At 71.8% G+C, this 56,348-nt stretch carries 52 protein-coding genes and 2 pseudogenes (1 of these 54 running past the window's edge); 29 read left to right on the forward strand and 25 right to left on the reverse strand.

The window, feature by feature from the left end:
- The 6 genes from EJ357_RS34900 to EJ357_RS34925 form a co-directional block, all read right to left on the reverse strand.
- Nucleotides 1–99: the start of a TetR family transcriptional regulator gene (locus EJ357_RS34900; RefSeq protein WP_228472705.1), read on the reverse strand. The gene continues 573 nt to the left of window position 1, outside the view; only the first 99 of its 672 coding nucleotides appear in the window; it begins with the start codon at nt 97–99; its stop codon lies off the left edge, out of view.
- Nucleotides 100–158: 59 nt separating this feature from the next.
- The gene (locus EJ357_RS34905; RefSeq protein WP_126395666.1) at nt 159–1,247 is read right to left on the reverse strand and encodes a catalase family protein; all 1,089 of its coding nucleotides are present in this window, start codon (nt 1,245–1,247) and stop codon (nt 159–161) included.
- A 27-nt stretch (nt 1,248–1,274) separates the two neighbouring features.
- Nucleotides 1,275–2,615: a Dyp-type peroxidase gene (locus EJ357_RS34910; RefSeq protein ID WP_126395667.1), complete on the reverse strand. Its 1,341-nt coding sequence runs from the start codon at nt 2,613–2,615 to the stop codon at nt 1,275–1,277.
- 13 nt (nt 2,616–2,628) lie between these two features.
- Nucleotides 2,629–3,237 (reverse strand): hypothetical protein, encoded by a 609-nt coding sequence (locus EJ357_RS34915; protein WP_126395668.1) that lies wholly within the window; start codon nt 3,235–3,237, stop codon nt 2,629–2,631.
- Nucleotides 3,238–3,643: 406 nt separating this feature from the next.
- On the reverse strand, nt 3,644–5,431 hold the full coding sequence (locus EJ357_RS34920) for a thiamine pyrophosphate-requiring protein (RefSeq protein WP_126395669.1): 1,788 nt from the start codon (nt 5,429–5,431) through the stop codon (nt 3,644–3,646).
- Nucleotides 5,432–5,717: 286 nt separating this feature from the next.
- Complete coding sequence (locus tag EJ357_RS34925) at nt 5,718–6,968, reverse strand: ATP-grasp domain-containing protein (RefSeq protein WP_126395670.1); 1,251 nt, start codon at nt 6,966–6,968, stop codon at nt 5,718–5,720.
- Between the two features lie 388 nt (nt 6,969–7,356).
- Between EJ357_RS34925 and EJ357_RS49625 the strand changes: the two genes are divergently transcribed.
- Complete coding sequence (locus EJ357_RS49625) at nt 7,357–7,764, forward strand: FadR/GntR family transcriptional regulator (protein ID WP_228472706.1); 408 nt, start codon at nt 7,357–7,359, stop codon at nt 7,762–7,764.
- 12 nt (nt 7,765–7,776) lie between these two features.
- Here the strand turns inward: EJ357_RS49625 and EJ357_RS34935 are convergent, their stop codons facing one another.
- On the reverse strand, nt 7,777–8,250 hold the full coding sequence (locus EJ357_RS34935) for a DUF6174 domain-containing protein (protein WP_126395671.1): 474 nt from the start codon (nt 8,248–8,250) through the stop codon (nt 7,777–7,779).
- Between the two features lie 128 nt (nt 8,251–8,378).
- On the opposite strand from EJ357_RS34935, the gene EJ357_RS49630 reads away from it, so the two are divergent.
- Together EJ357_RS49630 and EJ357_RS49635 are read left to right on the forward strand one after the other, a co-directional pair.
- On the forward strand, nt 8,379–8,840 hold the full coding sequence (locus tag EJ357_RS49630; RefSeq protein WP_228472707.1) for a carbonic anhydrase: 462 nt from the start codon (nt 8,379–8,381) through the stop codon (nt 8,838–8,840).
- Nucleotides 8,837–8,992 carry a carbonic anhydrase gene (locus EJ357_RS49635; protein ID WP_228472708.1) on the forward strand — a complete coding sequence of 52 codons (156 nt, stop codon included), beginning with the start codon at nt 8,837–8,839 and terminating at the stop codon, nt 8,990–8,992. Before EJ357_RS49630 ends, EJ357_RS49635 begins: the two co-directional genes overlap by 4 nt.
- Nucleotides 8,993–9,044: 52 nt before the next feature.
- Here EJ357_RS49635 and EJ357_RS34945 read toward each other — a convergent pair whose 3' ends face one another.
- A complete protein-coding gene (locus EJ357_RS34945; RefSeq protein ID WP_126395672.1) occupies nt 9,045–9,569 on the reverse strand; it encodes a MarR family winged helix-turn-helix transcriptional regulator in 525 nt (174 codons plus the stop codon).
- 124 nt (nt 9,570–9,693) lie between these two features.
- Between EJ357_RS34945 and EJ357_RS34950 the strand changes: the two genes are divergently transcribed.
- Nucleotides 9,694–10,212 (forward strand): YceI family protein, encoded by a 519-nt coding sequence (locus EJ357_RS34950; RefSeq protein ID WP_126395673.1) that lies wholly within the window; start codon nt 9,694–9,696, stop codon nt 10,210–10,212.
- Here the strand turns inward: EJ357_RS34950 and EJ357_RS34955 are convergent.
- On the reverse strand, nt 10,190–11,914 hold the full coding sequence (locus tag EJ357_RS34955) for a hypothetical protein (protein ID WP_407698434.1): 1,725 nt from the start codon (nt 11,912–11,914) through the stop codon (nt 10,190–10,192). The two genes, EJ357_RS34950 and EJ357_RS34955, sit on opposite strands and share 23 nt — an antisense overlap.
- Nucleotides 11,915–12,105: 191 nt before the next feature.
- Between EJ357_RS34955 and EJ357_RS34960 the strand changes: the two genes are divergently transcribed.
- Entirely contained in the window at nt 12,106–12,747 is a 642-nt protein-coding gene (locus EJ357_RS34960) for a hypothetical protein (protein ID WP_126395674.1), read from the forward strand.
- 43 nt (nt 12,748–12,790) lie between these two features.
- Here EJ357_RS34960 and EJ357_RS34965 read toward each other — a convergent pair whose 3' ends face one another.
- The gene (locus EJ357_RS34965) at nt 12,791–16,828 is read right to left on the reverse strand and encodes a bifunctional nitrate reductase/sulfite reductase flavoprotein subunit alpha (protein ID WP_126395675.1); all 4,038 of its coding nucleotides are present in this window, start codon (nt 16,826–16,828) and stop codon (nt 12,791–12,793) included.
- A 232-nt stretch (nt 16,829–17,060) separates the two neighbouring features.
- On the opposite strand from EJ357_RS34965, the gene EJ357_RS34970 reads away from it, so the two are divergent.
- From EJ357_RS34970 to EJ357_RS34985, 4 genes are all read left to right on the forward strand, one after another.
- Nucleotides 17,061–17,450, forward strand: coding sequence for a cell division protein SepF (locus EJ357_RS34970; protein WP_175647624.1), 390 nt, complete (start codon nt 17,061–17,063; stop codon nt 17,448–17,450).
- Nucleotides 17,451–17,537: 87 nt separating this feature from the next.
- Nucleotides 17,538–18,788 (forward strand): AAA family ATPase, encoded by a 1,251-nt coding sequence (locus tag EJ357_RS34975; RefSeq protein WP_126395677.1) that lies wholly within the window; start codon nt 17,538–17,540, stop codon nt 18,786–18,788.
- A complete protein-coding gene (locus EJ357_RS34980) occupies nt 18,785–19,111 on the forward strand; it encodes a nucleotide pyrophosphohydrolase (RefSeq protein ID WP_126395678.1) in 327 nt (108 codons plus the stop codon). The genes EJ357_RS34975 and EJ357_RS34980 overlap by 4 nt, the downstream gene beginning before the upstream one ends.
- A 249-nt stretch (nt 19,112–19,360) precedes the next feature.
- Nucleotides 19,361–19,831 carry a DUF6099 family protein gene (locus EJ357_RS34985; RefSeq protein WP_126395679.1) on the forward strand — a complete coding sequence of 157 codons (471 nt, stop codon included), beginning with the start codon at nt 19,361–19,363 and terminating at the stop codon, nt 19,829–19,831.
- 107 nt (nt 19,832–19,938) lie between these two features.
- Here EJ357_RS34985 and EJ357_RS34990 read toward each other — a convergent pair whose 3' ends face one another.
- Nucleotides 19,939–20,130, reverse strand: a complete 192-nt coding sequence (locus EJ357_RS34990) for a hypothetical protein (RefSeq protein ID WP_126395680.1) — start codon at nt 20,128–20,130, stop codon at nt 19,939–19,941.
- Nucleotides 20,131–20,374: 244 nt separating this feature from the next.
- Between EJ357_RS34990 and EJ357_RS34995 the strand changes: the two genes are divergently transcribed.
- A complete protein-coding gene (locus EJ357_RS34995) occupies nt 20,375–21,298 on the forward strand; it encodes an LLM class F420-dependent oxidoreductase (RefSeq protein ID WP_126395681.1) in 924 nt (307 codons plus the stop codon).
- Between the two features lie 84 nt (nt 21,299–21,382).
- Here the strand turns inward: EJ357_RS34995 and EJ357_RS35000 are convergent, their stop codons facing one another.
- Entirely contained in the window at nt 21,383–22,183 is an 801-nt protein-coding gene (locus EJ357_RS35000) for an SAM-dependent methyltransferase (RefSeq protein WP_126395682.1), read from the reverse strand.
- Between the two features lie 160 nt (nt 22,184–22,343).
- On the opposite strand from EJ357_RS35000, the gene EJ357_RS35005 reads away from it, so the two are divergent.
- Nucleotides 22,344–23,819, forward strand: a complete 1,476-nt coding sequence (locus tag EJ357_RS35005) for a 3' terminal RNA ribose 2'-O-methyltransferase Hen1 (protein WP_126395683.1) — start codon at nt 22,344–22,346, stop codon at nt 23,817–23,819.
- Entirely contained in the window at nt 23,816–26,365 is a 2,550-nt protein-coding gene (locus EJ357_RS35010; protein ID WP_126395684.1) for a polynucleotide kinase-phosphatase, read from the forward strand. Before EJ357_RS35005 ends, EJ357_RS35010 begins: the two co-directional genes overlap by 4 nt.
- A 316-nt stretch (nt 26,366–26,681) precedes the next feature.
- Here the strand turns inward: EJ357_RS35010 and EJ357_RS35015 are convergent, their stop codons facing one another.
- Both EJ357_RS35015 and EJ357_RS35020 read right to left on the reverse strand, forming a co-directional pair.
- A complete protein-coding gene (locus tag EJ357_RS35015; RefSeq protein WP_126395685.1) occupies nt 26,682–27,581 on the reverse strand; it encodes a diacylglycerol kinase catalytic domain-containing protein in 900 nt (299 codons plus the stop codon).
- A complete protein-coding gene (locus EJ357_RS35020; protein WP_126395686.1) occupies nt 27,578–28,666 on the reverse strand; it encodes an SPFH domain-containing protein in 1,089 nt (362 codons plus the stop codon). The genes EJ357_RS35015 and EJ357_RS35020 overlap by 4 nt, the downstream gene beginning before the upstream one ends.
- Before the next feature lie 129 nt (nt 28,667–28,795).
- On the opposite strand from EJ357_RS35020, the gene EJ357_RS35025 reads away from it, so the two are divergent.
- Both EJ357_RS35025 and argF read left to right on the forward strand, forming a co-directional pair.
- Nucleotides 28,796–30,019 (forward strand): arginine deiminase, encoded by a 1,224-nt coding sequence (locus EJ357_RS35025; protein WP_126395687.1) that lies wholly within the window; start codon nt 28,796–28,798, stop codon nt 30,017–30,019.
- A gap of 121 nt (nt 30,020–30,140) precedes the next feature.
- Nucleotides 30,141–31,148, forward strand: a complete 1,008-nt coding sequence (argF, locus tag EJ357_RS35030) for an ornithine carbamoyltransferase (protein WP_126395688.1) — start codon at nt 30,141–30,143, stop codon at nt 31,146–31,148.
- A 9-nt stretch (nt 31,149–31,157) separates the two neighbouring features.
- Here argF and EJ357_RS35035 read toward each other — a convergent pair whose 3' ends face one another.
- On the reverse strand, nt 31,158–31,610 hold the full coding sequence (locus EJ357_RS35035; RefSeq protein WP_126395689.1) for an ATP-binding protein: 453 nt from the start codon (nt 31,608–31,610) through the stop codon (nt 31,158–31,160).
- Between the two features lie 410 nt (nt 31,611–32,020).
- Between EJ357_RS35035 and EJ357_RS35040 the strand changes: the two genes are divergently transcribed.
- Complete coding sequence (locus tag EJ357_RS35040; RefSeq protein WP_126395690.1) at nt 32,021–32,848, forward strand: enoyl-CoA hydratase family protein; 828 nt, start codon at nt 32,021–32,023, stop codon at nt 32,846–32,848.
- Between the two features lie 2 nt (nt 32,849–32,850).
- The gene (locus EJ357_RS35045) at nt 32,851–35,217 is read left to right on the forward strand and encodes a bifunctional salicylyl-CoA 5-hydroxylase/oxidoreductase (RefSeq protein ID WP_126395691.1); all 2,367 of its coding nucleotides are present in this window, start codon (nt 32,851–32,853) and stop codon (nt 35,215–35,217) included.
- 45 nt (nt 35,218–35,262) lie between these two features.
- On the opposite strand, the pseudogene EJ357_RS35050 reads toward EJ357_RS35045, so the two are convergent.
- The 3 genes and pseudogenes from EJ357_RS35050 to EJ357_RS35060 form a co-directional block, all read right to left on the reverse strand.
- Nucleotides 35,263–35,590, reverse strand: a pseudogene (locus EJ357_RS35050) (adenylyl-sulfate kinase).
- Nucleotides 35,591–35,618: 28 nt separating this feature from the next.
- Nucleotides 35,619–36,431 (reverse strand): PaaX family transcriptional regulator, encoded by an 813-nt coding sequence (locus tag EJ357_RS35055; protein ID WP_126395692.1) that lies wholly within the window; start codon nt 36,429–36,431, stop codon nt 35,619–35,621.
- 15 nt (nt 36,432–36,446) lie between these two features.
- Nucleotides 36,447–38,060: an AMP-binding protein gene (locus EJ357_RS35060; protein WP_228472709.1), complete on the reverse strand. Its 1,614-nt coding sequence runs from the start codon at nt 38,058–38,060 to the stop codon at nt 36,447–36,449.
- A gap of 171 nt (nt 38,061–38,231) precedes the next feature.
- Between EJ357_RS35060 and EJ357_RS35065 the strand changes: the two genes are divergently transcribed.
- Both EJ357_RS35065 and EJ357_RS35070 read left to right on the forward strand, forming a co-directional pair.
- Nucleotides 38,232–39,530, forward strand: a complete 1,299-nt coding sequence (locus EJ357_RS35065; RefSeq protein WP_126395693.1) for an acyl-CoA dehydrogenase family protein — start codon at nt 38,232–38,234, stop codon at nt 39,528–39,530.
- The gene (locus EJ357_RS35070; protein WP_126395694.1) at nt 39,527–39,925 is read left to right on the forward strand and encodes a RidA family protein; all 399 of its coding nucleotides are present in this window, start codon (nt 39,527–39,529) and stop codon (nt 39,923–39,925) included. The genes EJ357_RS35065 and EJ357_RS35070 overlap by 4 nt, the downstream gene beginning before the upstream one ends.
- A gap of 7 nt (nt 39,926–39,932) precedes the next feature.
- Here EJ357_RS35070 and EJ357_RS35075 read toward each other — a convergent pair whose 3' ends face one another.
- Nucleotides 39,933–40,127, reverse strand: a complete 195-nt coding sequence (locus tag EJ357_RS35075) for a DUF5999 family protein (protein WP_126395695.1) — start codon at nt 40,125–40,127, stop codon at nt 39,933–39,935.
- 239 nt (nt 40,128–40,366) lie between these two features.
- On the opposite strand from EJ357_RS35075, the gene EJ357_RS35080 reads away from it, so the two are divergent.
- Nucleotides 40,367–40,807, forward strand: a complete 441-nt coding sequence (locus EJ357_RS35080; protein ID WP_126395696.1) for a DUF6299 family protein — start codon at nt 40,367–40,369, stop codon at nt 40,805–40,807.
- A 208-nt stretch (nt 40,808–41,015) separates the two neighbouring features.
- Here EJ357_RS35080 and EJ357_RS35085 read toward each other — a convergent pair whose 3' ends face one another.
- The 4 genes from EJ357_RS35085 to EJ357_RS35100 are packed head-to-tail and all read right to left on the reverse strand — an operon-like array spanning nt 41,016 to nt 44,341.
- The gene (locus tag EJ357_RS35085; RefSeq protein WP_126395697.1) at nt 41,016–42,164 is read right to left on the reverse strand and encodes an ABC transporter ATP-binding protein; all 1,149 of its coding nucleotides are present in this window, start codon (nt 42,162–42,164) and stop codon (nt 41,016–41,018) included.
- A gap of 21 nt (nt 42,165–42,185) precedes the next feature.
- Nucleotides 42,186–43,073 carry an ABC transporter permease gene (locus EJ357_RS35090; protein ID WP_126395698.1) on the reverse strand — a complete coding sequence of 296 codons (888 nt, stop codon included), beginning with the start codon at nt 43,071–43,073 and terminating at the stop codon, nt 42,186–42,188.
- On the reverse strand, nt 43,070–43,894 hold the full coding sequence (gene modA / locus EJ357_RS35095) for a molybdate ABC transporter substrate-binding protein (protein ID WP_126395699.1): 825 nt from the start codon (nt 43,892–43,894) through the stop codon (nt 43,070–43,072). The genes EJ357_RS35090 and modA overlap by 4 nt, the downstream gene beginning before the upstream one ends.
- 60 nt (nt 43,895–43,954) lie before the next feature.
- Nucleotides 43,955–44,341: a TOBE domain-containing protein gene (locus EJ357_RS35100; RefSeq protein ID WP_175647625.1), complete on the reverse strand. Its 387-nt coding sequence runs from the start codon at nt 44,339–44,341 to the stop codon at nt 43,955–43,957.
- Here EJ357_RS35100 and EJ357_RS50800 point away from each other — a divergent pair.
- From EJ357_RS50800 to EJ357_RS35130, 7 genes and pseudogenes are all read left to right on the forward strand, one after another.
- Nucleotides 44,336–44,715: pseudogene (locus EJ357_RS50800) on the forward strand (hypothetical protein). The gene EJ357_RS35100 and the pseudogene EJ357_RS50800 overlap by 6 nt on opposite strands.
- A gap of 58 nt (nt 44,716–44,773) precedes the next feature.
- Nucleotides 44,774–45,466: a M24 family metallopeptidase gene (locus EJ357_RS35105; RefSeq protein WP_126395700.1), complete on the forward strand. Its 693-nt coding sequence runs from the start codon at nt 44,774–44,776 to the stop codon at nt 45,464–45,466.
- A 368-nt stretch (nt 45,467–45,834) separates the two neighbouring features.
- A complete protein-coding gene (locus EJ357_RS51000) occupies nt 45,835–46,545 on the forward strand; it encodes an NAD(P)-dependent oxidoreductase (protein ID WP_456114817.1) in 711 nt (236 codons plus the stop codon).
- 39 nt (nt 46,546–46,584) lie between these two features.
- Nucleotides 46,585–47,640 (forward strand): acyl-CoA dehydrogenase family protein, encoded by a 1,056-nt coding sequence (locus tag EJ357_RS35115; RefSeq protein WP_126395701.1) that lies wholly within the window; start codon nt 46,585–46,587, stop codon nt 47,638–47,640.
- 185 nt (nt 47,641–47,825) lie between these two features.
- Entirely contained in the window at nt 47,826–48,179 is a 354-nt protein-coding gene (locus EJ357_RS35120) for a hypothetical protein (protein WP_126395702.1), read from the forward strand.
- A gap of 4 nt (nt 48,180–48,183) precedes the next feature.
- Nucleotides 48,184–49,212 carry a hypothetical protein gene (locus EJ357_RS35125; RefSeq protein ID WP_126395703.1) on the forward strand — a complete coding sequence of 343 codons (1,029 nt, stop codon included), beginning with the start codon at nt 48,184–48,186 and terminating at the stop codon, nt 49,210–49,212.
- Complete coding sequence (locus EJ357_RS35130) at nt 49,209–50,882, forward strand: hypothetical protein (RefSeq protein ID WP_126395704.1); 1,674 nt, start codon at nt 49,209–49,211, stop codon at nt 50,880–50,882. Before EJ357_RS35125 ends, EJ357_RS35130 begins: the two co-directional genes overlap by 4 nt.
- On the opposite strand, the gene EJ357_RS35135 is transcribed toward EJ357_RS35130, so the two are convergent.
- Nucleotides 50,866–52,671, reverse strand: a complete 1,806-nt coding sequence (locus EJ357_RS35135) for an APC family permease (protein WP_126395705.1) — start codon at nt 52,669–52,671, stop codon at nt 50,866–50,868. The two genes, EJ357_RS35130 and EJ357_RS35135, sit on opposite strands and share 17 nt — an antisense overlap.
- 91 nt (nt 52,672–52,762) lie before the next feature.
- A complete protein-coding gene (locus tag EJ357_RS35140; RefSeq protein WP_126395706.1) occupies nt 52,763–53,671 on the reverse strand; it encodes a quinone oxidoreductase family protein in 909 nt (302 codons plus the stop codon).
- 189 nt (nt 53,672–53,860) lie between these two features.
- Here EJ357_RS35140 and EJ357_RS35145 point away from each other — a divergent pair, with 189 nt between their 5' ends.
- The 3 genes from EJ357_RS35145 to EJ357_RS35155 all read left to right on the forward strand — a co-directional run bounded on the left by EJ357_RS35145 (nt 53,861) and on the right by EJ357_RS35155 (nt 56,337).
- Nucleotides 53,861–54,544 carry a ScbR family autoregulator-binding transcription factor gene (locus EJ357_RS35145; RefSeq protein WP_126395707.1) on the forward strand — a complete coding sequence of 228 codons (684 nt, stop codon included), beginning with the start codon at nt 53,861–53,863 and terminating at the stop codon, nt 54,542–54,544.
- A gap of 112 nt (nt 54,545–54,656) precedes the next feature.
- Entirely contained in the window at nt 54,657–55,433 is a 777-nt protein-coding gene (locus tag EJ357_RS35150; protein WP_126395708.1) for a thioesterase II family protein, read from the forward strand.
- A 175-nt stretch (nt 55,434–55,608) separates the two neighbouring features.
- The gene (locus EJ357_RS35155; protein WP_126395709.1) at nt 55,609–56,337 is read left to right on the forward strand and encodes a hypothetical protein; all 729 of its coding nucleotides are present in this window, start codon (nt 55,609–55,611) and stop codon (nt 56,335–56,337) included.
- Nucleotides 56,338–56,348: the final 11 nt, after the last annotated feature.

The following is a 56,348-nucleotide window of genomic DNA, read 5'->3' on the forward strand; positions in this document are numbered from 1 at the left end:
CCGGTTGGACCGGGCGTTGCGTCGCTGGGGCACACGGCCGACGGGCTGGGACACGAAGGGAACCTCGAAGAAGCCAGGGCGGAGAATGGACTTCTCCATTCTGGCACGCGAGTCCCGACCGACCCGCGGCCGCATCCGGGGTCGGTCGGGACATGTGGTCAGGCGGGCAGCTCCTTGATGTCGGACGGCTCCTGCGGCTCGATGCCGTTGAAGCGGTGCCGGAAGTCGCTGGAGGCGGGGTACGCGGCGCGGCGGGAGCGCATGATCGAGCCCAGTGGGCGGTGGGCCTCCAGGGCGTGCCAGGGGCTGAAGGAAAGGACGTCGTCGGCGTAGCGGCGGCGGGCGTCGCTGTAGGCGTCCTGGGCGGGCAGATGCAGCACGGCCACGGTCTGGTGCGGTGACAGTTCCTCGGGCCACAGGACCGAGGCGTCCTCCACCGGCATCCGGTCGATGTCCGTGCACAGCTGGGCACGGATGTCGTACTCGGCGCTGTTGTCTGCGAAGAAGTCGATGACGAGGTCGCGCAGGGCCGACTCGCCGGCCTTCTTGTCGACGTGGCTGCCGGTGAGGGCCTTGACGTTCGCCGAGCGGGGCGCGGCGGACATCTTCGCCACGTGGTCGCCGTAGCGCAGCGCGGCCATGGAGTGGAAGGTCTCGCCGAGGATGTGGTCGTTGGCGGCGGCCAGGGTCTCGACGGCGGGCGGAAGCGGACGTCCGACGCGCGTGAGGGCCTTGGCGGCCACCCGGGCGGCCGCGCCGGTGAGCTGGAGCTGCTGGTCGCTCTGGCGGGGCTGTTTCTCCAACAGGTCCTGGAGTTTGGCGTATTCGGCGATGTTGCCGAAGGGCAGGGTGGGGTGGTTGACGAGGAGGAAGTCCTGGGTGGTGAAGCCGTCGTCGAGGGCGCGGGGCCCGGGGGCGCCGATCACCTTCATCGCGAGGCCGCGCTGGACGGGCACCTGGTCGGAGCGCAGGTCGCCGGGGGCGGAGGAGAAGCGGACGATCACCGGGTAGGTGGCCGGTGCGGCGAAGAGGCCCTGGGCGAGGTGGGCGGGCAGGTCGGGCTGGATGCGCAGCTCGCCGGCGAGGACGCCGTGGCTCTTGGCGTGGGCGTCGCGCAGGCCGTGCCGGTGTTTGTCGGCGACCTGCTGGTTGGCCTTGCCCATGGCCGCGACGACCTGGCGGACGAGTTCGTCCTCGTCCGGAAAGGGCTGTTCGAGGTCAGGGCTGTAGCGGACGTACGAGGTCATGGGGAGTGTCTCCGCGCGAGGTGGGGGTCAGTTGCTGCCGAGCCAGCGGATGGCGGACAGGCTCGGCATGAAGAAGTACTCGCCGCCGAGGAGGGTGTTGAAGGACTGGATGTTCTGCACCCGGCGTGGCGGGGTCCCGGGCACGGTGAAGTAGGCGCCCTTGTCCTGGAGCGAGATCATCGGGTCCTTCTCCTTGCCCAGGCCCATGAAGTTGCCGGAGCCGACCCATTCGCTCTGCAGGAACTCGACGTTGTCGATGGCCCGGGCGCCGAGGGCGATGAAGTCCAGGCCGCGCGGCTTGCGGTCGTCCTTGACGCGGTCGGGGGGCAGCGGGGTGCCGTAGGAGGTGCCGCGCCGGATGATCCGGCGGATGTTGACGTCGGTGAGGACCGTCAGCTTGGTGTCGCGCGGGTTCATCCGGCGGATGTGGGAGCCGAGCGGGGTGCGCAGTCCACGCGGGTCGGCGGAGTAGTCGAAGTCGTTGATCCGGTTCGGGTCCTCACCGATCGCGGGGTTGTCGCGCTCCGGGGTCAGGGCGAGTGGTGCGCCACTGCGCCAACGGCCGACCAGCTTGGCGGCCAGCAGCTCGCGTTCGGCCTCGGTGGAGGCGTTGTCGTGCAGCCATTTGTTGAAGGCCGCGACGTGGGAGTGATACTTGCGGAAGACGACGTACGTGCCGTTGCGGCCGAGGACATCCGGAGCAGGCACGGGCAGCGGCACGCCGGTCTCGCTCGGGTAGCCGAGGACGAATTCCCCGGCCTTGATGGGCCGTCCGTCGCCGGGCAGTGGTTCGGCGCCGCTGCCCTCGACCACCGGCTGGCTGAAGCCGTCCCGGTAGCCGAAGACGTTGAACCCGTCGGCCGCGAAGTCCTGGTGCGACAGCAGCCGGACGCCCGGGACTTCGCCCAGTTCCTTCTCGTAGGCGGCGACTTCGGCCCGCCAGTCGTCCTCGCTCGCGGCGAACACCGTGACGGCGACATGCACCCGCGGCGTGCCGAAGGGGAACTCCCAGCGCTCCGGTGCGTTCACGCCGGTGTCCCTCAGCCGCTCGGCGCGGGCCGCCATCCCGGCACGGAAGTTGGCCGGGAAGGAGGCCAGTGAAGTCTCCGGCAGCCCCAGCGCGACCAGTCCTTGGTAGCTGATCGCGAGGGCCAGCCAGGACGGCTGCGGTTCGTCCCAGCGTGCCGCCGAGGTCACCCTCGGCGCCAGTCGGCGCAGCAGTTCCCTGCCCGCGGCCGGTTCGGTGATCTCCAGGATCGCGTGGGTGCCGAAGTAGGGCTCGGGCCGGGCCCGCAGCAGGGTCGCCTGGATGTCGTCGAGGTCCAGGGTGGGCGGGCGGCGCAGCCGCCGGAACAGCGGGGAAGGCATGGCGTGCCTGCCTTCAGTTGAGGTCCGACAGGAAACGCTGCACGGCGGCCTCCTGCCGCTTGAGCCGGTGGCCTTCCGCGACGGTGAGGTTGGGGTGGGCGACGAACCACGCCTCCGCCGGGATCTGGTACTTGACGATGAAGTCCTTCACGTCCGGCGAGGTGATGCCGGGCCAGCCCTCGACGTTGCTGAACAGGTAGTCCATGAACTCGGGGATCTTCGTCGCGAAGTCGTCGATGTAGGGATCCCACTCGCCGTCGAAGGCGGTCGCGAACAGCAGCTTCGTGTCGTTGTCGAGGAACACGAACCGCATGTTGTGAAGGGTGCCGACCTGGCCTGCGCCCGCCAGGTTCCCGCCGACCAGGCCGAAGAACTTCCGCAGCCGCTCGGCGCCGTTCGGCTTCAGCGGCAGGATCGTCGTCAGCTCGGACACCTCACCGCTCTTGGCGCCGATCCGGCCGGCGGTGGTGACGGCGTGTTCGGCCATCTCCTCCTTGTCGGCGAGGATCTCGGCGGCCCTGAGCTTGAGGGCGATCTTGGCGTCCGAGAGTGCGGCGTCCACCTTTTCGCGGACGACTTCGGGGAACTGCTGGAACTTCGCATGCAGGGCGTTTTCGCTCATGGCGCCTCTCCTGACGGGTGTGGCAATACTTCGCATACCGCCACAAATAGGCCTTGGTGAGATGGTGCGCAAACGGGAAGAGGCCCCTCTTCTGACCATCTCCACAGGACTGATTACATCATCAGTTCACTACTCAGGCTTGTCAACGCGCCACTCGCGTGGCCCACACCACGACACGTCCGTCACTCGAAGGAGTTCCCGATGGCGGATCACTTCTACCGGACCGCGCATCCTCTTCGATCCCGCGTCCGACGTCGCCGACGTCTTCGCGCTCCCCAGCCCGGCCCGGCCCAGCCCGGACCGGCCAGGCCAGGCTGCCTGGTGCAGCCGGGATCGGGCGGGTGTCCCTTCGCCCGGAGCCAGGTGTCGAGGCCGTTCAGCACCCTTCAACACCCTTCAACACCCTTCAGTGACGGCCCGCCAAAAACTCCTGCACCTTGGCCTTGAAGCCCTGCCGGACCATCGCGGCGCGGTCGCTGTCGCCCTTGAGGACGGCGGCCGCGGCGGCCTCGATCTGGTCGAGGGTGGCGTGCGGCGGAATGGGCGGTACGGCGGGGTCGGTGACGAAGTCGAGGACGCAGGGCCGGTCGGCCGCGAGCGCGCTCTCCCAGGCGCCGCGCACGTCCTCCGGCTTCTCGACACGCAGGCCGGTCAGGCCGAGGGAGCGTGCGAAGTCGGCATAGGCGACGTCGGGGAGGGACTGGGAGGGCAGGAACTGCGGGGCGCCCGACATGGCGCGCATCTCCCAGGTGACCTGGTTGAGGTCCTGGTTGTTGAGGACCGCGACGACCAGCCGCGGGTCCGTCCACTCCTGCCAGTACTTGGCGACGGTGATCAGCTCGGCCATGCCGTTCATCTGCATCGCCCCATCGCCGACCAGGGCGATCGCCGGCCGGTCCCCGTGCGCGAACTTCGCGCCGATGACGTACGGCACACCCGGCCCCATCGTGGCGAGCGTGCCCGACAGCGAGCCGCGCATCGCGCCGCGCAGTTTCAAGTGCCGGGCGTACCAGTTGGCGGCCGATCCGGAGTCCGCGCTCAGGATCACGTTCTCCGGGAGCAGGCCGTCGAGTGCGTGGAACACGTACTCCGGGTTGACCGGGCGGGCCTCGACGGCGGCCCGCCGCTCCATGACCTCCCACCAGCGTGCGACGTTGTCCTCGATCTTGGTGCGCCAGGCGGGGTCCTCGACCGGGTCCAGCAGCGGCAGCAGCCGGCGCAGGGTGCGGGCGGCGTCGCCGACGAGGTTGACCTCGAAGGGGTAGCGCAGGCCGACCATGTGCGGGTCGAGGTCGATCTGGACGGCCCTGGCCTGACCGTACTCCGGGAGGAACTGGCTGTAGGGGAAGCTGGAGCCGACGACGAGCAGACCGTCGCACTCGCGCATCATCTCGTACGACGGCCGGGTGCCCAGCAGACCGATCGCGCCGGTGACGTACGGCAGGTCGTCGTCCAGGGCGTCCTTGCCGAGCAGCGCCTTCGCGACGCCCGCGCCGAGCCGGTCGGCGACGGCCTCGACCTCCGCACGGGCCCCGCGCGCGCCCTGCCCGATCAACAGGGCGATCTTTCCGCAGGAGTTGAGGACATCGGCGGCACGTCGCAGGTCCTCGTCCTCCGGCACGGGGGCGTAGTGGGGCATGTCCAGGCTGGAGGGGACCATCTTGAAGGCGTGCTCGGGCGGGGAGTAGTCGAGTTCCTGGACGTCGGCCGGGACGATCACGGCGGTCACCGAGCGGCGCGCCACGGCGGTGCGGATCGCGCGGTCCAGCACGTTGGGCAGCTGTTCGGGGACGGTGACCATCTCGCAGAAGTCCGAGGCCACGTCCTTGTAGAGGCTCAGGAGGTCGACCTCCTGCTGGTACGAGCCGCCCATCGCGCTGCGGTCGGTCTGGCCGACGATCGCGACGACGGGCACGTGGTCGAGTTTCGCGTCGTAGAGGCCGTTGAGGAGATGGATGGCGCCGGGCCCGGAGGTGGCGGCGCAGACGCCGACCCGGCCGGAGAACTTGGCATAACCGACGGCCTCGAACGCGGACATCTCCTCGTGACGGGACTGGATGAACCGGGGGACGTTCTCCGCCCGGCCCCAGGCGGCCAGCAGCCCGTTGATGCCGTCGCCGGGATAGGCGAAGACGTGCTCCACTCCCCACTCGCGCAGCCGCTCGAGGAGGTGGTCGGAGACCTTCGTCGACATGATCGGGATCCTTCCAGAGGTGGTCGGGCCTCCGGGCGCGCACGGGAGCGCGTCCGGTGCGGCCACCGGGTACCCCTGGGCGATGCGGGTAATGACGGAAGGGGGAAGGCGTATGCGCGTCGATGGCTTTGACGGTGAGGTCCCGCAGGGCGTCGCAGGGAAGGGAGATGGAGATCTCCAGGCCGAGTTCGGCCAGGTCGCCGACGCATCGCCGGATGTCCGGTTCGGTACGGCGGATCTCCACGGACCGCAGGAAGGCGATCCTCCGCACGAGCCCGCGCACGGATCAGCCGACCTTCACCCGCGTGCCGGCGATCACCCGGTCGGCAAGACGGCCCGCCTCCTCGACGGACGCGGCACGCGCCACCACGTGGCCGACCCGGCCGGAACTGTCGGCCGGTTCGGGCACCCGCTGCCCCGGACGGATGTGCAGCCGGCTGTGGGTGCCGGGCAGGTCGGGGACGACGACGTGCTCCAGCACCCCCGCCCGGTCGGGCAGCACAAAGCGCACCGCGGCCGCCGCGTCGCGGGTCGGCGCGGTGTCCGGCACCTGCCCGGTCACGGCCTGCAGATAGGCGGCCGCCTCGCTGACGCCGGTCGCGGCCTCAACGATCTCGCAGATGTTGTCCCCGGGCAGCCGGGCCCCGGTCTCGATGACGACCGGCCCGCCGCCCGGAAGGATCTTCACCTCGGTGTGGGCGATGCCGTTGCGCACCCCGACGGCGAGCGCGGCGCGCGCCGCCGTCTCCTGGATCGTCCGCACCGTGCGCGCGTCGAGCCCGGCGGGGCAGGAGTGCCCGGTCTCCACTCGGTACCGGCCGGCCGTGGTGTCCTTGCGGACCACGGGCAGCGGGTACGGCACGCCCTCGTGCACGACCGTGTCGGCGGAGAACTCCTCCCCGGGCACATAGCTCTGCAGCAGCACGCGCGGGTCCAGCGCCAGTCCGTGCGGCTCGGCTCGGGTGACGAGTCCGGCGGCGGCCACCGCGGCGTCGAGCCCGTCCGGGCCGTCCACCACGCTCACGCCCCAGGAGCCGCCCTGCTCGGCCGGTTTGACGACGAGCGGCCACCCCAGCCGGCCGGAGACGGCGACGCGATGGGCCTGCTCGGTGCCCGTGACCACCGCCCCCGCGGGTGCCGGCACGCCCGCCTCCCGGAACGCCCGAGCCATGGCGATCTTGTTGCGGGCGGCCTTGGCGCGCAGCGGATCGTTGCCCGGTAGCCCGAGGCGCGCGGCGAGCAGGGCCGCCAGCGGGGTCAGCAACTCCCAGGAGACGGCGACACCCGCGATGCGCCGTGCACGGCAGAACGCCTCCATGTCGTCCAACGCGCGTGCGGTGTCGGCCAGTTCGGTCAGGCACACTCCGGCGAGGCCGCGGGTCAGCCATGGCTCGTAACCGGCGTGGACCCGCGCGTCCGTGGCCGCGTACAGCCGTATGCCCGACCGGGCGGCGGCCTCCACGAGGAAGGGTCCCGCGTTGCCCATGGGCTCTATCACCATCACGCCGGTCATGTCCGGCTCGTCGCTGCTGTCCACGTCCCCAGTGGATCGGCCGCGGTGGGGCACCGTCCATCGGGCCGTCCTCCGAAAACAACTCGCCGACGACCAAGCCGGGTTGGCCGAAGCGACAACCGCTCAGCGGCCCAGGCCCAGCGCCTCCCGGCCCGCGTAGCGTGCCTGGGTGCCCAGCTCCTCCTCGATACGGACGAGCTGGTTGAGGTGCGGCCCGGAGATCGGATTCCCTCCGAGCGGCAGCGCCCGGCGTGAACCGGCCCACCCTCCGCGAGGCGATCAAGTCGCTGGGCTTCCTCGGCCTGCTGGGATCCGCCAGTCCAGCGGCACGTACTTCCGCGGCGCGGATTCCGATGTCCTCTACCGCCTGTTCGAATTCGGACTGGTCCTCGGGGAGCGCGGCGCGAACGACATGCTGCAGGCGCGTGCCGAAATGGACGTGGTGGTCGCGGGGCTCGCCGCCCAGGCGCGCGACGAGGCCGGCGTGGAGCTGCTGCGTGCCCGCCTGGCGGAGACGCGCGACTGCCCGGACGAGCGGTTCCCCGACGCCGACACCGCCTTCCACGCCGCACTGGGCGAGCCGGCCGGAAACACAGTGCTGCGGGACATGCTCAAGGGGATGCGCGCGATGATCCAGCGCGGCTGGGTCGAGCGCACCGGCGAGGTCCGCTCCCGTGAGGTCGCGTACGCCGATCACGGGCCGATCTTCGAGGCGGTCGAGAAGGGGGACGCCCAGGCGGCGCGCGCCGCGATGGCCGCCCACATGGAGGGTGGGTCCCGGCGCCTGAAGGAGGCCCTGGAGCGGCGCGAGGACGCCTGACGGGGGCTGGGGTCAGCCGAGCTCGCTGTAGTCGCTGATGGCGTAGAGCGCCTCGTCGTCGATCGCGTTCTCCTCCCAGTCCAGGGAGATCCGCACCGGCCTCCCGCCGGCCGTGTACTCCGCCTCGGCCCGGTCCGCGTCGTCCCGGCGCGCCTGTTCCAGCTTGCCGAGAAGCTCCCCGATGGTGGGCACCGCGTCGGGGACGTCCTCGACCACGCGCCGGCCGCTGTCGTCCAGCCCCACCGCCTCGACCACCGCGCCGTCGCGGACCGTGATCCGGAAGGTGCCGAGCAACGCCCGCTCCCCTTCGGTCGATCGGAGCGTGTACGTGTACGAGGCGGGCTCCTGCCAGGCTGCCCTGCTCTGCGCCGACACGCTGTTCGAATCGGCACCACAGGCGGCGGCCGCGCAGAGCAGCCCTCCGATCAGCGCGGTCCTGGACACGGCACGGGCGGTGAAACGGGCGGTGACAGCTGCGGTGATCATGACAGTGGTCCCTTCGCGAACGGCTACCGCTATGACGCCGCCCGCCCACTGAACGTTCGCCGTTGCCCGAAGCGGCGCTCGGGCCGCTCTCCTCGGGTCACGCTCCATGATTTGGGCGCGCCGCGGCCGTGATCACCGGCTGTTCGTCGAAGACGGACTCCGGTTCGGCGGAGCAGAAGACGACGTCCGTCGGCGCGGTGTCGTCTCCCTCCGCCGCCGCGGCCGCACGGCCGGACTCGCCGTGGTCGGCGTTCGCGCGGCTGATGGAGGGCAACAAGCGCTGGGTGGACGGGTCGCTCCAGCACCCCCACCGTGACCCCGGGCGGCGGCAGTTCGTCGCCGAGGAGCAGAAGCCCTACGGCGTCATACTCTCCTGCATCGACTCCCGGGTGCCGCCGGAGCTCCTCTTCGACACCGGGATCGGCGACCTGTTCGTGATGCGCACCGGCGGCCAGGTGGTCGCCCCGATCGTGACCGGCTCCGTCGAGTACGGGCCCATGACCTCGGGGACCCCGCTGATCGTCGTCCTCGGCCACACGCGCTGCGGTGCGGTCAAGGCCGCGTACAAGGCGACCCGGTCGACGCCATGACCCGCGTCCACATCAAGCGGACCGCCGGCGACCTGCAGACCAACGCCGATCTCGCCCCGCTCGTGCGCAACGGCGACCTGGCCGTCGTCAGCGCCTACTACTCGCTCGACACTGGCCAGGTGGAGGTCCTCACCGGAGCGCCCTCCGCCTGACGCGAGGACTGACCGGCCGCCCGCACGCCGCGGGTGTGCCGGTTCACCTTTCTCAATCCGGCAGGCGGCCGGTCTCCCGCTCGGTCCGCCCGGCGAGATCCGGCAGCAGATGGCACAGCGCCTCCCGCTGCTCCGCCCCCACGAAGCGCGCGAGGGCAGCCTTGACCGTCTCGCCGAGGGCCTCGGAGGCCTCCGTCAGCAGGCGGCGGGCCTTCTCCGTGAGGGCGACCTCGACGCCCCGCTTGTCGCCGCACACCGACCTGCGGGTGACGAGGCCGGCGTGCTGGAGGCAGGCGATCTGGTAGGTGAGCCGGGTCTTCGGGCGGCCGAGGAGCTCCGCGACCCGGGTCATGCGCAGGCTGCCCGCCGCGGGCTGCTCGGCCAGCAGGCACAGGATGAGGAACTCGTCGTGGGAGACATCCAGCCGCTCCTTGACGACGGTCCGCAGCTGCTGCTCCACGGCCCCGGTGGCGGCCAGCAGCAGCATCCAGCCGCGCAGCTCGGCCGGGAGCAGCCCGCCGCCCAAGGCGGCGGGGCATTCGAGCTGGTCGGCGGGGTCTTCCTGAGCGGCGGACATGGCTCGATTCTACCTGTCGTTCATTTTTGGACGATGGAGTGGGCGACCCGGTTGTTCATATTTGGATTATGGGCTAGCGTGCAGTCATCCAAATTTGAACGACAAGGTTCGCAGGAGAAGGATCATGACCGTCGCCGTCGAAACCGGGTTGTGGCAGCTCGACTCGTCCGCCTCCACCGTCGCCGTCCGGCACCGGACGATGTGGGGCCTGGTCAACGTGAAGGGCGCGTTCGCCGGTGTCACCGGCAACGGCGAGGTGCGGCCCGACGGCTCCGCCGTGGGCACGATCACCCTGGACGTCGCCTCCCTCGACACTCGCAACGCCAAGCGCGACGAGCATCTGCGCTCCGCCGACTTCTTCGACGCCGCCAACCACCCCGAGATCACCTTCGCGGTCCGCAGCGCCGAACTCCGCGACGGCGACAGCGTGCACGTGGTCGGTCAGCTCACCGCCCGCGGCGTCAGCCGCCCCCTGTCCGTGACCGCACGCCTCGTCGGCGCGGACGCCGAGGCGCTCACCCTGGACACCGAGTTCACCGTGGACCGCGAGCAGTTCGGCATGGGCTGGAACCAGCTCGGCATGATGCGCGGCCTCGCCACGATCGCCGCCACGCTCCGCTTCACCCGGACCGCGACAGCCTGACGTCGGCGCTCGACAGCGTCTGCGGTACGGCCGTGAAGGCTCGCAGCCGGATCCGTACGCCCGGCCGGGGCAGCCGGAACCCCCCAGCGGGCGGCCGGAGTTCATAGCGCGCCGTCGCGTGCGCGGGCAGTGTGGCCGGGCCTCGTACGACCGTCCAGTACTCGTTCATGCCCTGGCCCGTGGTGAGCGTGAAGTGCGGCGCGAGAGCGGCGGCGTCCGTGTTGGTGACCTCGATCTCCAGGCGGGACACGGCAGTCGGGGTCGCCCGGCGCACCGACCTGAGCCGCATGTCCAGCGCAGGTGACCCGGTCGCCGCCCATGCCACGCTCGCCATGGCCGGGGTGAGCAGCAGCGCGACCGCCGCGATCCGCGCCGGACGCCCGCAGACCACCGGCGGACGCGGCTGCCAGGCCGAGGCGAACTCCGACGCCGGCGCGGTGATCGCCGCCGCCAGCCACAGCGGCGTCATCATCAGGTAGTAGCCGTCCTGCGACCGGGTCGCCACGAAGAACGCGCACCACGGCAGCACGGTCGCCGCGGGCCCCAGCCGCCGTACGAACAGCACGAACAGTGCGAGCAGCCCCGCCGCCAGCAGCATGCTCGCGTGGGAGTACCAGTCGAGCCGGTCGCTGCCGCCGGTGAAGTACAGCGAGATGCCGACCACGCCCTGCCCGTGGATCACCGCGCCCTGCGTCAGCGGCAGCGCTATGCCCCGGATCCAGGTGTCCGGCTCGCTCACGGCGAAGTAGGTGTTCAGCAGCAGCCATACGATCCCGGCGATCCCGGCGAACCGCCCCACCACCAGCGCCGCCGCCCGCCCACCCAGCTCCCCGCGCCGCACGGCGTAGATCCCGGCCAGCAGGAACGGCGCCACGAACCACGGCAGTTGCTGAGCCGCGCACGCCGCCCCCAGACACGCCGCCCGCGCCAGCCCGCCGGCCCCCAGCCGCCCGCCCCGCCCGGTCCGCGGCCACCGCACCACCACCGGCACCAGCAGGGCCAGCGCCACGATCGCCGGATAGCCGAGGCGGCCGTACGACGGCAGGAACCCGAAGCCGAGACACGCCATGGTCGCCGCAGACCGCCACGGCGTGGGCAGTGCCCGCCAAAGGGCGACGGTGCCGGCCAGCAGGGCGGCCGTACTCACGACGGTCGCGGGCAGGGCCCCGTGCCCCAGCCACAGCAGCGGTGCGGTCAGCAGCGGGGTCAAGGGCGGATAGCCGTACGTGAAGTCGTAGCCGCCGGTGACCGTCGGGGTGAGTGCGACGCCGTGGCCGAAGAGCCAGGGCCACGGCTGCCCGTAGACCGGATGCCCTGCGACCAGCTCACGGGCGGCCTGGGTGGTGAGGATCGCCTCGTCGCTGCCGCCGTGGTTCATCGCCCACGCGCACAGCGTCAGCGTCACCGCGGTCACGAGCACGCACAGATCCAGCCGCGCCAGCGACCGCGTCCGCCGCACGACCAGCGCCAGCACCCCGCAGACCAGGATCGAGGCGTAGCACGCCGAGATGGCGGCGGCCACGACGAGTCGGTGGCTCGCCGCCTGCGTCCAGATCGCCCGGGTGCCGATGAAGAGGCTGATGTCCGCGAGGAGGGTCAGCACGCGGTGCCACGGGGCGGGGGATTGCGTCTCCGGGACGGCGGGCGCCGGCGAACGTGTCCCCCGGGCCGGTGTCACCGGCTGCTGTGTTGCCGACTGCACGCCACCGGACCGTAATCAGCCCTGGTGAGCGGCGTGCCGAGGGAGGTGAAGAGTCCGGTGTGAGGCGGGTGAGAAGATCCCGGGGGTTCGCCGGGAGTCGCCCTGGACAGTGTGCACACTCCGTTGCCCATCGGAGTGACTCCCGCAGGGCTACGATCTGAATCAGGACAGAGGAGGAAGAAAGGCGTCAGGTGAGCAACTGGGCCCTCGCACTGATTATTTACTCGTCTTTGGCGCTTTTGTCCTTCTTGCCGGTTTTGCGGGCCCTTGTCGCGTGGTCCGACCTGAATCCCGGCGGCCCATCCTTCAATGAGTCGCCTCATTTCACGCAGGACGGAAAGCTGCTGCTCGGTCAGAACTACGAGCGTATGCAGGGAACACTCAAGTTCTGGAAGACCCAGGCGGAACGCTACCGCCTGTTTCATGTCTACTCGTTGACCTGGATCAGCTTGTCCTCGGTAGGCGTTCCGCTGTTGGCTCAGGCCACGACGGCGGACCCGTGGTCCAAGTGGCTCCTCACTGTTGTCGCCACTCATTCCGCTTTACTGCTCGGAATCTCTCGCGCCTTCAGGGTCGAAGCACACTACAAGGCCTTCAGGAGTGGGGAGTCCGAGTTCTACGACATCTATCGGAGAATGCTCGACCGCCCTGGCGCCTTCGGTGCGACCCAAAGGGAGCAGATCGACAAGTACTTCGAGCAGGTTGAGGCCGTACGAAAGATTGTCCGCAATGCGGAGACTGACAACTTTCCGTCTGTAGAGGACATTTCCCAAGGCTCCGTGATCGATCGACCGGAGCCGCGGACCGGTAACTCGGATGCGAACCAGAGGTGAGTTCCCGGCAAATCTGCACGCCTCACTGGTCGGCGCCCGGTGGTCAGTAGACGTCCCGCACATACCGCTTCGCCGCCGCCAGCTGCTTCACGTACGCCGACGCCTCGGCCTCCGCCAGCCCGCCGTGTGTGACCGCGATGTCACGGAGCGCCTGGTCCACGTCCTTGGCCATGCGTGAGGCGTCGCCGCAGACGTAGAAGTGGGCGCCGTCCTGGAGCCAGCGCCACAGCTCGGGGGCGTGTTCGCGCATCCGGTCCTGGACGTACACCTTGTTGCGCTGGTCGCGGGAGAAGGCGGTGTCGAGGCGGGCGAGGGTGCCCTCGTCGCGCAGGGCGGTCAGCTCGTCCTCGTAGTAGAAGTCGCTGGCGCGGTGCTGCTCGCCGAAGAACAGCCAGTTGGGGGCCTTGTGCCCGAGTGCGTGCCGTTCCTGGAGGAAGCCGACGAACGGTGCGACACCGGTTCCCGGGCCGACCATCACCATCGGTGTCGAGGAGTCCGCGGGCGGCCGGAAGTGAGGGGAGCGCTGTACGAAGACCGGCACCTCGGTGTCCGGCTCGGCGTCGGCGAGGAACGGTGAGCAGACGCCGCCACGCGGCCGGCCGTGCAGGTTCTCGTACCGCACGACGGAGACCGTCAACGAGACGCTGCGCGGATCGACGAGCGGGCTGGACGATATGGAGTACAGCCGCGGCTGGAGCTTCTTCAGCACCCCGGCCCACTCCGCGGCGCCCGCCCGCACCGGGTGCTCGGCGATGACATCCACGGCCTGTCGCCCCCAGCTCCACTGCGCCAGGCCGTCCTTGTTGTCCGGCCGCAGCAGCCGACGCAACTCCCGGTCGTCGCGGACGCGTTCGGCGACGAAACGGAGCAGATCCGGGGTGATCTTCGTGATGTCGAGATGCCGGCGAAGGGCCTCGGCGAAGGGAACCTCGCCGACGCCGGCCAGTTCCACCTCGGTCGACCCGTCCACGCCGGTCACCGCCAGCCATTCCGCCACCAGCGCGGGCGAGTTGACCGGCCGCACACCGAGCGCGTCGCCCGCCTCGTACGCCAGCGAGGTACCGCTCGTGTCGAAGGTGAAGCGCCGCACCTCCTTGCCGGCGCCGGGCAGGCTCAGCAGCCGGTTGCCGACGAGGCGGGCGGTGGCGGGGGCAGGCCCGGCGGGAGTCGCAGCACTTGCCTTCGGCTTCTCGACCGGCTTCGGGAGCGCGGGCGCTTGCGTGCCGCCCAGTGCCGTGAGGACCTGGTCGAGCCACGCCCCGGCGGTCGGCTCGTAGTCCGGTTCGCAGTCCGTACGCGGCGCGAGGCGCACCCCGCCCAGTTCGCCCAGCCGTGCGTCGAGCCGACGCCCGTGCCCGCAGAAGTCGTCGTACGAGGAGTCGCCGAAGGCGAGCACGGCGTACCGCACCCCGTCCAGCCGTGGAGCCCCGGCGTCGGACAGCGTGTCCCAGAAGCCCGCCCCGTTGTCGGGCGCGTCACCGTCGCCGAACGTGCTGGTGATGAAGAGGAGGTCGGCCGCGCGGGCGAGAGCGCGGACATCGGCCTGGTCCATGTCGACCACGGTGGCCCGGTGCCCCGCCGCACCCAACCGCTCGGCGGTGGCGGTGGCGAACCCCTCGGCGTTGCCGGTCTGCGAGGCCCACAGCACGACGACCTCACGGCCGTCCCGCGTGACCGGTTCCGCCGCCGTCCGCGAGTACATCCCGGCGAGCACGCCGTTGACCCACATCGCGTGCTCGGGGCTGAAGGGCGCGTCCGGTGGCAGGACAGGGATGCCGGGCGCGCCGCGGTGGATTCCGGCGAGGAAGCCGGTCAGATACAGGCGTTCCTGGGCGGTCAGCACGGGCGGCGCAGTGGGTTCCAGGCCGAAGGGATCGGCCGAGCCGGGGGTGACGGCCGTGGGCCTCAGGGCTTCCACCGGCGCCTGCGGCACCGGAGCCGCCACCCTGGTCAAGGACACCGCGCACACCTTGAACTCGGGCTGGAAGGAGATCGGGTCCACCGCGTCGCTCGTCACCGCGTTGACGCTCAGATACTCCCCGAACAGGTCGTTCCAGTGGAACGGCGCGAAACAGCCCCCCGGCCGCACCCGATCCGTCACCACCGCCGGAAGCACCGCCCGCCCGCGCCGCGAGGCGACCTCCACCCGGTCCCCGTCGGCGATCCCCAGCGCCCCCGCGTCCTCGGGATGCACCTCCACGAACGGCCCCGGGTTCAGCTTGTTGAGCTTGGCGACCCGCCCGGTCTTGGTCAGCGTGTGCCACTGGTGCTGGACCCGCCCGGTGTTCAGCACGAAGGGATAGTCGTCGTCCGGCATCTCGGCGGCCGGCATGTGCGGCCGCGCGTGGAAGACACCGCGCCCGCTCGCCGTCGGGAACCGCAGCCCGCCGTCCGCGTCGACGTACCGGATGGGATTGCGCTCCGGGCCGTCCAGGTCGGCGGCCGGCCACTGCACGGGCGTGTCCCGCAGCCGCTCGTACGTCACCCCGCGCAGGTCCCAGCCGGTCACCGGGTTCCAGGCCCGCCGTATCTCCTCGAAGACGTCCTCGGCACTGTCGTACGAGAACCCCTTCTCGTACCCCATCGCACAGGCGACGGCCGCGATGATCCGCCAGTCCGCCATCGCCTCGCCCGGCGGGTCGGCCACCGGCGCGGTCAGCGTGAGATTGCGCTCGCTGTTGACGAAGACGCCCTCGCCCTCGGTCCACATGGCACCGGGCAGCACCACATCGGCGTAGGCGTTGGTCTCGGTCTCGCCGAAGACGTCCTGCGTGACGACGAACTCGGCGGCCTCAAGACCCTCGATGACCGTACGGCGATTGGCGACCGAGGCGACGGGGTTGGTGCAGATGATCCAGCAGGCCTTGATCTCGCCGTCGGCCATCTTCTGGAACATCTCGACGGTGCCCTTGCCGACCCCGTCGGCGCGCAGGGTGCCCTGCGGCAGCTCCCACAGCTCCTCGACGAAGGCCCGCTCGGCGTCGACGGCGACCGACCGCTGCCCCGGCAGCCCCGGCCCCATGTACCCCATCTCCCGCCCGCCCATCGCGTTGGGCTGCCCGGTGAGGGAGAAGGGACCGGAGCCCGGACGGCAGATGGCCCCCGTGGCCAGATGCAGGTTGACCAGGGCGTTCGTGTTCCAGGTGCCGTGCGTGGACTGGTTGAGCCCCATCGTCCAGCAGCTCATCCACTCGCCCGCCTCGCCGATCAGCCGGGCGGCGCTGCGCAGGTCCCTCTCGGCGATCCCCGTGACCTGTGCGACGGCGGTCGGCGCGTAGTCGGCGAGGAACTCGGGCATCGCCTCCCAGCCCTCGGTGTGGGCGGCGATGAACGCGGGGTCGGTGTGGCCGTTCTCCACGAGCAGATGCAGCAGGCCGTTCAGGAGAGCGAGGTCCGTGCCCGGCTTGACCTGCAGGAACAGATCGGCCTTGGCGGCGGTCGCGGTGCGTCGCGGGTCGACCACGATGAGCTTCGCGCCCGCCTTGACCCGCTCCATCATCCGCAGGAAGAGGATGGGGTGGCAGTCGGCCATGTTCGAGCCGATGACCAGGAAGACATCGGCCTTCTCGAAGTCGTCGTACGACCCGGGCGGCCCGTCCGCGCCGAGCGACAGCTTGTAGCCCATGCCCGCGCTCGCCATGCACAGCCGCGAGTTCGACTCGATCTGGTTCGTCCGCACGAACCCCTTGGCCAGCTTGTTGGACAGGTACTGCGCCTCCAGGCTCATCTGCCCGGAGACATAGAAGGCGACCGCGTCCGGCCCGTGTTCGTCGATGATCGCGCGCAGCCGGCGGGCGGTCTCGGCGATGGCGTCGGCCATGGGGGAGGGCACCGGCTCCTCTCCCCGGTCGTCCCTGACCAGCGCGTTGGTCAGCCGGCCGGGCGCGGCCAGCATCTCGGCCGTCGTCGCGCCCTTCGTGCACAGCCGGCCCGCGTTCGCCGGGTGCGCCTTGTCGCCGGAGGCCTTCAGAACCGTCCGCCGTCCGTCGGGCCCCGTCCCGACGTCCAGCAGGATTCCGCAGCCGACCCCGCAGTACGTGCAGACCGTCCGGACCTGAGTCGTGGAGGTGGTCTCGGTCACGTGCTGCCCTTCTCCGGTGGTCGGGGTGATGCGTAGAGCGTACGAATTGCCCGTTACGTCGATGTCACATCGCTTGATCATGAGGAGTTACGTCGGCCACACAGCCGTCCGGAGCGCGATGTGAGGGGGGGGATGGCGGTCGCGCACCGTGTCGCTGTTGGGCCGAACGGGTGACTTGGCGTAAGAATTGGCAGGTGCAGGAAATGAAGGCGAGTCAGGGCGGGGGGAGCCGGTGAACAGCCACGACGTCACCGATGAACAGTGGGAGGGGCTCGCCCAGGTCGTGCCGTTGCGCGGCCGTGACGCCTGGCCGTCCGCGGTGGACCACCGAGTGCCCCCGGAGGCGGTGACGGAGCCGCGACGGCGGTTCGTCGTCCTGCGGGTCAACGTGTTCGCGGACGCCCGCGACGTCGCCGAGACGCTCATGGCGGGAATCCCGGTGCTGCTGGATCTGACGGGGGCGGAGACCGAGGTCGCGAAGCGGGTCCTGGACTTCAGCACAGGCGTCGTATTCGGCCTGGGTAGTGGGATGCATCGGGTGGATCGGAACGTGTTTCTGCTGACGCCGCCCGGGACCGAGGTGAGCGGGCTGATGGAGGGGGCGGGGGTGCCGGGTACGTGAGGCGGCCCGGCCGGGCGGTCCCTCGATCGTAGGAAGGGCCTCGGGGTGGAACGGTTCGTCTGACGGCGCGGGACCTACGGTCCGGGAATGGCCGTGTCATCTGCGTCTGGTGCCGTTTCCGTGCCGTCCCAGGGAGGCCGTGCGGGTTCCCCGCCGCCTCGGGAGGGTCGTGCGGGTTCCCCGCCCTCGCCGGAACGCCCTCGGTGCGAGCCGTCCGCGGCCCGCTCCGATCGGTCCTACCTCACCGAGCTGCGGCTGTCGGCGTTCGCCGGGCATCGGCGGGCGGCGTTTGCGCTGGGGCCGTTCACGCTCTTCGCCGGGCCGAGCGGGTGCGGGAAGTCGACCGCTCTGCGGGCGTACGAGGCGCTGGCGCGGCTCGCCGGCGGTGCCGGGGTCGGTGAGGCGTTCCCCGATCCGCTGGCCTGTGTGCCCGAACGGGCCCGGCCCGATGCCCAACGCAGGCGGGGCTTCCGAATCGGCTGCACCGCCGACGGTCCCGAGGGGCCGGTACGGCTCGACGTCGCCGTGCAGGCCGAGCCCGGACTGCGCATCGTGGGCGAGCGGTTGAGCGCGGACGGCGTGGTGCTGCTGGAGACGGCCCTGCGCGATCCGAGCAGGCCCTGGGTGCAGGCCGCCTGGCACACGGCGGGTCAGTCGCCGGTGACCCGGGCGCCCTTACCCGACGACCGGCTCGGCACGGCACTGCTGCCGCTGCGGGTCGCGGGCAAGACCGACGGGCAGCGCCGGGTGCTCGCCGCCGCGGAGCAGATGGTGGTGGCGTTACGGTCGGTCTTCGCCTGTGACCCACGGCCCGACCGGATGCGGGCTCGGATGCCGGCCGGGTCCGGTCGCCTCCACGGTGGCTGCGACAACCTCGCCGATGTGCTGCGGCGGACCCGGATCGAGTGCGGGCGGCGGCATGCGCAGTTCGTCGCCGCGGTGCGGGCGGGCTGCGCCGGGCCGGTGGCGGACGCGGTCGCGGAGGTGATGGACGACGGGACGGTGCGGGCGGTGCTCGACCGCGGGGACGGGATCCGGACGGAGTTCGGTCGGCTGGGCGACGGTGAGCTGCGGTATCTCGCGCTGTCGCTGGTGCTGCTGACCGGACCCGGGGTGCTGGAGGTCGACCCGGTCGGTGAGGTGCCGCAGGCCATGCAGACGTTGACCGTGCTGGCCGACGGGTTCGATCGGGGGCTGGATCCCGGGCAGCGCGGGGAAGTCGTGCGGCTGGCGGCGCGGATGTGCGAGCGCGGGCACATCCGGGTGGTCGGGGCGGTGAGCGACGCCTCGGGGGTGGCGGGAGCGGATGGAGTGACGGTGGTACACCTGGAGCCGTGACCGAACCTCTTGATGTGGCCAAGCTGCAGCGCAGGCTGGCCGAGTTCGCCGCCGCGCGCAACTGGCAGCCGTATCACACGCCGAAGAACCTCGTCGCGGCGCTCAGCGTCGAGGCGTCCGAACTGGTCGAGATCTTCCAGTGGTTGACGCCGGAGGAGTCGGCGCGGGTCATGGCCGACGCGCAGACCGCGGAGCGGGTGACGGACGAGGTCGCGGACGTGCTGGCGTATCTGCTGCAGCTGTGCGAGGTGCTCGGGATCGATCCGCTGGCGGCGCTGGACGCGAAGATCGACCGGAACGAGCGGAGGTTTCCGGCGCCGTAGGGGGTGCGGGGAAGCGGCTCGGTCCGATGCGGGCGGGGCTCCGTCGGACGCGGGCGGGGCTCCGTCGGACGTGGGAAGGATTCCATCCGCTTTCACTCTCCGTATCCGATTCGGCGTCCGTAGCTGAAAAGTTGTCCGCAGATTTCCGCCTTCCTCTGGCTTTTAGTCTCAGAGCCCTTCACGCTGGGTAGTGAACAAGGGAGTTCGGGCGGACGCGTGGGCAGCGCGTCGGACAGACGGGGACAGCGGATGGACGCGGTGCGACTCATCGTGACGAGCAGGCGTGCGCTGGCCGGTACCGGGGGCGTGCCGGAGACCATGACGGAGGTGTGGCAGGCGCAGGCCCTGGCCCAGGCGATAGGGAGCCGCCTGGCCGTCTTCGGCCCGCCTGAACTGCGCGGCGAGGCCCTGGGGTTGACGGAGCTGGCGGGGCGTGGCTGCGGGGTCCTGGACGCGCCGGACCTGGCGGAGGCGGACTTACGCGCCGCCCAGCTCACGGAGCTGGGAGATGCGCGGCAGGCACTGATGCAGCTGGGGAGCCTGCTGGGGGAGGTGGGGATCGCCCTGGTGGGGATGGCCAGTGGGGCGGACGACGAGACGACGTACTGGCAGTGCATGGAGGCGATCGACGCCGCGGACGAGTCCCGGGACCGGGTGCTGGAGATGCTGCGAAGACTGGCGGACCGGGACCAGGTGCTGGCGGAGCGGGAGGCGGGGTAGGGGCTGAACGGCGGATAGGGGCCGGCACCCTTCCCGAAGAAGGGCGGCACCCCGTGGCGCCGGGCTGCGCGACCCACCCCCGCCCAGCCTCAGCGCGGAGTAATTCGTCAGCGACTCGAACTTCGGCCGGCCTCCCCGTCCTGCCGCGCGCCCACGCCGGACCCTCCGGTCGCCTGCAGATCCGCGTCCAGGGCCGACAGGTCCGCGTTCAGCGCCGCCATCAGCTCCTCCATCTGCTGCAGCAGCCCCTTCTGCGGTCCGGCGCCACCGGTCTGCTGTGGTGCGAGTTCCTCGGACATGACGGCCTCCTCGGCCTTGGGCCCCCTGACAGAAGGTGGGCCGACACGGTGACGCTCCGGCGCTCAAGGGCCGGCGCGGGCGCCGGGCGGTCCGGCTCCGACCGAGCCAACGATCACCGTCGGGGGCGGTCACTGGCCCGGGCCAGGGGCGGCAACCGCGCGGGCGGAATTCACCCGACCGGGGACGACAGGCCCTGGGGGGACCGGTGCGGGCGACCGGTGCCACGGCGTGCAGGATGGAGGTATGGATCTTCGCATCTTCACCGAGCCCCAGCAGGGGGCCACCTACGACACCCTCCTCACCGTGGCGAAGGCCACCGAAGACCTGGGATTCGACGCGTTCTTCCGGTCGGACCACTACCTCAGGATGGGCTCCGGGGACGGCCTCCCCGGCCCCACCGACGCCTGGATCACGCTCGCCGGCCTCGCCCGCGAGACCAAGCGGATCCGCCTCGGCACCCTGATGACCGCCGGCACCTTCCGGCTGCCCGGCGTGCTCGCCATCCAGGTCGCGCAGGTCGACCGGATGTCCGGCGGCCGGGTCGAACTCGGCCTGGGCGCGGGCTGGTTCGAGGAGGAGCACAAGGCGTACGGCATCCCGTTCCCGAAGGAGAAGTTCGGCCGGCTGGAGGAGCAGCTCGCCATCGTCACGGGGCTGTGGGCCACCGAGGTCGGTCAGACCTTCGACTTCCACGGGACCTACTACGACCTCACCGACTCGCCCGCGCTGCCCAAGCCCGCCCAGGACCGGATCCCGGTCCTGATCGGCGGACACGGCGCCACCCGTACGCCCCGGCTCGCCGCCAGGTACGCCGACGAGTTCAACATGCCGTTCGCCTCGATCGAGGACAGCGAGCGGCAGTTCGGCCGGGTGCGGGCCGCCGCCGAGGAGGCCGGCCGCAAGGGCGACGAGCTCGTCTACTCCAACGCCCTCGTCGTCTGCGTCGGCAAGGACGACCAGGAGGTCGCCCGCCGTGCCGCCGCGATCGGGCGGGAGGTCGACGAGCTGAAGGTCAACGGGCTCGCCGGCTCCCCGGCCGAGGTCGTCGAGAAGATCGGCCGGTACCAGGAGATCGGCTCGCAGCGGCTCTACCTCCAGGTCCTCGACCTCGACGACCTGGACCACCTGGAGCTCATCTCCTCCCAGGTGCAGTCGCAGCTGTCGTAGCACCGGACCGGCCCCGACCGGTATGAGTGGTTCCCGCGTCATCCGGCGGATCGGGCCGACGAGGACGATCCGCCGGGTGCGTCGTCATCGCTTGTGGCCGACCCCCACGTACAGGGGTATCTCCTCGCCCCCGTGCCGCTCACCGAGCTCGGGGTGCCACTCGGCGGCGAGCACCACGCCCGGGTCCACCAGTTCGAGCCCCGTGAAGAACCCGGTGAACTCGTCGCGCGAGCGCACCTGCGCCGGAGTGCCGCCCTTGCGGTACACCTCGACGACGCGCTCCCAGGTCTCCGGGTCGAAGTCCCCCGTCGCATGGGAGAGAGTCAGACAGCTTCCCGGCGCCAGGGGTTCGAGCAACTCGCCGACGATCCGGCCGGGTTCGTCCTCGTCCGCCACCAGGTGCAGCAGCGCCACGAGGGACAGCGCGATCGGCTGCGCGAAGTCGAGGGTCTCCCGTGCCGCCGCGAGGATCCTGCCCGGTTCGCGTACGTCACCGTGGACGTAGGCCGTTCTTCCCTCGCGGGTGCTGTGCAGCAGGGCCTCGGCGTGCCTGAGGACGATCGGGTCGTTGTCCGCGTACACCACCCGGGCGTCGGGGACGATCCCCTGCACGATCTGGTGGAGGTTCGGCTCGGTCGGGATTCCGGTTCCGATGTCGAGGAACTGGCGGACACCCCGCTCGGCCAGCAGCCGGGAGGCACGGTGCATGAACCGGCGGTTGGTCCGTGCCATGTCGCGCACGGCGGGGAAGAGGGACACCACTTGCTCGGCCGCCTCCGCGTCGACCGGGTAGTTGTCCTTCCCGCCGAGGAAGTAGTCGTACATGCGGGCCGAGTGGGGCTTGCTGGTGTCGATGGGGGTCGCCCGTAATCCGGCGTCTGTCACGTGAGGCCTCCGCTGGTGGACATACGTGGGCGATCGGTCGTGCGCCGTTCGAACGCCCGGACGGTCCGGAGGCTAGCGAAAATTCTCGGGTGCCGCCGATGCCGGATCTGTACGGTGGGCGTATCCGCAGTTCAGACGACTACTCCAAGGCCTGCCCACCGTGTTCCTGACCATCACCACCACCGGCTCTCCAGAGCGCCCGGCCACCGACCTCGGCTTCCTGCTGCACAAGCACCCCGAGAAATCGCAGGCGTTCTCCACCTCCTACGGCACGGCCCACGTCCTCTACCCGGAGGCGGACGCCGAGCGCTGCACGGCGGCGCTGCTCCTGGAGGTCGACGCGGTGGCGTTGGTCCGGCGGGGGAAGGGCAAGGGCCGGGGCGGCGCGCCCGACGCGGCGCTCGCGCAGTACGTCAACGACCGGCCGTACGCCGCCTCCTCGCTGCTCGCGGTCGCGCTCAGCAGCGTGTTCTCCAGCGCGATGCGGGGCGTGTGCAACGCCCGGCCCGAGCGGGCCGCCCAGCCGCTGCCCCTGCGCATCGAGGTGCCCGCGCTGCCGGCCCGGGGCGGCCCGGAGCTCGTACGGCGGCTGTTCGAGCCGCTCGGCTGGGCGGTGACCGTCGAGCCCGTGCCCCTGGACCCGCAGTTCCCCGAGTGGGGCGACTCGCGCTACGTCCGCCTCGTCCTGGAGTCGGACGCGCTGACCCTCGCCGAGGCCCTCCGTCACCTCTACGTCCTGCTCCCGGTCCTCGACGACGCCAAGCACTACTGGGTGGCCCCCGACGAGGTCGACAAGCTGCTGCGGGTCGGTGAGGGCTGGCTGCCGGAGCACCCGGAGCAGAAGCTGATCACCAGCCGGTATCTGTCGCGCCGCTGGTCGCTGACCCGGGAGGCGATGGAGCGGCTGGAACTCGTGCGGCTCGCGGAGGCCGACGACAGCGAGGTCGAGGAGATCGACAACGCCGTCGAGGCCGAGAGCGAGACGGAGGAGAAGCCGACCCCGCTCGCCGTGCAGCGGCGGGACGCGATCATCGCCGCGCTCAAGGCGTCCGGCGCCGCCCGCGTGCTCGACCTCGGATGCGGACAGGGCCAGCTGGTGCAGGCCCTCCTCAAGGACCCCGCGTTCACCGAGATCGTCGGCGTGGACGTGTCGATGCGGGCGCTCACCATCGCCGGGCGGCGGCTGAAGCTGGACCGGATGGGAGAGCGGCAGGCCTCGCGCGTGACGCTCTTCCAGAGCTCCCTGGCCTACACCGACAAGCGACTGGGGGGCTACGACGCCGCCGTGCTCTGCGAGGTCATCGAGCACCTCGACCTGCCCCGGCTGCCCGCCCTGGAGTACGCGGTGTTCGGCGCCGCGCGCCCGCGGACGGTTCTGGTGACCACCCCGAACGTCGAGTACAACGTCCGCTGGGAGTCCCTCCCGGCCGGACACGTCCGGCACGGCGACCACCGGTTCGAGTGGACGCGCGAGGAGTTCCGGACGTGGGCGCGGGCGGTGGCCGAACGGCACGGGTACGGCGTGGAGTTCGTACCCGTGGGGCCCGACGACCCGGAGGTGGGGCCGCCCACCCAGATGGCCGTGTTCACGGCCGTCGTGAACGTGAACGACGAGAAGGAGGCGAAGGCCGCATGAGCGAGAACACCCGGGCGACGAACGGGCGTGTCCTGCCCGTCACCGACCTCTCCCTCGTTGTGCTCGTCGGCGCCTCCGGCTCCGGCAAGTCCACCTTCGCCCGGCGGCACTTCAAGCCCACCGAGGTCATCTCCTCCGACTTCTGCCGCGGCCTGGTCTCCGACGACGAGAACGACCAGAGCGCGACCCGGGACGCCTTCGACGTCCTGCACTACATCGCGGGCAAGCGGCTGGCCGCCGGCCGCCGTACCGTCGTCGACGCCACCAGCGTGCAGCAGGACTCCCGGCGGCAGCTGATCGAGCTGGCCAGGAAGTACGACGTGCTGCCCATAGCCATCGTGCTGGACGTGCCGGAGGAGGTGTGCGCCGAGCGCAACGCGGCCCGCACCGACCGGGCCGACATGCCGCGCCGCGTCATCCAGCGGCACATCCGCGAACTGCGCCGTTCGGTCCGGCACCTGGAGCGCGAGGGCTTCCGCAAGGTGCACGTGCTGCGCGGTGTGGAGGACGTCGACAACGCCACCGTCGTCACCGAGAAGCGCTTCAACGACCTCACCCACCTCACCGGCCCGTTCGACATCGTCGGCGACATCCACGGCTGTGCCGCCGAACTGGAGTCGCTGCTCGCCAAGTTGGGCTATGTCGACGGCGTGCACCCGGACGGCCGTACCGCCGTCTTCGTGGGCGACCTCGTCGACCGCGGCCCGGACAGCCCGGGCGTGCTGCGCCGCGTGATGTCGATGGTGAAGTCGGGCAACGCGCTGTGCGTGCCGGGCAACCACGAGAACAAGTACGGGCGTTACCTCAAGGGCCGCAAGGTCCAGCACACGCACGGCCTCGCCGAGACCATCGAGCAGATGGAGACCGAGAGCGAGGAGTTCCGCGCGCAGGTGCGGGAGTTCATCGACGGACTCGTCAGCCACTACGTCCTCGACGGCGGCAAGCTGGTCGTCTGCCACGCCGGTCTGCCCGAGAAGTACCACGGGCGTACATCCGGCCGGGTCCGCTCGCACGCGCTGTACGGCGACACCACCGGCGAGACCGACGAGTTCGGGCTGCCGGTGCGCTACCCGTGGGCCGAGGACTACCGGGGCCGGGCGGCCGTGGTGTACGGCCACACTCCGGTCCCGGACGCCACATGGCTGAACAACACCATCTGCCTGGACACCGGCGCCGTCTTCGGCGGGAAGCTGACCGCGCTGCGCTGGCCGGAGCGGGAACTGGTCGACGTACCGGCCGAGAAGGTCTGGTACGAGCCGGCCAAGCCGCTGCGGACGGAGGCACCGGGCGGGCACGACGGCCGGCCGCTGGACCTGGCGGACGTGCACGGCCGCCGGGTCGTGGAGACCCGGCACCAGGGCCGTGTCGCGATCCGCGAGGAGAACGCGGCGGCGGCGCTGGAGGTCATGAGCCGCTTCGCGGTCGACCCGCGCCTGCTGCCGTACCTCCCGCCGACCATGGCACCGACGGCGACCAGCCATGAGGAGGGCTACCTGGAGCACCCCGCGGAGGCCTTCGCGCAGTACGCGCGGGACGGCGTCGAGCGGGTCGTGTGCGAGGAGAAGCACATGGGCTCGCGCGCGGTGGTCCTGGTGTGCCGGGACGCCGAGGCGGCACGCAAGCGCTTCGGCGTCGACGGCCCGACCGGCTCCCTCTACACCCGTACCGGCCGTCCGTTCCTCGACGACGAGTCGGTGACGGAGACGATCCTCGACCGGGTGCGGACGGCGATCGGCGAGGCGGGCCTGTGGGACGAGCTCGAGACCGACTGGCTGCTGCTGGACGCCGAGCTGATGCCGTGGTCGCTGAAGGCGTCGGGCCTGCTGCGCTCGCAGTACGCGGCGGTCGGCGCCGCCTCCGGGGCGGCGTTCCCGGGTGCGCTGGCCGCGCTCGAGGGCGCTTCGGCGCGCGGCGTCGACGTGGCGGACCTGCTGGCACGCCAGCGCGAACGGGCCTCGGACGCGGCCGCGTTCACGGAGGCCTACCGCCGCTACTGCTGGCCGACGGACGGCCTGGACGGCGTACGCCTGGCTCCCTTCCAGATCCTCGCGGTCCAGGGGCGCAGCCTCGCCGGCCTGCCGCACGACGAGCAGCTCACGCTCCTCGACCGGCTGGTGGAGCACGACAGCACGGGCCTGCTCCAGACGACCCGACGCCTGTACGTCGACACCGGCGACCCGGAGTCGGTGCGGGCCGGCGTCGACTGGTGGCTGGAGATGACGGGCCGCGGCGGCGAGGGCATGGTCGTCAAGCCGATCGGCGCGGTGGTCCGCAGCGCGGAGGGGCGGCTGGTACAGCCCGGCATCAAGTGCCGGGGCCGTGAGTACCTCCGGATCATCTACGGCCCGGAGTACACCCGCCCGGACAACCTGGACCGACTGCGCAAGCGGTTCCTCAACCACAAGCGCTCCCTCGCCATCCGCGAGTACGCGCTGGGACTGGAAGCCCTCGACCGGCTGGCGGAGGGCGAGCCGCTGTGGCGCGTGCACGAGGCGGTGTTCGGCGTGCTGGCGCTGGAGTCGGAGCCGGTGGACCCTCGGCTGTGATCCGTGTGTCCGGGCCCGCCCGCTGTAGGGCCGGTCGTACGGCGCGTCGCCGGCCGTCAACACGGATGTCCGGGCGGCCTGGACAATCGGGAGTCGGCGTGCTGCGTTCGCCGCCGGGGACCCGGCCGGTGCGCTCTCGCGGTGGGCGGACGAACCGGCCGCCGCCGCGGCCGAGCCGCACGCGCCGGCCGGCTGGATCGTCGCCCGCGACGCTCCCGCCCCGGGGCCGCGCGGCCCGCCGTATGCTCGCGCGTCCGGAACCGCTCCAGCCGCTGCCCGGTGCCCTGCAGGGTCGAGGCACCAGGGCCTCACCCCCTCACCCCACCAACCGCAACCGCTCCTCGCACACCCCCACCCGCACCGTCTGCCCCCAGGTCAGCTCCAGCGCGTCCGCCTCCATCCCGTCCCCGAAGGCGACGAGTCGCTCGGATTCGACGGTGAGCCGGAGGCGGGTCGCGGCGGCGAGTTCGCCGGCCACCAGGGACGTACCGGTGGCCGGGGACGGCCAGGCCTCGCGGACGTACCACAGCAGGCGGTCCTCCGTCGGGGAGGGCAGCCGCAGCCGCCCTCCCCGCTCCTGCCACACCGACCGGATCCAGCCGGTCGCCCCCGTCCCGGTGCCGATCAGCACCCCGGACGAGGCCTGGGCCTCGACGACACCCCCGTCGTCCTCCAGGCCCAGGCGGTATCGGGCCGTCTGGTGTCCGACGGCGCCCAGGTAGATCTCGTTGAGGGCCACGAGCCGCTGTGTGTCGTCGGCCACCGCCTCGACCATGGTGAGTTCGTCGCAGCGGCCGCTTCCGGATTGCGCGGCGGCGAGGAGACTGCCGGTGTTCTCGGGGCGGTGGCGCACCAGGACGCCCGGATTGCGGCCGGGGTCGGTATCGATGCCCAGTACCGGCTGGCCGGTGAGGTACTTCGCCACGTTCGCGACCAGGCCGTCCTGTCCGGCGACGACCACGACGTCCTCGGGGGCGAACAGGAAGCGGTCCAGGTCGGCCCGTTCCACCCTGGTCCGACGCCAGGTCAGAGGGATCGCGGAGGTCACCTCCGTCAGCGCCTGCCGCGTGCGGCGGTGGCGTTCCGCGATCTCCTCGATGTCGCGGCCGCGGGAGGAGAGGAAGAAGGCGGCCTGGCCGTGTGTGCCGTGCCGGGCCACCAACTCCTCGTACTCCGTGGTGCGATGGACGAGGACGACCCGGGGAGCGAGGCTCACGCCTGCTCCTGGGCCGGGGCCTGGGCCTGGGCGCCGAGCTTGGCCAGCAACCCCGTCAGCACGTCCGGGGACACCGTCACGCTGTCGATCCGCGGCAGGTTCTCCGCGAGCCGGGTCCCGGTGAGGGCATGCAGGGTCGCCACGTCCACCTCCGCGTGCACCCGCAGCCAGGCCGCCTGCGCCTGGGCCCGCGCCTCACCGACCTCGCGCGCCCCCTCGGCCTCGGCCCGGGCCAGCCGTACGGACCGCGTGGCCTCCGCCTCCGCGAGGCGCACCGTCCGTGCCGCCTCCGCGTCCGCGAGCCGTACCGTCCGTGCCGCCTCCGCCTCGGCCCTGACCGCGTCGGCCGCCGCGTGCTCCTCGGCCTCCCGCCGCGCGTTCGTCCCCCGCTGGTCCACCAACTGCTCCTCGCGGCGGGCGAGTTCGATCTGGCTGGCCAGTTCGTTCTCGGCGATCGTGCGCTCCCGCTCGACGGCCACCGCCCGGCGTTCGTACGTCGCCCGGTCGGCCTCCTGCTGGATCTGCTCGCGGGCCGGGGTGCGCAGCGCCCGTTCCACCTCGGGTTCCGGGCGCAGCGCCATGACGCGCACGGCGACGACCTCGATGCCCGTGGCGGGCAGGCGGGGCTCGCCCGCGAGGCCGGTCGCGATCCGCTCCCGTACCGCCGTCACCCCGTCCACCAGCGCGGCCGACAGCGGCGTACGGGCCAGGACGTCCAGCGCGTGCTGCTGTGCCGTCTCCGTCAGGAGGGTGCCCAACTGCTCCAGCGGCGTGCCCCGCCACGCGCCCGTGTCCGGGTCGACCGAGAAGTCCAGCCGGGTCGCGGCCACCGCCGGGTCACTGATCCGGTAGGTGACCGTCGCCTGTACGGCCACGTCCTGGAAGTCGGACGTACGGGCATGGAAGGTCATCGCCAACTCCCGGTCGTCGACCGGTACTTCGGAGAGCGCGGCGGTCAGCGCCCGGAACCAGAAGCTGAGTCCCGGGCCGTCGTGCAGCAGCTTTCCGCCGCGGTGGTGGCGGATGTGCGCCGTGGGCGCGCCGCGCAGATGGCGCCAACCGAGGCGCCGGGTGATGTCGGCCATGGAGCCTGCCCCCTCTTTTTCGTCACGCCGACGATAACCGTGCCATGCGCTTGTCGTCAAGGGGACGAAAAGAAGAAAGATGGAGGCAAGTGGGGGGTGAACACGCGCCCCGATGGTCAGGATGGAGGCATGGCATTCCATGTCGACTCCGAGGCCGGGCGGCTGCGCCGCGTCATCCTGCACCGGCCGGATCTCGAGCTCAAAAGGCTCACCCCCAGCAACAAGGACGCGCTGCTCTTCGACGACGTGCTGTGGGTGCGCCGGGCGCGCGCCGAGCACGACGGGTTCGCCGACGTGCTGCGCGACCGCGGCGTCACCGTCCACCTCTTCGGCGACCTGCTCACCGAGGCCCTGGAGATCCCGGCGGCCCGCAGGCTCGTCCTGGACCGGGTCTTCGACGAGAAGGAGTACGGGGTGCTCGCCACCGACCACCTCCGTGCGGCCTTCGAGGGCCTGCCCTCGTCCGAACTGGTCGAGGCGCTCGTCGGCGGCATGACCAAGCGGGAGTTCCTGGAGGCGCACCCCGAGCCGACCTCCGTGCGCTTCCATGTCATGGAGCTCGACGACTTCCTCCTCGCGCCCCTGCCCAACCACCTCTTCACCCGCGACACCTCCGCCTGGATCTATGACGGCGTCTCCGTCAACGCGATGCGCTGGCCCGCCCGGCAGCGCGAGACCGTGCACTTCGAGGCGATCTACCGGCATCACCCGCTGTTCCGCGACGAAACGTTCCACTTCTGGTCGGAGGGGCAGGCGGACTACCCGTCCACCATCGAGGGCGGGGACGTCCTGGTGATCGGCAACGGCGCCGTCCTCATCGGGATGAGCGAGCGGACCACCCCGCAGGCCGTCGAGATGCTCGCCCACAAGCTGTTCGCCGCCGGATCGGCCGAGACGATCGTGGCCCTCGACATGCCCAAGCGGCGTGCCCTCATGCACCTGGACACCGTGATGACGATGGTCGACGGCGACGTCTTCACCCAGTACGCCGGGCTCGGCATGCTCCGCTCGTACACCATCGAGCCGGGCGCCGGCGACAAGGAGCTGAAGGTCACCGACCATCCGCCGGAGCACATGCACCGCGCGATCGCCGCCGCCCTGGGCCTGAACGAGATCCGCGTCCTGACCGCGACCCAGGACGTCCACGCTGCCGAGCGCGAGCAGTGGGACGACGGCTGCAACGTGCTCGCCGTCGAGCCGGGTGTCGTCGTCGCCTACGAACGGAACGCCACCACCAACACGCATCTGCGCAAGCAGGGCGTCGAGGTGATCGAGATTCCGGGCAGCGAGCTGGGGCGGGGGAGAGGGGGGCCGCGCTGTATGAGCTGTCCGGTCGAACGTGCGCCGGTGTAGGGGTGTCCGCGCGAGGGGCACCTGTGTAGGAGTGCCCGGACGACGAGGGGTGCCTGTATAGAAATGCCAATCGTCGTATAGACTTCCAGAGTCCCTGTTCACGTACCTCTGGAGCGCCCTCATGGCGACTGTCCCGACCGCCCTCGCCGGGCGCCACTTCCTCAAGGAGCTCGACTTCACCGAGCAGGAGTTCCGTGGGCTGGTCGAGCTGGCCGCCGAGCTGAAGGCCGCCAAGAAGGCCGGGGACGAGACGCAGTACCTGCGGGGCCGGAACATCGCGCTGATCTTCGAGAAGACCTCGACGCGCACGCGCTGCGCGTTCGAGGTCGCGGCCGCCGACCAGGGCGCATCCACGACGTACCTGGACCCCTCGGGCTCGCAGATCGGGCACAAGGAGTCCGTGAAGGACACCGGCCGCGTACTGGGGCGGATGTTCGACGCGATCGAGTACCGCGGGGACAGCCAGCGCAACGTGGAGGAGCTGGCCGAGTACGCGGGCGTGCCTGTCTACAACGGCCTCACCGACGACTGGCACCCCACCCAGATGCTGGCCGACGTGCTCACCATGACCGAGCACACCGCCAAGCCGCTCAAGGAGATCGCCTTCGCCTACCTGGGCGACGCCCGCTTCAACATGGGCAACTCCTACCTGATCACCGGCGCCCTGCTCGGCATGGACGTACGGATCGTCGCTCCCCAGGCGTACTGGCCCGCCCAGGAGATCGTGGACCGGGCCCTGGAGCTGGCCGAGACCAGCGGAGCCCGTGTCACCCTCACCGAGAAGGTCGACGAGGGTGTCCTCGGCGCCGACTTCGTCGCCACCGACGTCTGGGTCTCCATGGGGGAGCCGAAGGAGGTCTGGGACGAGCGGATCGCCGCGCTCGCCCCGTATGCGGTGACCATGGACGTCCTGCGCGCCACCGGGAACGCGGACGTGAAGTTCCTGCACTGTCTGCCGGCCTTCCACGACCTCGGCACCAAGGTCGGGCGGGAGATCTTCGAGTCCCACGGCCTGGATTCGCTCGAGGTGACCGACGAGGTCTTCGAGTCGGCGCACTCGGTCGTCTTCGACGAGGCGGAGAACCGGATGCACACGATCAAGGCGGTGCTGGTGGCGACGCTGGCCTGAGCGGGAGGGCTACACCGGGCGGCGTTGAGCCGGCAGGACCGGCAGTCTGAACCACACCGCCTTGCCCGAGTCCGTGGGCCGGTGGCCGCAGGACGAGCTCAGGGCCCGGATCAGAAGCAGGCCGCGGCCGTGCTCCTGCCAGGGGTCGGGGTCGCCGACGACGGGGCGGGTGAGGTTGCCGGGGGGTGCCGGGTCCGGGTCGTGCACCTCGACCTGGCAGCCGGAGGGCAGGAGCTCCACCACCAGCTCTATGGGGCGGTCGCCCGCGGTGTGCTCCACTGCGTTCGCGACCAGCTCCGCCGTGAGCAGCTCCGCGGTGTCGCTGTCGGCGGCATGCTCCAGCTCCGCCAGCGCCGTACGGACCAGAGCGCGTGCGACGGGCACCGCGGCGACGGTGTGCGGCAGCGCGATGCGCCAGGAGGCGGAGGCGGGCGGGCGATCTTGCAAGGCGGGTCCGTTCATGAGCAGGCTGTCCTGCTTTCAACCTTATGAATGGTACGGCGCCACCCGGCGAAGGCGTCCGACGGGCACCGTTCGAGACCTTCGGCCCCGACTGCTGGGCGGCTTACCCCGGTGAACGGTCGGCCTCGCGCGGTTGATCCCGCCGTTACGGGGGCGTCGACGATCCGTGACGGATGTGACGGGGCCAGGTCACATCCGAGATCCACATGTGAGGCCCACATGTGAGGCCCACATGTGAGGCCCACATGTGAGGCCCACATGTGAGGCCCACATTCACAGCGGTACCCGAATGGGTTATTGCGCAACCGTGACGACGGTCAAACTTGGGTGATAGCTTCGAAGGGTAGAGCTCGGAGGGTAGAGCTCCGTGAGTCAGTGCCCGCGCCGTCCGCCCGAGGAGGCCGCACGTCATGAGTCCCTTCACCGGCTCCGCCGCCCGCACCTCCGACTGGAAGCATCTGCGGGTCGAGCACGCCGACGGGGTGGCCACCGTCACCCTCGCCCGCCCCGAGAAACTCAACGCGCTCACCTTCGGCGCCTACGCCGACCTGCGCGACCTGCTCGCCGAGCTCTCCCGGGAGAAGGCGGTACGGGCCCTGGTGCTGGCCGGCGAGGGCCGCGGCTTCTGCTCCGGCGGCGACGTCGACGAGATCATCGGCGCCACCCTGTCCATGGACACCGCCCAGTTGCTCGACTTCAACCGGATGACCGGGCAGGTCGTGCGAGCCGTACGGGAGTGCCCGTTCCCGGTGATCGCGGCGGTGCACGGGGTGGCCGCGGGGGCCGGGGCGGTACTGGCGCTCGCGGCCGACTTCCGGATCGCCGACCCCACCGCCCGCTTCGCCTTCCTCTTCACCCGGGTCGGCCTGTCCGGCGGCGACATGGGTGCGGCCTATCTGCTGCCGAGGGTCGTCGGCCTCGGCCACGCGACCCGGCTGCTCATGCTGGGCGAACCGGTACGCGCCCCCGAGGCGGAGCGCATCGGCCTGATCAGCGAGCTGACGGAGGAGGGTCAGGCCGACGAGGCCGCCCAGACGCTGGCCCGCCGCCTGTCCGACGGCCCGGCGCTGGCATACGCCCAGACGAAGGCCCTGCTCACGGCCGAGCTGGACATGCCGCTGGCGGCGGCGGTGGAGATGGACGCCTCGACGCAGGCCCTGCTGATGAACGGCGAGGACTACGCGGAGTTCCACGCGGCATTCACGGAGAAGCGCCCACCGAAATGGCAGGGGAGGTAGGGATGCTCTCGGCCAAGGGGACTGCAACCCCCTCAGGGGCGCGGGGAACTGCGCGACCAGCCACAGACGACTCGCAGCCGCCAGCGGTGATCAGTCACCCCCTACGAGTCGCGATCATCGGCGGCGGCCCCGGCGGCCTCTACGCCGCAGCCCTGCTGAAACGCCTCGACCCCACCCGAGAGGTCACCGTCTGGGAGCGCAACGCCCCCGACGACACCTTCGGCTTCGGCGTGGTCCTCTCCGACGAAACCCTCGGCGGCATCGAACACGCAGACCCCGTGGTCTACGCCGCCCTGCAAGAACACTTCACCCGCTGGGACGACATCGACATCGTCCACCGAAGCACCCGCCAAACCTCCGGAGGACACGGCTTCGCGGCCCTGGGCAGAAAACGCCTCCTCGAAATCCTGCACGCCCGCTGCCGCGAGCTCGGCGTAGAGCTCCGCTTCCGCACGGAGGCCCCGTACCCGGCCTGGCTCGCGGAAACGTACGACCTCGTGATCGCCGCCGATGGTGTGCACAGCACCACCCGCGAGGCCTACACCCATGTGTTCCGCCCCCATGTGGCCGAACACCACTGCCGCTACATCTGGCTCGCCGCCGACTTCGCTCTCACATCGTTCCGCTTCGAGATCGCCGAGACCGAGCACGGCGTGATGCAGCTGCACGGCTACCCGTACGCGGCCGACGCCTCCACCGTGATCGTGGAGATGCGCGAAGAGGTGTGGGAGCGGGCCGGGTTCGCGGAACTCGACGAGCAGGAGTCCGTCGAGCGCTGCGCGAAGATCTTCGCGGAAGCGCTGCGCGGGCGGCCGCTGAAGTCCAACAAGTCGGCCTGGACGACCTTCCGCACCGTCGTCAACGAACGCTGGTCGCACGGCAACATCGTGCTGCTCGGCGACGCCGCCCACACGGCCCACTTCTCCATCGGCTCCGGCACCAAGCTCGCCGTCGAGGACGCCCTCGCGCTCGCCGCCTGCCTGGAGGAACAGGCCTCCCTGGAGCGGGCGCTGGCGGCGTACGAGGACGAGCGCAAGCCGGTCGTCGCGTCCACACAGCGCGCCGCCCGGGCCAGCCTGGAGTGGTTCGAGAACCTCGGCCTCTACCTCGACCAGCCGCCCCGGCAGTTCGCCTTCAACCTGCTCACCCGCAGCCGTCGCGTCACCCACGACAACCTGCGCCTGCGCGACGCCGGCTTCACCGAGGCCGTGGAGCGCGACTTCGGCTGCCCGCCCGGCACGCCGCCGATGTTCACCCCGTTCCGGCTGCGCGGCCTGACCCTGCGCAACCGGGTCGTCGTGTCCCCGATGGACATGTACTCGGCCACCGACGGAGTCCCCGGCGACTTCCACCTCGTCCATCTCGGCGCCCGCGCCCTCGGTGGCGCAGGCCTGGTGATGACGGAGATGGTGTGCGTCAGCCCGGAGGGGCGGATCACCCCTGGCTGCGCCGGCCTCTACAGCGGCAGGCAGGCCGACGCCTGGCGGCGGATCGTCCGGTTCGTGCACACCCAGGCGCCCGGCACCGCGATCGGTGTGCAGCTCGGCCACAGCGGCCGCAAGGGCTCGACCAAACTGATGTGGGAGGGTATCGACGAACCGCTGGACGACGGCAACTGGCCGCTCGTCGCGCCGTCCCCGCTCCCCTACAAGCAGTACAGCCAGACCCCGCGCGAACTCGGACGCGCCCAACTCACCGACATCCGCGAGCAGTTCACGGCAGCCGCCTGGCGAGCCGCCCGTGCCGGCTTCGACCTCCTCGAACTGCACTGCGCGCACGGCTATCTGCTCTCCGGCTTCCTCTCGCCGCTCACCAACCGGCGCACCGACGCCTACGGCGGCTCCCTGGAGAAACGGCTCCGCTTCCCGCTGGAGGTCTTCGACGCCGTACGCGCCGTCTGGCCCGAGGAGCGGCCGATGACCGTCCGTATCTCCGCCACCGACTGGGCCGAGGGCGGCACGACCGGCGAGGACGCCGTCGAGATCGCCCGTGCCTTCGCCGCGCACGGCGCCGACGCCATCGACGTGTCGACCGGGCAGGTCGTGGCCGACGAGCAGCCGGAGTTCGGGCGGTCGTACCAGACGCCGTACGCGGACCGGATCCGGCACAGCGCCGGTCTCCCGGTGATCGCGGTCGGCGCGATCTCGTCCTGGGACGACGTCAACTCCCTGATCCTGGCGGGCCGCACGGACCTGTGCGCCCTCGCCCGCCCGCACCTCTACGACCCGCACTGGACGCTGCACGCGGCGGCCGAGCAGGGCTACGACGGTCCGGGCGTCGTCTGGCCGGCCCCGTACCGGGCGGGCAGCCGCCGCCCGCAGACCGGACGCACGGACGCCCCCAAGCCCCGTCTGACGCTCAGCGGTTGAGCTCCACCATCCCGGCGGTCAGCGTCGCGCCGTCCGCCGGGTCGATCAAAATTCGGCGTAGACGGCGGCGGCCGGCTCCTGGGGCGTCTGGAGCTGGGTGCGCACCATGAGTGAGGGATCCACCGGCGGCTCGTACGGGTCGTCCGCTCCCATCAGCCCGGTCAGCCGGCCGGCCGCCTGCCGTGCGCGCGAGCACCTCCGAGACCAGGCCGATGCGCTGCACGTCGGTGTTGCGGTCCGCCCGCGAGAAGCCCGGGCCCGCGGAGAGGAAACGCCGGATCTCGTCGCCGTCCAGGACCTCCACGCGGTGTCCCTCGGTCCTCAGACGGTCACCGAGCAGACGGGCGATCGTGGTCTTGCCCGCGCTCGGCAGCCCTCAGGGGCGCATGGTGGGCCCGAGGTCACAGGCCGGCGTATACGGCTCCCGCGTCCCGCAGGCGCTCGTGCAGTCCCCGGAAGACGGCGGCCGAGCGCGCGCCCGGCCAGTCCCCGGGCAGCAGCCGGGCGGGCAGGCCGGGGTCGGTGTAGGGGAGGTGGCGCCAGGAGTCCAGGGCGAGGAGGTAGTCGCGGTAGGCCTCCTCGGGCGGGGTGTCCTGCCGCCGCTCCCAGTCGTGCAGCACGCGCGCGTGGCGGTCGAGGAACGCCTCGTGCTCCTTGGCGATCGCGGCCAGGTCCCACCAGCGGGCGACGGCCTCGGCGGTCGGCGTGAAGCCGAGGTGCTCGCCGCGGAAGAAGTCGACGTACTCCTCCAGGCGCAGCCGCTGCAGGGTGTGCCGGGCCTCCTCGTAGAGCCGTGCGGGCGCGATCCACACGCCGGGAGCCGCCGTCCCGAAGCCGAGCCCGGCCAGCCGGGAGCGCAGCACATGCCGCTTCTGCCGCTCCGACTCCGGCACCGAGAACACCGCGAGCACCCAGCCCTCGTCGTCGGGCGGCGCGGTGGTGTAGATGCGCCGGTCGCCGTCGTCGAGCAACTGCCGGGCGTCCGGCGAGAGTTCGTATCCGGCCGCGCCCTGTGCCGTGCGGGCCGGCAGCAGCAGCCCGCGTCGCTTCAGCCGCGACACCGACGAGCGTACGGAAGGGGCGTCCACGCCGACCGCGGCCAGCAGTCTGATCAGCTCGGCGACCGGCACCGGGCCGGGCATGTGGCGGCCGTAGGCGCCGTAGAGCGTGACGATGAGAGACCGTGGTGCATGCTGGTCGGACACGTTGATCATCTTAGGTCGTACGGATCACTGCCGGTCACCCCGCGGGGCAACACCGTCGCGCAGCCGGAACCGCTGGAGCTTGCCGGTCGCGGTGCGTGGCAGCGCGTCCAGGAAGACGATCTCGCGCGGGCACTTGTACGGCGCCAGCTCGGCCTTGACGAACGCGCGCAGCGCCTCCACATCCCGTCGCGCACCGTCCCTGAGCACCGCGTATGCCACCACCACCTGCCCCCGCGCCTCGTCGGGCCGCCCCACCACCGCCGTCTCCAGCACGTCCGGGTGGCGCAGCAGTGCCTCCTCGACCTCCGGGCCCGCGATGTTGTAACCGGCCGAGATGATCATGTCGTCCGCGCGGGCGACATAGCGGAAGTAGCCGTCACTCTCCCGGACGTAGGTGTCGCCGGTGATGTTCCAGCCGTGGCGCACGTACTCGTGCTGCCGGGGATCGGTCAGATAGCGGCAGCCGACGGGCCCGCGCACGGCGAGCAGCCCCGGCTCCCCGTCGGGTTTCTCGCGGCCGTCCTCGTCGACCACGCGCGCGTGCCACCCCGGTACCGGCATCCCCGTGGTCCCGGGCCTGATGTGCTCGTCGGCCGCCGAGATGAAGATGTGCAGCAGTTCGGTGGCGCCGATGCCGTTGATGATGCGCAGCCCGGTCCGCTCGTGCCACGCCTGCCAGGTGGCGGCGGGCAGGTTCTCGCCCGCGGAGACGCAGCGGCGCAGTGAGGAGATGTCGTGCGAGTCGAGTTCGTCGAGCATGGCGCGGTACGCCGTCGGGGCGGTGAACAGCACGGACACCCGGTGCTCGGCGATCGCGGGCAACAGCTGTTTGGGGCCGGCCTGTTCGAGGAGCAGGGCGCTGGCGCCGGCCCGCATCGGGAAGATGACGAGACCGCCGAGGCCGAAGGTGAAGCCGAGTGGCGGACTGCCGGCGAAGACATCACCCATATGGGGGCGCAGCACATGCTCCGAGAAGGTGTCGGCTATCGCGAGCACATCCCGCTGGAAGTGCATACAGCCCTTGGGCCGTCCGGTGGTGCCGGAGGTGAAGGCGATGAGCGCGACGTCGTCGGCCGCGGTGTCGGCGGCGGGGTACGGAGTGTCGGGCGCCGGGCGGCGCAGCAGGTCGTCGGGGGCGTCGCCGCCGTACGTCGTGATGCGCAGGCCGGGTATCTCGGCCTTGGCGAGGTCGTCGACGGCGCGTATGTCGCACAGCGCGTGCCGCACCTCGGCCATCTCGCACATGGTCCGCAGCTCGTGCGGCCGCTGCTGGGCCAGCACGGTGACGGCGACCGCGCCCGCCTTGAGTACCGCCAGCCAGCAGGCGGCGAGCCACGGTGTGGTGGGGCCACGCAGCAGCACGCGGTTGCCCGGGACGACGCCGAGGTGGTCGGTGAGCACATGTGCGATCCGGTCGACGCGGGCGCGCAGTGTGCCGTATGTCCATGTGTCGCCGGACGGTGTGTGGAACACGGGCCGTTCGTCGTCGGGGCCGTCGAGCAGCTCGGCGGCGGCGTTGAGCCGTTCGGGGTAGCGCAGTCCCGGAAGGTCGAAGCGGAGCTCGGGCCACTGGTCGGGCGGTGGCAGGTGCTCGCGGGCGAAGCTGTCGACGTGGGCGGAGCGGTGCAGACCGGCCATGGCGGTTCGCCCCCTTGCCGTGTGGGCTGCCTTGTGGGCGTCGTGGTGGGCTCGCAGGGCGAGCGTATCGTGTTGGTGACGACAGTCAATGGTGCGCGATATCGTCGAGGGGTTCGTCGAGGAAGTCCGTCGCCAGGGCCCGTCGCGGACGGCTCCGCAGGGAGGTCGACAATGCCCGCATTCTCACTCGATCCGACGCAAACCGCATGGTGTGCCGAGCTGCGTGCCCTGGCCGCCGAACGGCTGCGCCCGCTCGCGGAGAAGGGCGAGCCCGGACACGTCAACCGCCCGTTGGTCGCCGAACTCGGTCAACTGGGCTTGCTGGAGCGGCTGTTCAGCTCCGGCGCAGTCGACCTGTGCCTGATGCGGGAGTCCCTCGCGTACGCCTGCACGGAGGCCGAGACCGCGCTCGCCCTGCAGGGCCTGGGCGCGCATCCCGTCCACGCGTACGGCACCCCGGCCCAGCGGGAGCGCTGGCTGCCCAGGGTGGCCGAGGGGAGCGCGGTGGCAGCCTTCGCGCTGAGCGAGCCGGGGGCCGGGTCGGACGCGGCGGCGCTGGAGCTGCGGGCGGAGCGGGACGAATCGGTGCCGGGAGGGCCGGAGGGTCCCGGTGGAGCGGGTGGCCCCGGCGGGCCGGGCGGTCCAAGCAGGCCGGGCGGCCCGGGGGGCCCGGGTGGTCCGGGGGGCCCGCGAGGGCCGGGTGAGACGCCCGGCGTCTCGCTCGCATCGCTCGCCGCCGAGCCCGACGGCCCCGCCCGCTGGCGGCTCACCGGCGAGAAGTGCTGGATCTCCAACGCCCCCGAGGCCGACTTCTACACGGTGTTCGCCCGCACCACTCCCGGCGCCGGTGCCCGGGGTGTCACCGCCTTCCTGGTTCCGGCCGACCGTCCCGGTCTCACCGGAGCGGGCCTCGACATGCTCTCCCCGCACCCCATCGGCGCCCTCTCCTTCGACGCCGTCCCCGTCACCGCCGACGACATGCTCGGCGAGGCCGACCGGGGCTTCCGGGTCGCGATGGGCACCCTCAACCTCTTCCGGCCCAGCGTCGGCGCCTTCGCCGTCGGCATGGCCCGGGCGGCCCTGGACGCGACCCTCGCCCACACGGCCGAACGGGAGGCGTTCGACGGCAAGTTGAAGGACCTTCAGGCGGTCGCCCACCAGGTCGCCGAGATGGCCCTGCGCACGGAGGCGGCCCGCCTGATGGTGTACGCGGCGGCGACGGCGTACGACGAAGGGGCCGGGGACGTGCCGAAGCGTGCCGCGATGGCGAAACTGCTCGCCACCGAGACCGCGCAGTATGTCGTCGACACGGCGGTCCAGTTGCACGGTGCGCGTGCCCTGCGCCGTGGCCACCTGCTCGAACACCTCTACCGCGAGGTGCGCGCCCCCCGTATCTACGAGGGGGCCAGCGAGGTCCAACGGGGCATCATCGCCAAGGAGTTGTACGCCGACATGGAGGGCGCCCAGTGAGTACCGAGCGCGTCAACCCGCCCGATCTGTCCCCGGCCACCGGCTTCTCCCACGCGGTCGTCGCCACCGGCTCACGGATCGTCTTCCTGGCCGGCCAGACCGCGCTCGACACGGACGGCAAGGTGACGGGCGACAGTCTGCCCGAACAGTTCGAGCGGGCCCTGGCCAATCTGCTGGCCGCGCTCACCGCCGCCGACGGCACCCCGGCGGACCTCGCCCGGGTCACGGTCTACGCCACCGACGTCGCCGCGTATCGCTCTCAGGCCGCCGAAATCGGTCGTATCTGGCGGCAGTTGGCGGGCCGTGACTATCCGGCCATGGCGGTCGTCGAGGTCGTACGCCTCTGGGACGAGCAGGCGATGGTGGAGCTCGACGGGTTCGCGGTGCTGCCGTAGTCCGCGCTCACGCCGCCATCGCGAGCCGCTCGGCCGGCACCCGGTGCGGTGCGACGACGCGGCCGTCGGGCAGCAGCTCGCCGCTGTCGTCGAACACGATCGCGCCGGTGCAGAGCAGGCTCCAGCCCTGCTCGGGGTGTGCGGCCACCACATGTGCGGTGCGGCCATGGGTGGACGGGCACGAGGACGAGTGGGAACACATGGCGCACCTCCACATTGGGCGGACGAGCCGTGTGGCTCGTCCATATGGGTAGACCATGCTCCCGCTCCGAACTCATCGGAACAGCGGGTCGTGAACGGTGACAACACGCGGACAACACTCTGACCGATCCACGAAGGTCGGGGCGGACTCGCCACCGAGTGGGTGACGATCACGTCCTTGAGCGCGCCTGCCGGGTACCAGTGGAGGGGCCCCACTCCGCCCACCCGGGAGGTCATCCCATGCCCTTGCGCCCCGCGCTCGCCACCGCCGCCTGCGCCGCCCTGCTCCTGCTGGTCGCCGCTCCCTCGGCCCCCGCGGACTCCTCGGCGCCCGCGCCGGAAGAGATCGTGACCGTCGACTCCAAGGGCCTCATGGCCGCGGACGGCACCGTCACCCTGTCCGGCACCTACCGCTGCGTCGACAGCGTGGGCCCGGTGTACGTGAGCTCGTCCATCGGCCAGCGGTCCGACTCCGTCCGGCACGCCATCGGCGGCACCTCCGCCGTGTGCGACGGCAAGCTGCACCGCTGGGAGAACGAGAGCAGGCCCTCCCCGACCACCCTCAAGCACGGCAAGGCGGACGTCGAGGCCGCCATCGTGGAACTCCACCCCGTCGGCATCCTGCCCCTGCCCCGCTTCCACGCGCTGCTGAGGCAGGACGTCACCCTGAAGAAGGCGTAAGCCGCAGCCCTCTGCGGCACGACGCGCACCGCGGCCCCTTCCGGTCGGGAGGGGCGCGGTGTCATGTGTGGCTCGGACGGCTCGGACGGCTCGGACGGCTCGGCGGGTGCTCGGCGGGGCCTTCCAGGCACCGTTGTCGGGCCGGCTCACCACTCGCGCAGGGATGCTCGACCGGTCGCCCTGCGCCCGATCCAGGCGCCGCCGTGTGTCACGCCGGGTACGCGTGGGTCTGTGTCGCCTTCACCGTCGCCCAGATCCGCGCGCCGGTGCGGAGGCCGAGTTCGGCCGCGGAGGCCGTGGTGAGGTCCGCGGTGAGGGGGAGCGTGCCGGTGAGGGCCACGCGGATCTGGTCGCCGTGGGTCTCCAGGCCGGCCACCTCGCACGGCCAGAGGTTGCGGGCGCTGGCGCCGGTGGGGCGGTCGCGGTACAGGGTCACCGCGGCCGGGGGGAAGGTGACGAAGACCGGTCCGGTGAGGTCCTCCGTGGTGGTGATCTCCGGTCCGGCGTCCAGGCGTACGACGTGCCCCTCGGCCTCGCCCTTGTAGAGGTTCAGGCCGACGAGATGGGCGATGTAGTCCGTACGCGGATGACGGGCGATGTCGGCCGGGGTGCCCTCCTGCACGACATGGCCCTCCTCGATGACGACCAGGCGGTCGGCCAGGACCATGGCGTCCAGCGGATCGTGTGTGACCAGCACCGCGACCGCCTCGAAGTCGGCCAGATGGCGCCGGAGCTGGGCGCGGACGTCGAGGCGGGTGCGCGCGTCGAGCGCGGCCAGCGGTTCGTCGAGGAGCAGCAGCCGCGGACGGTTGGCCAGGGCGCGGGCCAGGGCCACGCGCTGGGCCTGGCCGCCGGAGAGCCGGCGGGGCTTGGCGTCGGCGTGCGCGGCGAGGTCCATCCGCTTCAGCCACTCGGCGGCCTGCGCCCGCGCCTCCGCCTTGCCGGCGCCGTGGCAGCGGGGGCCGAAGGCGACGTTGTCGAGGGCGGTGAGGTGGGGGAAGAGGAGGTAGTCCTGGAAGACGACGCCGACCGGGCGGGACTCCGGTGGCGTACGGTCCAACTCGGCACCGTCCAGCTGCAGATGACCCTGCGTCAGCGGGGTGAGCCCGGCCAGCGCGCGCAGGGCCGTGGTCTTGCCGGCGCCGTTGGGGCCCAGCAGCGCGATGACGTCACCGGGAGCGGCCGTCAGGGACACGTCCAGGCGGAAGCGCCCCCGGTCGACCACGAGCCGGGCGTCCAGCCCCTCCCGGTCGGAACGCGGGGCGGTATCCGCGGCGGAGCCCGCTGCGGATTCCGTGGCGGAGCCTGCTCCGGGTTCCGTGCCGGTGTCGTGCGCGGTCTTGTCGATGTCGGTCATGAAGCGGTCATCCCACGTCGGTCATGATGCGGTCATCCAGCGGTCGCGCAGCCCCGCCAGGACCGCGATCGAGACGGTCAGCAGGACGAGGCTGAGGGCGATGGCCGCCTCCGGGTCGCTCTGCAGGGCCAGGTAGACGGACAGGGGCATGGTCTGGGTACGGCCCGGGAAGTTGCCCGCGAAGGTGATCGTCGCGCCGAACTCGCCGAGCGCCCGTGCCCAGGCCAGCACCGCGCCCGCCGCGATGCCCGGCGCGATCAGGGGGAGCGTGACCCGCCGGAACGCCGTGAAGCGGGAGGCGCCCAGCGTGGTCGCGGCCTCCTCGTAGCGCGGGTCGGCGGCCCGCAGCGTGCCCTCGACGCTGATGACGAGGAACGGCATGGCGACGAACGCCTCGGCGACCACGACCCCGGCGGTGGTGAAGGGCAGGGTGATCCCGAACCACGCGTCCAGCCACTTCCCCACGACCCCGTTGCGGCCGAGCGCCATCAGCAGCGCCACGCCCCCGACCACCGGGGGCAGCACCAGCGGCAGCGTGACCAGGGCCCGAACCAGCCCGCGTCCGGGGAACTCGACTCGGGCCAGCAGCCAGGCCAGGGGTACGCCGATCACCAGGCTCACCGCGGTGGCCGCCGTAGCGCACAGCAGGGACAGCTGCAGGGCCTGCCACACCTCGGGGCTGGTCAGCTGGTCCGGCAGGCTGTGCCAGGGGGTGCGGACGAGCAGGGCGATCAGCGGCACGACCAGGAACGCCAGGCCCAGCAGGGCGGGCACCAGCAGAGGCAGTGGCACGCCATTGAAGGCATTGAAGGCATTGAAGGCCTTGAAGCCCGTCCGGCCACGCCGGCGCCGCGGTCCGCCCGTCAGGGTGTCGGCCGCGGCGTCGGACTTTTCGTGCGGGGAGGTCACGGCTTGAGGAACCCGGCCTCGGTCAGGACCCGCTGACCCTCGGCGGACCGCACGAGCGCGATGAACGCCTTGGCGGCCTCGGCGTTGGTCGCGTCCTTGAGCAGGGTGATCGGGTAGTCGTTGATGGCGTCGGCGGACTCGGGGAACTCCACGCCCTCCACCTTGTCACCCGCGGCCTTCGCATCGGTCTTGTAGACGACGGCGGCGTCCGCCTCCTTCAGTTCGACCTTGGTCAGGGCGGCCTTGACGTCCTGCTCGTACGACACCGGCGTGAGCTTCAGGCTGCTCGCGTCGAGGGCCTTCTGGGCGGCGGCGCCGCACGGCACCTCCTCGTCGCACAGCACGACCTTCAGATCGGCGTTCGTGAGGTCCTTGAGGGAGTCGACCTTGTCGGGGTTGCCCGGCAGGGTGGCGATCTCCAGCTGGTTGCGGACGAAGGTGGCGGGCGTGCCGGAGGCGTCCCCGGCGTCCGTGACGATCTTCATCGTCTTGGGGCTGGCCGAGGCGAACACGTCCGCCGGGGCGCCGCCGGTGATGCTCGCGGCCAGCGAGTCGCTGCCGCCGAAGCTGAAGGTCACCTTCGTGCCCGGGTGCTCCTGCTCGAACTGCTTGCCCAGCTTCTCGAAGCTCTCCTTCAGCGAGGCGGCGGCGAAGACGGTCACCGTGCCGGAGAGCCGGGGGGAGCCGGACGCCGAGGGGGAGGAGTCCGACCCCGCGGTGTCCGAGTCGGCGGAGGAGCAGGCGCTCAGGGCCAGCAGCGCGGCGGCGCTCGCGCCGGTCACCTGCAGCATCCGGCGGGTCCGGCGCACGGTACGGGTCATCACGGATCTACTCCTTCTCAAGGCTCTTCCAGGGTCTTGCGGTGACGGTCGGCGGCGCGGCTACGGCCTCTCGACGACGACGTTCGTCGACTTGATCACCGCGATCGCCGGCACACCGGGCTCCAGCTCCAGTTCCTCGACCGACTCCCGGCTCACCAGGGACACCACCCGGTACGGCCCGGCCTGGATCTCCACCTGGGCCGAGACATCGCCGAGCCGCACCTCGGTGACGATGCCGGAGAGCCGGTTGCGCGCCGAGGAGCCGGGGTTCTCCCGCTCCGTGCGGTGCGATTGCCGGGCGAAGGCCGCCAGGGCGGCTCCGGGGATGAGGCGGTGCCCTGACTCGTCGCGGTCGGCGTGCAGTCTGCCGCCGTCGACCAGGCGCCGCACGGTGTCCGTGCTGACGCCCAGTAAGGCGGCCGCCTCACCGATCCGGTAGGTGTGCATACGCCGAGCATACTGCCGCAGATGCAAGCCGTAAGTCCCTTGTCACATCGCATGAGCCCGGCTGTGGCTCATGAAGGTTGGTATATGCGTTTGTACAGGAGGTCCGCTCGGGTACGGTCACCCGGGCCGGCCCGCATCACCGTCTGCCGCAGTCGGTGCACCACCGTTTCACCGGCCCGCTCCTGCATGACGTGCTGGCGGCGGATCGACCCGGACTTCGGCCGCGCCCCCGTCCTCCTCGCGGCCGGCATCGACGACACCCCGCTCGACCGGGCCGGACCGCAGCTCGTCCTGCCGCAGGACCGCTGCGGGCCCGCTACATCAGCGGGATCACCGCGATCCGGGTGGACGGCGGCTGCCCCGCGCCGACGTGACCCACCCGTCGGAAATCCCGTTTGCCGGGAAACGATCCGACGACCTACCGTCGGGCCCATGGCTGACGACGAACACACGCGCGCGGCACGGTTGTTGGACGCTCAGGGCAAGGCCGAGCGGCTCTTCGCGGAGATCGAGGAGCGCGGGCTCGTCGCGCCGGGGGAGGGGGAGCGGGAGGTCAGCGACCGGGTGCGGGATCTCGCGAACGAACTGTTCGGCACGACCCGGCACTGGCACAAGCGGATCGTGCGCTCGGGACCGAACACGTTGCTGCCGTACCGGGAGAACCCGCCGGACCGGGTGATCGGCGCGGACGACATCGTGTTCGCCGACTTCGGGCCGATCTTCGAGGAGTACGAGGCCGACTTCGGGCGGACCTTCGTGCTGGGCGACGACCCGGTCAAGCGGCGGCTCGCGGACGATCTGCCGAAGGTCTTCGCCGCCGGGAAGCGGTTCTTCGAGAGCGACCCCGACATCACCGGCAAGAGGCTGTACACCGAGGTCGAGCGGCTGGCCGCCGAGGCCGGGTGGGAGCTGGGCGGCTGGCATGCCGGGCACCTCGTCGGGGAGTTCCCGCACGAGTGGATCGACGGCGCCGACGTGGAGTCGTACATCGCGCCCGGCAACGACACCCCGCTGCGGCGCACCGACAAGGCCGGGCGCCGCTGCCACTGGATCCTGGAGATCCATCTCGTCGACCGGGGGCGGGAGTTCGGCGGGTTCTACGAGGAACTGCTCACCCTCGGCTGAGCGGATCCGCCTGCCTTCAGGGGCTCTCGCTCATCGACTTGGCGTCCTGCGGGCCGATCGTGTGCGCCGTGGCCACCACGCCCCGCTCGCCGGCCTCCCAGAGATCCTGCAGTCACGAAGTGACCGCCGGTCAGTCGTCCCTGCGTTCCGGGGCTGTCGACCAGCCGATGAGGGCGCCGCGCAGCGCCGCCACCAGGCGGGAGGCGGCTTCGTCCTCGGTGCGGCCGCTCTTGATGAGGTCGAGGATGTCGCGGGGGTCGAACAGGGCGTTCCACAGGTACAGCGCCTCGTCCCCGAGGTCGCCGAGGCCGAGGTCCTCGGCGGTCTGCCGCAGCGGCTCGGTGAGCGCATCTGCCTATCGCCCCGCCGTGTTCGAGGACGAGCGACACCCAGTAGCGGGCGCCGAAGAGCTCGACCGGGTCGTCTTCACCGCCTCGGCAGGGGTGCACGGACAGCCGCTCGCCGAGTTCGCCGTCGTCGGTGTGCTCGCCGGGGTCAAGGACCTGCCCCGCCTCGGCCGTCAGCAGGGCGACCGCGAGTGGAGCGGCCGCTGGACGATGAGGCAGGTGAGCGAGCAGACCGTGCTCGTGCTCGGCCTCGGCGGGATCGGCCGGGTCGTCGCCGCGAAACCGCACCCGCTGGGGGCCGGAGTCATCGGCACGAGCAGGAACGGCGTCGGCGCCTCCGGAGTGTGCGAGATCGTCCGTCCCGGCGCGACCCTCGTCAACGTCGGCCGGGGAACCGTGGTCGACAAGGCCGCCCTCGTCGACGCCCTCGACAGCGCTGGACGTCTTCGAGACGGAACCGCTGCCCGGCGACAGCCCGCTCCGGGACCACGACCGCGTCCCGGTGAGCCCCCACACCGCCGCCCTCAGCGCCGCGGAGGACCGTCTCATCGCCGAACTCTTCGCGGCCGACGCCACCCGGCTCCTCGACGGACACGACCTGCTCAACCGCGTGAACACCGTCGAGTTCTGCTGAGCGGGAGGACGACCCGGCAACGGACCAGGAGGACGACCGGGCACACGACCTCGTCCTCCGGCGGCGCCGACACGGCGAAGACCGCCGCGATCACCTAGTGTCGGCGCACCCGGCCGCGCCGCACCGAAGGACCCCGCATGACCAGCGCCCCCCACCCCCTCGTCACCCGAGCGCACGAACTCGCCACGGAGGTGCTCGCACCCCGTGCGGAGCGGGTCGACCAGGAGGGGTTGCCCGCGAGCCATATCGAGGCCGTCAAGCGGTCCGGCCTGCTCGGGATCGGCGCCCCCGTGGCGTACGGCGGTTCGGCGGCGCCCGCGGATGTCGTCCGGGAGACCGCCGAGATCCTCGCGGGCGCGTGCTGCTCGACCTGGTTCGTGCAGACCCAGCACCACACGCCGGTCAAGACCCTGGCCGCGAGCGAACTCCCCGTCCGGGAACGGCTGCTCGGCCCTCTCGCCACCGGCGCACTGCTCTCCGGGATCGCCTTCTCCCACCTGCGCGCCCACCCCCGGGTCCTGGTGAGGGTCACCCGGGAGCGGGGCGGCCGGCGCTTCGACGGCACGGTCCCCTGGTACACCGGATGGGGCCTCAACGACGTCATGCTGCTCGCGGGCGTCACCGAGGCCGGCGAGGCCCTTTTCGCCTTCACCGAGGCACGCGAACAGCCGGGCCTGAGGCCCTCACCCGAGATGCGGCTCGCCGCGCTCACCGCGTCCCGGACGGTCTCCCTGACACTGGACGGCCTGTGGCTGCCCGAGGAGTCCGTGGTGCTGTGCACGTCCTACGAGAAGTGGGCCACCACCGACCGCCCCCGGAACACCAACGCCTCCCCGGCCGTCTTCGGCGTCGCCCGAGCGGCGCTGGACCTGCTGGACACGGCCGGCGACCCCGCGGCCGAGGAGGCGTCGCAGGCGCTGCGGGCCCGCCTCGACGGCGTCCGGCGCCAGGCCTACGCCCTCGCCGACCACCCTGTGCCGCACGAGCGCATCGAGGAGCGGCTGGCGCTCAAGACACGGGCGTACGACGTCATGCGGGCGGCCACGACCGCGGCCGTGGTGTCCGGCGGCGGCCGTTCCATGGACCTGCGCGACCGCGCCCAACGCCTGGCGCGGGAAGGGCTGTTCCTGCTGGTGCAGGGCCAGACGACGGACGTACGCACCGCTCATCTCGCCGCACTGGCCTCGGCGTAACCCGGCGGACGCGCCGTGCGCCTCCCTCACTTCCGCGGTGTCGGCACCCGTTCGGGTGGCGATCAGGGGCGCGCGGGCGGCGACCAGGGGCGCACCGACCCGGTAACGGGCATCGATTCGCCCTCGTGAAGCAGGTGGACGAACTGGCAAAGTGGATGGGTACGGCACACTGCGGCGGGGGAGACATGGCAGACATGACGGCGACCATCTCGGTGAAGGTCGAGGGGCCGGTCGGGCTGGACGACCCGCAGGAACTCCTCGAAGAGCTCGGGCAGGTGACGGGGCTGGCCTGGCGGCTGGAGCCCGTCGGGCGGGACGGCACCCTCGACGGGGGCCTCGCCGTGACCATGCTGCAGGCCGTGCTCGGCGGCGCGGTCGGGGCCGCGGTGCAGGCCGCCACGCAGCTGGCGGTCGACAACTGGCGGCGCCGCAGGCTCGACCCGCCGCCCGTCATCGTCGTCGTACGGCCCCCCGAGCCGCCGCAGGACCCACCGCCGCCGGCCCGCCCCGACGGCCCCGACACCCCCGAGGGGAGCTGACGGCATGGCGTCACGGGCGGTGGTGGTGGGGGTCGGGACCTACGCCGACGACTCCGGCATACACGGATACCCGACGATCGAGGCCAGCGCCCGCGCGTACGGCGAGGCGCTGGACCGGGACCCGCGGTGGGGCACGGCTGCCCGGTCCCCGGTGCTGGACCGGGAGGAGGTGCGCACCGCCGACGGCGTGATGCGGGCCCTGCATGAGGCGGCCGCGGCCGGTGAGGGGCCGCAGGACACCCTGCTCGTGGTGTACGTCGGGCACGGCGCGTACTGGCAGGACGTGCCCGGCGGCCAGGTCCACTTCGCGCTCGGCTCGTCCCGGGTCAACGAGCCCTGGACCTGGCTGTCCGCCTGGTACGTGTACCGGGCGATCAGGAAGAGCAAGGCCGGACTCAAAGTGCTGATCGCGGACTGCTGTTACTCCAGCATGCTGCCGCACCTGGGCCCCGAGTCCGCCCTGCCGGGCATTCTCGGCACCCGCTACCAGGGCACCTGTGTGCTCACCGCGGTCGGCGGCAACGTCCACAACGCGTGGGCGGGCGCCTGCCCGAACCTCCCCGCTCCCCTCGACAGTTGCACGACCTTCAGCGGCCATCTGCTGAACGTGCTGGCCCAGGGCATGCCCGAGCACCCCGACGACCTCACGCTCGGCGCGCTGCGCGCCGGCATCGACGAGAGCATGCAGGAGTGCGGTGTCCACCACACCCCCCGGATGCTGCTGAACGACGCCTCGGAGGCGGCCCCGCTGTTCACCAACCACGCCAAGGGCCGCCGGCCCCGGACCCGCGCGCCCGTCACGGTGGACGAGTGGGTGCGCGAACTCCTCCTCAACGGCGAGCGCAGCCTGCCCGATCTGATGCGTGTCCCGGACCTCGCGGGCCGCGTGGTGGTGCGGCTCAAGGCCGGCGACGAGCAGAGCCGCGAGCTGGCCCGGCGGGTCGACGGAAGGGCCGGCGAACTGCTGCCCGACCCGGTCGACTTCGTCAGGTACTGGGGTGAGATCGAACCCGCGATGCTGGGCGGCGGATGACCGGCACCGGGGACGGCGACGAGGCCCGCCGCACGGACCATCTGTTCCAACCGGACCTGAGCGAGTCGCTCAACGAGGCGTACGCCTGGGTGAGCCGGGTCGAGGTCGGGCAGTTCGTGGGAATCCTGAGCAGGATGCGGCAGGAACAGCGCGGGGCGATGGCCATGCGCGCCCTGCACGCCTTCGCACTGCGCCGCCCCGTCGACGAACTTGTCGAGCTCGCCCACCACTTCGACCGGCGGGACGCGGTCATGCTGATGGCCACGGCCGCCCTGTCCCGGCCCGTCGGGGAGGCGGCCGAGCTGGCCGTGATGCAGCAGGAGGCGGAGTCCGGGAACGAGCGCGCCCCGATCACCGCGAGCATCGTGCACGACGTGGCCTGCCAGCGGACGGCGTTCGACGTGGCGGTGTTCGTACGGGTCCTGGAGCAGCGGCAGTCGGGGCTCGCCAAGCGCACCGTGAAGGTGTTCGCGGGCGCCGGCTCCGGCCGTACCAACCTCGACAAGGCGCTGCTGCACACCGCGCTGCGCGACGAGGGCTGCCACCGCGAGGCCGACCGGCTGCTCGGGCTGACCCTGCGGACGATCGCCGACGGACCTCCGGGCACCTCCGGGACGAGCGAGGACGGCGAGGAGATCGCCGACCTCGCGGGCGCGTTCCAGCACCTCAGCCCGGCCGTACGGGTCCTGGAGCGCTGGGTCGAGGAGCGGCTGAACGCCTCGGACGCGACCGAGGTGGAGCGGACCCGGCGACTGGTGGCGCGGCTGATCGCCCGCCGCGGCACCGGCCACGACGCCCTCGCCGAGCACATCGGCCGCACCACGCAACCCCGGCACCTGGTGAAGCTCTGCGCGATGCTGGCCAAGGACGAGGCGTCCCCCGCCAAGTGCGCCCTGGTGCGGCGATACGCGGCCGGGCACAAGAGCGTGCAGGAACTGGCCGTGCTCGTGGCGTCCTGGCACCGGGACCCGGTCCTGACCCGCAGCACCCGCGACCTGCTGGCCGACATCGTGGCGGGCCCGTCCGACTCCGGCTCCGCACCCCGCACCCTGGAAGAGCTGCGGCAGCTGGACGAGTGGCTGCCCCTGGAGGACGCCGCCCCGGAGTGCTCCCGGTTGCTGCGCCATGCCGCCGCCGTACGGGTCGAGGACCGCTCCGGCGCCGACCTGGTGGCCCTCCTCGGTCGCGTCGAGCGCAGCCGGGACCGGACCCGGGCCGCGCTCGAGGCCGGGCGGCGTCTGGCCGTGGCCGTCATGGAACCGGACGCGGACCGGGACCGGTTCGTGGACTGCCTGCGCGCGCTGCACGACGCCCGGCACACGGTCGCCGTGCGCGCCGCCTGCCGTGAACTCTCCGACCCCGCCTCCCCCGGAGCGGTCGACGCCGCGCTGGTCGCCGATGTCGCGGGCCGGCTGCACCGGGCGGGCCTCGACCACGTGGCCTGGACGCTGCTCGAACGGTTCCTGGAGAACGAGCAGTTGGTGACCCGGGCCGATGTCGTGGAGGTCGTCGGTCAGGTGCTGGAGCTGCCGCTGCCGGACGCGGAGCTGCTGCTGCGGGCCACGGTGGGCCGCTGGTCGGACGTGGGACACCGCGACGACACGGTGGCCGCGCTGCGGGCCGCCGGGCGGTTCGAGGCGGCCGACTGGGTCATCAAGTCCCTGCGGTGACGGACCGCTCCACCTCGAGCTCCTGGCGGGGAGCGGGCAGGGTGGGCGGAACCGCCCTCATGTAGCGCCGGCACGACCGGACCAGCAGCGGGAACACCACGGCGGCGGACAGAGCGGTGACCGGCAGCGTCACCCGGGCAAGGCCGTACTCGTGCCCGAGCAGCGTGCACAGCACGAGCACCGCCAGATACGCGAGGAACAGCAGCACCGGCCGGACCGCGGGGTCGTAGGGGTCGGCGAGGCGGGAGACGTGCTCCCGTGCGTCGTAGCGCCGCAACAGACGCCCCACGACGGGCAGGTCGAGCGCCGCCAGCCACGGCAGCCCGAGCAGCAGCGCCGAGCCGATCGCCACGGCGGCCATGCCCCGCCACACGTCGTCCCACCGCGCCTCGTGGATCACCACGGCGATCGCCACGAACGCGGTGTAGGACAGGACCAGGTGCACCACCCGCCGCGGTCCCCGGAACCCCGCCGGTCTCAGCGCCACCAGGACGACGCCCGGCATGGCGTACACGACCAGCGCGGGCACGCTGTTGAGGGCGACCAGCTCCTCCCAGCTGCCCCGCGTCAAGGTGAGCATCACCAGCCCTATGGCGAAGTTGACCAGCAGGATCATCCAGTACGCGTCGATCGCGCCGCCCCGGAACCGGAATGAGGCCCGGCGGGCCGTCTGCAGTCCCCGGTGGGTGAGGTGGGCGCGGCTGAGGGCGGCGACCTCACGGGTCAGCGCGTGGGTGAAGACGATGCCGGAACCCATCGGGGACAGCAGCGCGTTCACGCGGATCAGCCAGCCCAGTCCGGTCAGCTGCAGCCCGAAGGCCAGCTGGGCGTACGGCGATTCGAGCATGTTCCCGTCGAGCAGCCCGCAGTGCCGGCCGAACACCCACTGCAACGCCGCGTACAGCAGGAACGCGCCGACGAGGGTGCCGTACACCGCCCACCGCAGCCGCGCGGCCTCTCCCACGCCGCGCCGTTTGACGTTGCCTGCGAAGTCGAGCGGGGCCTGGAAGCCGATGTACGCGTAGATGATGCTTCCGCCCAGCACCGTGTACAGGAAGTGCGACGGATTCCCGGCCTGTTCCCGCAGCTTCCCGGCGGTCCCCTCCTGCCCGCTGAGATACCAGACCTCGTCCGGCGCGCACTTGTGCGAGGCGTCCAGCGCGGCGAGCCCCAGAAAGACGACGACCAGCAGCGGGATGACGATCTTCACCACGGTGACGAAGAGGTTCAGCCTGATCAGCCGACGCGGCGGCAGCAGGTTGAGCCCCACGATCAGCGCCATGAACGCGACGGCGACCAGCAGACCCATGGTGGAGAGGTCGTAGGGCTGGTCCACGTTCCTCGCGAGATCGCCCGCCCGCTGCAGGTCGTCCGAGTGCTTCAGCAGCGAGGGAAACTCGTACGCCAGCCCGCGGACCATGGCCGCCGCCTCGCTCGCCGGGTTCGCGGCGTACACGATCCACAGCCCGGCGGCCACCACCGAGGCCACGAGCGGCCCGGCCGCCTGCAGCGGGAGAAAGATCAGCCCGCCCGTCTTGGGGACGGCGATCCCCAGCTCCACCATCACGGCGGCGATCAGCAGCATCAACGCCGCGCCGGCCACCCACCCCCACACGGTGTACTTGCCGAGCCCCCAGAAGGCGGGACCGGCGGCCAGCAGCCAGCCGGAACCAAGGACCCCGCCGGCGGCGAGACCCACGAGATCCAGGGTGGACAGCCGCCGCCCCTCGTCCGCGTCCTCCGTCGAGCCCGCCGCTACCGTGTCCCGGCCGCCGCTCAACCAGCCCAACTTCTCCCCCTTAACCGGAGTTGCGGAGAAGCTACGCTAGCCGCATCGGGAGGGGTCCCGGCGGGCTTTCGGCCGAGGACCACCGTGATCCCTACGGACGGAGCACCACCTTGCCCACCGTGCGGCGGGCGAGCAGGTCCTCGTGGGCGCGCCGCGCCTCGGTCAGCGGATAGTCGCCGCCGACGACCGGCCTGAGCCGGCCGGTGGCCGTCAGACGGAACAGCTCCTTCAGCGGCCCCTCGATCGCGCCGGGCGCCGCCAGCGTCGGCCGCAGCCAGAAGCCGACGACGGACGCGTTGAGCCGGCCGAGCCGGGCCGGGTCGACGGGCGTGAAACCGCCGCGCGAGGCGTTGCCGTACGTCACGAGCCGCCCGAAGGAGGCCAGCGAGTCCAGCGCCTGGTCGAAGAGCTGCCCGCCGACCGCGTCCAGGACGACGTCGGCCGGCTCGCGCAGCGGATACCCGGCGATTTCGTCCGCGCCCAGGTCCAGAACCAGCCGCTCCTTGGCCGGGGTGGACACCTGCGCGAGCACCCGTCCGGCACCGAACTCCTTGGCCAACTGCACGGCCAGGCTGCCCACTCCACCCGCCGCGGAGTGCACGACGACGGTCTCGCCGGCGCTCATCCGGGCCGCCGAGCGCAGCAGGTGCCAAGCGGTCAGGCCCTGCATGTTGAGGGCGAGCGCCTGCGCGGCGTCGAGGTCGTCCGGGATCTCCACGAGCCGGGACCCGGCGGCCACGACCTGCTCGGCGTAGCCGTTCGAGACCCAGGCCAGGACCCGCCGGCCGTCGGCCGTGCGGCCCACGACCTCGCTGCCGGGGATGTGCGGGAGCTGGTCCGCGTCGAGATAGGAACCGTCGGTCCGGTGGGTGTCCGCGAAGTTCACACCGGCGGCCTCGACGGTGATGAGCACCTCCCCCTCGCCGGGGGTGGGAGTGGGCAGCTCCACGGGCGTGAGAACCTCGGGGCCGCCGAAGCGGTCGAAGCGTATGGCGATCATGGTCAACGGTAACCCGCGGGGCCGCGCCCCCGCGGGTGGTTCGCAGGCTTGGTGACCCCCGTATTGCGGACGGTCAACTTCCGGTCAATCGCCGGGCAAGTGCTCCTCGTCCGTCTTGCCCTGCGCCGATGCTGTGGCATCTTCTCGTGCCCACAACAAGTCGCGCGATGTCACCCATGGAGCGCCAACATGGCCCAGCAGCACCGTGCTCAGAGCACACGCCAGGAACTGATCCGGTCGGCCGCGGAGGTCTTCCACCGCTGCGGATACGCCGATTCCTCGATCACCACGATCAGTTCGCGGGCGGCGGTGAGCAACGGGGCGCTGCACTTCCACTTCAAGAGCAAGCGCGCCCTGGGCGAGGCGGTCGAGGCCGCCGCCGCGCACAAACTGCTGTGTCTCACGGGCCCCGTCTCGCTGCGCCACCCCGACCCGCTGCGCCACCTCGTCGACACCTCCGAGGCACTGGCCCGGGAGATCAAGGGCGACGCGGTCCTGCGGGGCGGGTTCAGCCTCTGCGACGACGCGGGCTGGCACGGCGGCGTGGACCTGTGGGAGCAGTGGCACGACTGGGTGCACCTGATGCTGACCGTCGCGCGGGACCGGGGCGGACTGGCCCCGGACGTCGACCTCGCCGACGCGGGCTCGGCCATCACGGCCGCCGTGGCCGGGTTCGCGGTCCTTTCCCGGAAGCAGCCGCGGGCGTCCTCGCCGCGTGCCGTCTCCGGCTTCTGGCGGCTGATGCTGCCCCGGCTCGCGGGCGACGGGACGCGACGGCAGGCCGCCGCCGACCGCACCGCGCCGATGGTCTGGCCCGCGGAGGGGAGTCCGGAACAGTGCTGGGAACTCGAAGGGGCCTGCTGCGTGGCCTGACGACCCGTTTGTGCGCGGCTTGTGCGCCCTTTGAACACCCGCACGCACCATGGGGGCCAGTAGGCCGCCGCAGGTGGCGCGTTGCCGAGGACGACGAGGACGGGGAGTCGCAGTGGGAAACGAGTGGTTCCGCAGGTTCGGCCACCCCACCGGCCCGGCCCGGTCCGAGAGCCGTGCACCGAGGCTGTTCTGCTTCCCGCACGCCGGAGGAGCGGCCAGTACGTTCCTGCAGCTGGCCCGGGCGCTGACGCCGGACTTCGACGTCCTGGCCGCGCAGTACCCCGGCCGCCAGGACCGCCGCCGTGAGCAGCCCCTCACCGACATCGTCCGCCTCGCCGAGGCGCTCGCGGACCATGTGCCGGACGGGGACGAGCGGCCCTTCGCCTTCTTCGGACACAGCATGGGAGCCGTCCTCGCCTACGAGGTCACCCGAGTCCTCCAGGAGCGGCGGATGCCCGGCCCCGCGGCACTCGTGCTGTCCGGCCGGCGCGCCCCCACCCCGCGCACGAGCCCCCACGACAGGCTGAGCACGGACGCGGACATCCTGCGCGCGGTCCGCCAACTGGGCGGCACCACCCCGCAGTTGCTCGACGACCCCGAACTCCGCGACATGGTCATGCCCGCGCTGCGCGCCGACTACCGGGCGATCGGTTCGTACACGTGGCAGCCCGGGCCGCCGCTGTCCATACCGCTCACCGTGCTCGTCGGCGACCGGGACCCGGTGGCGAGCGTCGCCGAGGCGCGGGCGTGGGAGAACCTCACCACCGCACCGGCCCGGACGTACGTCTTCGACGGCGGCCACTTCTTCCTGGACGCGAACCTCCCGCGCGTGGCCGAGACGGTCAACGACGCCCTCGGCCACCTCACGGCCGTCCCCGCGACACGCTGACGCCGCAGCGAGCGGTGCCTTCGCGGCGGATCCGGCACATGGCTTCGCCACACATGGCTTCGCCGCACATGGTTCCGCCACACATGGCTCCGCCACACATGGCTCCGCCGCACACCGTCGTACCTCCGGCCTCCCTCGTCCTCGCCGCACTGGTCGTACCCGCGAAAGGAAACGAGTGACCCACTGGGACGACGTGTTCGTCGCCGCCACCGGGCCGGAGTCCGTGAGGGACTCGATGACCAGGGACGACATCGACCTGGTCGTCCACGCCTGGTGCGGCGGACGGCGCCGGCCGGGCCGTACGGCCGAGCGCCGGGCCCGCGCCACCGCGCTGCAGATCTTCCGGCCGGCCGACAGCGGCCTTGCCGCGCTGCACGTCGCGGCGCGCTACCTGTCCGCCTCGGACGAACTGCGCGCCGCCCTGGTCACCGGGGAGCCCGCCGCCGTGCCCGCGCACCCGTTCTCCGGCCGGGCCGCCGAGGGAGGTGAGGCCGGAGCGGTCGTCGCCAGGGGCGCGGGGACGGCCCGGATACTGTCGACCGTGTTCCTCGGGGCGCCGCCCGACGAGGCGCTCTTCCGCGCGGACCTGCCGTGGCGGGAGCCTTCCCCCGCCCGACACCGCTCAGGACCGCTGTCACTCCCGCGTCGGCGGCGCGGCACGCCCCCGCCGGACCGCGGGGACGTATCCCTGCTCGAAGGGCCGGAGCGCAAGGCCGTGGTCCAGGCGTTGGACGAGGCGGGCGGAACCCTGTCGGACGTCGCGCGGATCGTACGCTCCGCCGACCAACTCGCCGCGCTCGCCGCCCTGTTGCGGCGCGAGCCCGACGACGAGGCTCCCCTGGTCGTGCTGGCCGGAGCGGGCAGTGGGCCGGACTTCGGCTGCGCCGTACTGAAACCGGTGTGACGGGCGGCTGC

Origin of the sequence: Streptomyces cyaneochromogenes, assembly GCF_003963535.1 — a bacterium.
In the GTDB taxonomy this organism is placed as follows: Bacteria; Actinomycetota; Actinomycetes; order Streptomycetales; family Streptomycetaceae; genus Streptomyces; species Streptomyces shaanxiensis.

Coding starts and splice junctions, on each gene's coding strand:
- EJ357_RS34905 (WP_126395666.1), bottom strand. CDS start 1,247: ATGACCTCGTACGTCCGCTACAGCCCTGACCTCGAACAGCCCTTTCCG.
- EJ357_RS34910 (WP_126395667.1), bottom strand. CDS start 2,615: ATGCCTTCCCCGCTGTTCCGGCGGCTGCGCCGCCCGCCCACCCTGGAC.
- EJ357_RS34915 (WP_126395668.1), bottom strand. CDS start 3,237: ATGAGCGAAAACGCCCTGCATGCGAAGTTCCAGCAGTTCCCCGAAGTC.
- EJ357_RS34920 (WP_126395669.1), bottom strand. CDS start 5,431: ATGTCGACGAAGGTCTCCGACCACCTCCTCGAGCGGCTGCGCGAGTGG.
- EJ357_RS49625 (WP_228472706.1), top strand. CDS start 7,357: ATGCTGCAGGCGCGTGCCGAAATGGACGTGGTGGTCGCGGGGCTCGCC.
- EJ357_RS34935 (WP_126395671.1), bottom strand. CDS start 8,250: ATGATCACCGCAGCTGTCACCGCCCGTTTCACCGCCCGTGCCGTGTCC.
- EJ357_RS49635 (WP_228472708.1), top strand. CDS start 8,837: ATGACCCGCGTCCACATCAAGCGGACCGCCGGCGACCTGCAGACCAAC.
- EJ357_RS34945 (WP_126395672.1), bottom strand. CDS start 9,569: ATGTCCGCCGCTCAGGAAGACCCCGCCGACCAGCTCGAATGCCCCGCC.
- EJ357_RS34950 (WP_126395673.1), top strand. CDS start 9,694: ATGACCGTCGCCGTCGAAACCGGGTTGTGGCAGCTCGACTCGTCCGCC.
- EJ357_RS34975 (WP_126395677.1), top strand. CDS start 17,538: ATGGCCGTGTCATCTGCGTCTGGTGCCGTTTCCGTGCCGTCCCAGGGA.
- EJ357_RS34985 (WP_126395679.1), top strand. CDS start 19,361: ATGGACGCGGTGCGACTCATCGTGACGAGCAGGCGTGCGCTGGCCGGT.
- EJ357_RS34990 (WP_126395680.1), bottom strand. CDS start 20,130: ATGTCCGAGGAACTCGCACCACAGCAGACCGGTGGCGCCGGACCGCAG.
- EJ357_RS34995 (WP_126395681.1), top strand. CDS start 20,375: ATGGATCTTCGCATCTTCACCGAGCCCCAGCAGGGGGCCACCTACGAC.
- EJ357_RS35010 (WP_126395684.1), top strand. CDS start 23,816: ATGAGCGAGAACACCCGGGCGACGAACGGGCGTGTCCTGCCCGTCACC.
- EJ357_RS35020 (WP_126395686.1), bottom strand. CDS start 28,666: ATGGCCGACATCACCCGGCGCCTCGGTTGGCGCCATCTGCGCGGCGCG.
- EJ357_RS35025 (WP_126395687.1), top strand. CDS start 28,796: ATGGCATTCCATGTCGACTCCGAGGCCGGGCGGCTGCGCCGCGTCATC.
- argF (WP_126395688.1), top strand. CDS start 30,141: ATGGCGACTGTCCCGACCGCCCTCGCCGGGCGCCACTTCCTCAAGGAG.
- EJ357_RS35035 (WP_126395689.1), bottom strand. CDS start 31,610: ATGAACGGACCCGCCTTGCAAGATCGCCCGCCCGCCTCCGCCTCCTGG.
- EJ357_RS35040 (WP_126395690.1), top strand. CDS start 32,021: ATGAGTCCCTTCACCGGCTCCGCCGCCCGCACCTCCGACTGGAAGCAT.
- EJ357_RS35045 (WP_126395691.1), top strand. CDS start 32,851: ATGCTCTCGGCCAAGGGGACTGCAACCCCCTCAGGGGCGCGGGGAACT.
- EJ357_RS35055 (WP_126395692.1), bottom strand. CDS start 36,431: ATGATCAACGTGTCCGACCAGCATGCACCACGGTCTCTCATCGTCACG.
- EJ357_RS35060 (WP_228472709.1), bottom strand. CDS start 38,060: ATGGCCGGTCTGCACCGCTCCGCCCACGTCGACAGCTTCGCCCGCGAG.
- EJ357_RS35065 (WP_126395693.1), top strand. CDS start 38,232: ATGCCCGCATTCTCACTCGATCCGACGCAAACCGCATGGTGTGCCGAG.
- EJ357_RS35075 (WP_126395695.1), bottom strand. CDS start 40,127: ATGTGTTCCCACTCGTCCTCGTGCCCGTCCACCCATGGCCGCACCGCA.
- EJ357_RS35080 (WP_126395696.1), top strand. CDS start 40,367: ATGCCCTTGCGCCCCGCGCTCGCCACCGCCGCCTGCGCCGCCCTGCTC.
- EJ357_RS35085 (WP_126395697.1), bottom strand. CDS start 42,164: ATGACCGACATCGACAAGACCGCGCACGACACCGGCACGGAACCCGGA.
- modA (WP_126395699.1), bottom strand. CDS start 43,894: ATGACCCGTACCGTGCGCCGGACCCGCCGGATGCTGCAGGTGACCGGC.
- EJ357_RS35100 (WP_175647625.1), bottom strand. CDS start 44,341: ATGCACACCTACCGGATCGGTGAGGCGGCCGCCTTACTGGGCGTCAGC.
- EJ357_RS35105 (WP_126395700.1), top strand. CDS start 44,774: ATGGCTGACGACGAACACACGCGCGCGGCACGGTTGTTGGACGCTCAG.
- EJ357_RS35115 (WP_126395701.1), top strand. CDS start 46,585: ATGACCAGCGCCCCCCACCCCCTCGTCACCCGAGCGCACGAACTCGCC.
- EJ357_RS35120 (WP_126395702.1), top strand. CDS start 47,826: ATGGCAGACATGACGGCGACCATCTCGGTGAAGGTCGAGGGGCCGGTC.
- EJ357_RS35125 (WP_126395703.1), top strand. CDS start 48,184: ATGGCGTCACGGGCGGTGGTGGTGGGGGTCGGGACCTACGCCGACGAC.
- EJ357_RS35130 (WP_126395704.1), top strand. CDS start 49,209: ATGACCGGCACCGGGGACGGCGACGAGGCCCGCCGCACGGACCATCTG.
- EJ357_RS35140 (WP_126395706.1), bottom strand. CDS start 53,671: ATGATCGCCATACGCTTCGACCGCTTCGGCGGCCCCGAGGTTCTCACG.
- EJ357_RS35145 (WP_126395707.1), top strand. CDS start 53,861: ATGGCCCAGCAGCACCGTGCTCAGAGCACACGCCAGGAACTGATCCGG.